This is a genomic window from Micromonospora sp. NPDC048830 (genome assembly GCF_043198215.1).
In the GTDB taxonomy this organism is placed as follows: Bacteria; Actinomycetota; Actinomycetes; order Mycobacteriales; family Micromonosporaceae; genus Micromonospora.
In genome coordinates this window covers 1-48,573 of sequence record NZ_JBICUP010000047.1, presented here as the reverse complement: position 1 = coordinate 48,573, position 48,573 = coordinate 1, and the positions used below count along the sequence as shown (strand labels likewise).

The 48,573-nt window shown below is 69.3% G+C and carries 25 protein-coding genes; 17 read left to right on the top strand and 8 right to left on the bottom strand.

What is annotated here, in order from left to right; all coding sequences use genetic code 11:
• Positions 1 to 111: 111 nt before the first annotated feature.
• The 4 genes from ACGFIZ_RS28660 to ACGFIZ_RS28645 all read right to left on the bottom strand — a co-directional run bounded on the left by ACGFIZ_RS28660 (position 112) and on the right by ACGFIZ_RS28645 (position 8,415).
• Complete coding sequence (locus ACGFIZ_RS28660) at positions 112 to 4,473, bottom strand: ExeM/NucH family extracellular endonuclease (RefSeq protein WP_393424549.1); 4,362 nt, start codon at positions 4,471 to 4,473, stop codon at positions 112 to 114.
• A 547-nt stretch (positions 4,474 to 5,020) separates the two neighbouring features.
• Positions 5,021 to 6,196 (bottom strand): zinc-dependent alcohol dehydrogenase, encoded by a 1,176-nt coding sequence (locus ACGFIZ_RS28655; RefSeq protein WP_393424546.1) that lies wholly within the window; start codon positions 6,194 to 6,196, stop codon positions 5,021 to 5,023.
• 12 nt (positions 6,197 to 6,208) lie between these two features.
• Positions 6,209 to 7,186 (bottom strand): SRPBCC family protein, encoded by a 978-nt coding sequence (locus ACGFIZ_RS28650; protein WP_393424543.1) that lies wholly within the window; start codon positions 7,184 to 7,186, stop codon positions 6,209 to 6,211.
• A gap of 245 nt (positions 7,187 to 7,431) precedes the next feature.
• Positions 7,432 to 8,415, bottom strand: coding sequence for a small ribosomal subunit Rsm22 family protein (locus ACGFIZ_RS28645; RefSeq protein ID WP_393424540.1), 984 nt, complete (start codon positions 8,413 to 8,415; stop codon positions 7,432 to 7,434).
• A gap of 366 nt (positions 8,416 to 8,781) precedes the next feature.
• On the opposite strand from ACGFIZ_RS28645, the gene ACGFIZ_RS28640 reads away from it, so the two are divergent.
• The 15 genes from ACGFIZ_RS28640 to ACGFIZ_RS28570 all read left to right on the top strand — a co-directional run bounded on the left by ACGFIZ_RS28640 (position 8,782) and on the right by ACGFIZ_RS28570 (position 42,587).
• Positions 8,782 to 9,822 (top strand): hypothetical protein, encoded by a 1,041-nt coding sequence (locus tag ACGFIZ_RS28640; RefSeq protein ID WP_393424537.1) that lies wholly within the window; start codon positions 8,782 to 8,784, stop codon positions 9,820 to 9,822.
• Entirely contained in the window at positions 9,823 to 11,487 is a 1,665-nt protein-coding gene (locus tag ACGFIZ_RS28635) for a hypothetical protein (protein ID WP_393424534.1), read from the top strand.
• Between the two features lie 122 nt (positions 11,488 to 11,609).
• Entirely contained in the window at positions 11,610 to 12,017 is a 408-nt protein-coding gene (locus ACGFIZ_RS28630) for a hypothetical protein (protein WP_393424531.1), read from the top strand.
• A gap of 325 nt (positions 12,018 to 12,342) precedes the next feature.
• On the top strand, positions 12,343 to 12,720 hold the full coding sequence (locus tag ACGFIZ_RS28625) for a MoaD family protein (RefSeq protein WP_393424528.1): 378 nt from the start codon (positions 12,343 to 12,345) through the stop codon (positions 12,718 to 12,720).
• A 1,018-nt stretch (positions 12,721 to 13,738) separates the two neighbouring features.
• On the top strand, positions 13,739 to 24,442 hold the full coding sequence (locus ACGFIZ_RS28620; protein WP_393424525.1) for an amino acid adenylation domain-containing protein: 10,704 nt from the start codon (positions 13,739 to 13,741) through the stop codon (positions 24,440 to 24,442).
• Between the two features lie 16 nt (positions 24,443 to 24,458).
• Positions 24,459 to 34,115, top strand: coding sequence for an amino acid adenylation domain-containing protein (locus ACGFIZ_RS28615; protein WP_393424522.1), 9,657 nt, complete (start codon positions 24,459 to 24,461; stop codon positions 34,113 to 34,115).
• A 60-nt stretch (positions 34,116 to 34,175) separates the two neighbouring features.
• A complete protein-coding gene (fes, locus tag ACGFIZ_RS28610; protein ID WP_393424519.1) occupies positions 34,176 to 35,432 on the top strand; it encodes an enterochelin esterase in 1,257 nt (418 codons plus the stop codon).
• Positions 35,433 to 35,491: 59 nt separating this feature from the next.
• Complete coding sequence (leuB, locus tag ACGFIZ_RS28605; RefSeq protein WP_393424516.1) at positions 35,492 to 36,613, top strand: 3-isopropylmalate dehydrogenase; 1,122 nt, start codon at positions 35,492 to 35,494, stop codon at positions 36,611 to 36,613.
• Positions 36,614 to 36,666: 53 nt separating this feature from the next.
• The gene (locus ACGFIZ_RS28600) at positions 36,667 to 38,112 is read left to right on the top strand and encodes a pyridoxal phosphate-dependent aminotransferase (protein WP_393424513.1); all 1,446 of its coding nucleotides are present in this window, start codon (positions 36,667 to 36,669) and stop codon (positions 38,110 to 38,112) included.
• A 52-nt stretch (positions 38,113 to 38,164) separates the two neighbouring features.
• Positions 38,165 to 39,544 carry a hypothetical protein gene (locus ACGFIZ_RS28595; RefSeq protein ID WP_393424511.1) on the top strand — a complete coding sequence of 460 codons (1,380 nt, stop codon included), beginning with the start codon at positions 38,165 to 38,167 and terminating at the stop codon, positions 39,542 to 39,544.
• A gap of 63 nt (positions 39,545 to 39,607) precedes the next feature.
• The gene (gene leuC / locus ACGFIZ_RS28590) at positions 39,608 to 41,014 is read left to right on the top strand and encodes a 3-isopropylmalate dehydratase large subunit (protein WP_393424508.1); all 1,407 of its coding nucleotides are present in this window, start codon (positions 39,608 to 39,610) and stop codon (positions 41,012 to 41,014) included.
• A gap of 15 nt (positions 41,015 to 41,029) precedes the next feature.
• The gene (leuD, locus tag ACGFIZ_RS28585) at positions 41,030 to 41,686 is read left to right on the top strand and encodes a 3-isopropylmalate dehydratase small subunit (protein WP_393424505.1); all 657 of its coding nucleotides are present in this window, start codon (positions 41,030 to 41,032) and stop codon (positions 41,684 to 41,686) included.
• A 46-nt stretch (positions 41,687 to 41,732) separates the two neighbouring features.
• On the top strand, positions 41,733 to 41,939 hold the full coding sequence (locus ACGFIZ_RS28580; RefSeq protein WP_347667256.1) for an MbtH family NRPS accessory protein: 207 nt from the start codon (positions 41,733 to 41,735) through the stop codon (positions 41,937 to 41,939).
• 160 nt (positions 41,940 to 42,099) lie between these two features.
• Positions 42,100 to 42,231, top strand: coding sequence for a hypothetical protein (locus ACGFIZ_RS28575; RefSeq protein WP_393424502.1), 132 nt, complete (start codon positions 42,100 to 42,102; stop codon positions 42,229 to 42,231).
• A 20-nt stretch (positions 42,232 to 42,251) separates the two neighbouring features.
• The gene (locus ACGFIZ_RS28570; RefSeq protein WP_393424499.1) at positions 42,252 to 42,587 is read left to right on the top strand and encodes a hypothetical protein; all 336 of its coding nucleotides are present in this window, start codon (positions 42,252 to 42,254) and stop codon (positions 42,585 to 42,587) included.
• A 152-nt stretch (positions 42,588 to 42,739) separates the two neighbouring features.
• On the opposite strand, the gene ACGFIZ_RS28565 is transcribed toward ACGFIZ_RS28570, so the two are convergent.
• Complete coding sequence (locus ACGFIZ_RS28565; RefSeq protein WP_393424496.1) at positions 42,740 to 43,474, bottom strand: M23 family metallopeptidase; 735 nt, start codon at positions 43,472 to 43,474, stop codon at positions 42,740 to 42,742.
• A gap of 406 nt (positions 43,475 to 43,880) precedes the next feature.
• Here ACGFIZ_RS28565 and ACGFIZ_RS28560 point away from each other — a divergent pair, with 406 nt between their 5' ends.
• Positions 43,881 to 44,555 carry a response regulator transcription factor gene (locus ACGFIZ_RS28560; protein WP_393424494.1) on the top strand — a complete coding sequence of 225 codons (675 nt, stop codon included), beginning with the start codon at positions 43,881 to 43,883 and terminating at the stop codon, positions 44,553 to 44,555.
• 158 nt (positions 44,556 to 44,713) lie between these two features.
• On the opposite strand, the gene ACGFIZ_RS28555 is transcribed toward ACGFIZ_RS28560, so the two are convergent.
• Both ACGFIZ_RS28555 and ACGFIZ_RS28550 read right to left on the bottom strand, forming a co-directional pair.
• The gene (locus tag ACGFIZ_RS28555) at positions 44,714 to 45,448 is read right to left on the bottom strand and encodes an ABC transporter permease (protein ID WP_393424491.1); all 735 of its coding nucleotides are present in this window, start codon (positions 45,446 to 45,448) and stop codon (positions 44,714 to 44,716) included.
• On the bottom strand, positions 45,432 to 46,370 hold the full coding sequence (locus tag ACGFIZ_RS28550; RefSeq protein ID WP_393424552.1) for an ATP-binding cassette domain-containing protein: 939 nt from the start codon (positions 46,368 to 46,370) through the stop codon (positions 45,432 to 45,434). Before ACGFIZ_RS28550 ends, ACGFIZ_RS28555 begins: the two co-directional genes overlap by 17 nt.
• Before the next feature lie 99 nt (positions 46,371 to 46,469).
• Here ACGFIZ_RS28550 and ACGFIZ_RS28545 point away from each other — a divergent pair, with 99 nt between their 5' ends.
• On the top strand, positions 46,470 to 47,066 hold the full coding sequence (locus ACGFIZ_RS28545) for a TetR/AcrR family transcriptional regulator (RefSeq protein ID WP_393424488.1): 597 nt from the start codon (positions 46,470 to 46,472) through the stop codon (positions 47,064 to 47,066).
• 192 nt (positions 47,067 to 47,258) lie between these two features.
• On the opposite strand, the gene ACGFIZ_RS28540 is transcribed toward ACGFIZ_RS28545, so the two are convergent.
• Complete coding sequence (locus tag ACGFIZ_RS28540; RefSeq protein WP_393424485.1) at positions 47,259 to 48,422, bottom strand: TDT family transporter; 1,164 nt, start codon at positions 48,420 to 48,422, stop codon at positions 47,259 to 47,261.
• Between the last annotated feature and the right edge of the window lie 151 nt (positions 48,423 to 48,573).

The following is a 48,573-nucleotide window of genomic DNA, read 5'->3' as shown; positions in this document are numbered from 1 at the left end:
TAAGACCGGGACTCGTCCCGGCACCGCGCGGTGAAGCGGTAACCCACCCGCACGCCGCGTGTTCCACGCGCAGCGTGGAGGGAATCTCCGTCCTTCAGGGCGGAGAGGATGTCAAAGCTTCGCGCACTGCCCGGTGGCCGGGCCGCGCACCGTGTTCGGCCGGTTGTCGTTGCCCGGCGCCGGGCTGTTGCCCGAGCATCCGAGCGGGCCGCCGATGGTGTTCGCCGCGACCACCACCGGCTGGCTGCCGGTGTTGCCGGTCAGGGTGACCGGGCCGCCGACCGTGACGGTGTCGAGGCGTACCCCGCCGCTGTTGGCCGTGAGCGACACCGGGCCGATCACCCTGCCCCGGCTGATCTCCACCGCACCGGTCGCGCCGCTGACGGTGACCGGGCCGGAGACGATCGCGCCGTCGAGCTCGAACAGCACCGGGCGGGTGGCGTACACCGGGCCGCCGATGGTGCCGCCGTCGACGATCAGCGAGGCGCCCGGGTCGACCGTGACGGGGCCGCCGATGGTGGCGTTCTCCAGGCAGGTCAGGCCCGCGGTGACGACCAGCGGCTTGTTGTACGCGCCGGTGATCGTCGTGGTGCACTGCGGCCCGGCCTGCCCGACGGCCGACCGCGGCTGGGTGTCCGCGGTGACCGGCGAGTTCGCGGCGAAGTAGTTCACCAGCATGGTGAGGTCGTTGTCGCCGGTGGTCGTCTTGTTCGTGCCCTGCCCCAGGGCGGCGAAGTTGTCACCGCCGGCGGCGAGGAACGAGTTCATCGTGACCCGGTAGGTGGCGGCCGGGTCGAGCGGCGTGCCGTTCAGCTTGAGCGAGGTGATCCGCGAGCCCTTGGGCGCCTCGGGGTTGTAGGTGTAGTAGAGGCCCTTCGACACGCCCAGCCACAGCACCGGCCGGGACGCGCCGTCCGGCTGCCACTGCTCCTCCAGCGCCTGCTTGACCTGGGCGCCGGTGAGGCTCTTGGTGACCATGTCGTTGGCGAACGGCTGGACCGCGAAGGCGGCGGCGTAGGTCACCGTGCCGTCGGTCCCGTACAGCAGGTCGGCCCGCAGGCCGCCCGGGTTCATGAACGCGATCTGCGCCCCGCCCCGGCCGGCGTCCCTGGTCTGGGAGAGCTGCACGTCGGCGATGAAGTTGCCGAGCGCCGACTCCTTGCCCCGGTCCTCGTTGCCGTTGGTGTAGGCCCGCCTGATGTCCGCCGTGATCTTGCCGAGCGGCTGCTTGCCCAGCTCGGCGGCCTTGGCCTTGGCGGCGGTCACGATGTCCGCCACCGCCGGGTCCTGCGGCGCGCCCACGACGTCGACCAGCGCGGCGTCGGCCGAGGTGACCGAGCCCGTGTTCGGGTCGAAGGTCAGCGTGACCTTGCCCAGCCGCTTGCCGTAGTCCTCGGCCTGCACCACCGGGCGCAGCCGGTCCGACCCCGGCACCGGGAGCTCGAAGGCGTACGGCTGGTGGGTGTGGCCGCTGAAGATGGCGTCGATGGTCGCGTCGACCCGGGTGAACCTGCCGAAGACCGGGTCGTTGGCCAGCGCCTCGGCGGAGGTGATGTGCTCCGTCGCCGCGCCCTCGTGGGCGAGCAGCACGACCACGTCGGCCTCGCCGTTGTCCGGGTTGCCGTCCTTGAGCTGGCCGGCGACCAGGTTGGCCTCGGCCACCGGGTCGCGGAAGGTCAGGCCGGCGATGCCGTCCGGACTCACCAGCGACGCGGTCTGCTCGGTCACCACGCCGACGAAGCCGACGCGGACGCCGCCGACGGTGCTGACGGAGTACGCGGGCAGCGCCCGGGTGTCACCCCGGTACACGTTGGCGCCCAGGTACGGGAAGTCGGCCCGGTCGGACACCCGGCCCGTCAGGTCGGCGATGCCCTTGTCGAACTCGTGGTTGCCGACCGCCGAGGCGGCCAGGCCGGCGCTGTTCAGCGCGTCGATCGTCGGGTTGTCCCCGTCGATCGCCGAGATGAAGGTGGACGCGCCGATGTTGTCGCCCGCGGAGACGAAGGTGGTGTTGGGGTTCTGCGCCCGCAGCTGCCCGACCAGGCCCGCGACCTGCGCGGCGCCGCCGACCGGCTGACCGCCACTGGTGGCCGGGGACTCCAGCCGGCCGTGGAAGTCGTTGATGCTCAGCAGCTGGAGGTCGACCGGCTTGGCCCTGGTGCTGAGGCCCACCACGAGCGGGTTGTGGTCACTGGCCCGGTACGGGTTCGCCTCGTAGAACGCGGCCAGCCCGTCGTACTGGAACGCGAACGACTCGACCGCGTTGATCTGCCACACGTCGACCCCGGTGACCCGCGTCGCCAGCGACGGCGAGGCGAGGGCGTGGTCGAGGGAGCCGGACTCGCCGCCGAAGACGTAGGTGGCCTTGCCCGTGTCGTTCAGGTCGCGGTACTCGGCGTCGTAGAGGACCTGCATGGGGTCCTCCTGGGTGTACGCGTTGAAGTCACCCAGCAGCAGCACGTTGTCGGTGTCGCTGTCGTCCTTGACCTGCTCGACGAACGCGGCCAGCGCCCGTGCCTGCCGGACCCGGTCGCCGTTCCACGCGCCCTGACCGTCGCCGGCGTCGGCGTTGTCGCCGGTGCCGGTGCCGCTCTTGGACTTGAGGTGGTTGGCCACCACGATGAAGGTGAGCTTGCCCGCGGTGAACGCCTGCGCGATCGGCTCGCGGGCGTTGAACCAGACGCTCTCGTCGTTGACCGAGCGGGACGGGCCGGTGGGCTGCACCTTCGCCGGCTTGAAGATGATCGCCGTGGTGATGAAGTCCTGCTCGGCCGCGCTCGGCAGCTCGGCCGGGGTGCGGACGTAGTCCCAGGTGCCCGCGCCCGCCGCCGTGTTCAGCGCCGCCACGAGGCGCTTCAGCGCCTGCTGCGGGTCGCTCGCGTCGAACCGGACGGAGTTCTCGATCTCCTCCAGCGCGACGACGTCGGCGCCGAGGGCGTTGATCGCCGAGACGATCTTCGCCTCCTGCTTGGCGAGGGCCGCCTCGTCGTCCGCGCCGCGGGCGTCGCCGCCGAAGTGGACGAAGTAGTTCAGCACGTTGAAGCTGGCCACCCGCACGTCGCCGCCGACGTCGACCGGCCCGGCGGTACGCGGGTTGGTGGCCTTGAAGCTGGTCCGCTCGGCGGCGGGGGTGTCCGCGCTGACCGGCGTGGCCGGCTGGAGCCGCCACTCGCTGAAGCTGTACGACAGCACCGACGGCCCGAACGCCTCGACGGAGTCGCCGACGCGCAGCGGGTTCGCCTTGGACAGGTACGGCGGGAGCAGCCCGGCGGTGGACAGGTTCGTGGTCTTGCCGTCGTCCACCAGGATGCGGCGGAGCTTGTTCGCGGCGGCCACCTGCTTCGCGGCGTCCGTGCCCGGGCGGGCGACGTCGGTGGGGTTGGCGGCCGGGCGGTCACCGGCGGCGAGCACGACCTCGCCGTACCGGTTGGTGTTGTAGACCTCGGAGACGGTGAACTGGCCGACGGGCGCGACCCGCATCGACTCGACCGACTCGCGGGCGGCGTCGTCCAGCGGCAGGCTCACCGGGACGGGCGCGGGCAGGGCCACGTTCTGCTCGCAGACCTGCACGTCCGTCTTGCTGGCGACGCTCAGCTGGGTCAGGCCGTTGAACTCGCTCGCGGTGCCGCTGACCCGGACCCGGTCGCCGATCGCGACCGACGGGTGGTTCGCGGTGTTCGAGGTGAGGTAGACGAAGATGCCGTCGGAGGCCGTCCCGGCGGCGACGGTGCGCTCGCCGCCGCTGCCCGCGGTCTGCACGTAGACGCCGTTGTAGCCGCCGGTGCGGTGGTCGGCCGTGACCACGCCCTCGACGGTGACCCGGGTGCCCGCCGACGGCGTCGCCGTGCCGGTGCCCTGCACCTCGGCGATGGTGTGGTCGACGGTGACCGTGCAGCCGGTGCCCGGCTCCGGGTCCGGGTCGGGGGTGCCGCCGTTGCGGGCGCCGAACGTGTTGGGGGCGGGGGCCTGCCAGGTGCCGCCGACCTTCTGCAGCGAGTCGCCGACCAGGGTGGTGCTGGTCTCGGCGACCCCGATGTCGGTGCCGGCCAGCCCGTTGGCCGGGCCGCCGACCGCGGTGAACGTGCCCTCGTAGGTGAGGAACTCGGCGACCGCGCCGGTGGGGGAGACCAGGGCGACGCCGTCGGGGGAGCCATTCTGGACGCCGTCCGTCGGGTAGCTCGCCACGACCACGCCCGCCTCGGGCACCGCACCGCTCAGCGTCCTGGTGTTGTACACCGCGCCGCCGTTGCCGTTGTAGAGGACGACCTGCCAGCCCGTCAGGTCGAAGCCGACGGGGGCCTCGATCTCGACGGCCTCGCCGGTGTCCGTGCCGGCGTTGTCGTAATGGATCTCACTGATCGTCGGCGTCCCCGTCTCGGCGAGGGCGGTGGCCCCCGTGGAGAGGACGAGGGCGGCGCCTGTGGCGAGGACGATCGAGGCGTTCTGGATACGTCTGCGCCTCTTGGGGTTCATCAAACTGAGCCTCCGATGCGGAATGGGCCGGGTGGAGAATAAATGCTTTCGGTGTCCCGGTGAGAGCCGCCAGATGTACAGATCGGCCCGACGGTGAGCGCGGAAGCCGGGCGTACGGCCGGTGGCGGCTCGTCCGACCGGCGCTGCGGCCGGAGCCCGGTGGCCCGGGCCGGGGCGTGACCGGCCACGGACACGGCCGCCGGGCCCGATCCAGTGTGGACCGGTCCCGGCGGCAGCGGGTCAACGGGGTGGACCGACCGGCGGAACCGTGATCCTTGACAGCTCAGGCACTCGACACGCCGAGAGAACCGGACCTGGGCCGCCAACGATCACCGCTCCGTCCGCCTCGACGACGGAGCCGGGCGCAGCCGGCCGCAGCGTCCGCCCGCATCCGGCGGCGCCGGCGGCCGTGCCGCCGTCCCGCCCCCCACCGCCTACCTCCGGTGGCGCCGGCGGCCGTGCCGCCGTCCCGCCCCCACGAGGACGGCCCGCCGCCCCGGGCGGCGTTGCCCGGGGCGGCGGACCTGCTGTCGCTCTGTCGCGGTCGTCAGGGCTTGAGCACCACCTTCAGGCACTCGTCCTGCTTGTTCTTGAAGATGTCGTAGCCGTGCGGGGTGTCCTCCAGTCGCATGGTGTGCGTGATGATGTAGCTCGGGTCGATCTCGCCCCTGCGGACCCGCTCCAGCAGTGACCGCCAGTAGCGCTGCACGTGGGCCTGGCCCGAACGCATCGTCAGCGAGCGGTTCATGAACGAGCCCATGGGGAACTTGTCGATGAACCCACCGTACGAGCCGATGACGGAGACCGTGCCGCCGTTGCGGCAGCTCAGCACGGCCTCGCGCAGCGCGTGTGGCCGGTCGATCTCCGACTTCACCGCCTGCTTGGCCCGGTCGTACGCGTACAGCGCCGCCGACGCGTGGTGCCCCTCCGTGCCGACGGCGTCGATGCACGCGTCCGGGCCGCGGCCGGCCGTCATGTCCCGCAACGCGTCCATGACGTCCGTCTCCTCGTAGTTGATGATCTCCGCGCCGCACTTCTCCCGCACCATTCGCAGCCGGTACTGGAACCGGTCGATGACGATGACCCGCTCCGCGCCGAGCAGGAACGCGCTCAGGGTGGCGAACTGGCCCACCGGCCCCGCGCCCCAGACGGCGACGATGTCGCCGCGCTTGATGTCGCACATCTCGGCGGCCATGTAGCCGGTCGGCAGCACGTCGGACAGGAACAGCACCTTCTCGTCGGGCAGGTCGTCCTCGATCTTGAGGGCGCCGACGTCGGCGTACGGCACCCGCGCGTACTGCGCCTGGCCGCCCGCGTACCCGCCCAGCATGTGCGAGTACCCGTAGATGCCGCCGGGGGCGTGGCCCATCGCCAGCTCGGCGATCGCCGCGTTCGGGTTGGAGTTCTCGCAGATGGAGTACAGGCCCCGCTGGCACGAGCTGCAGTTGCCGCAGGCGATCGGGAACGCCGCGACGACGCGGTCCCCGACCTTCAGGCCGTCCCGCACGCCGTGGCCCAGCTCCACGATCTCGCCCATGAACTCGTGGCCGAGCACGTCGCCCTTCTTCATCGTGGGGACGAAGCCGTCGATCAGGTGCAGGTCGGAGCCGCAGATCGCCGCCGAGGTGATCTTCACGATGGCGTCCCGCGGGTTGAGGATCTTCGGCTCGGGTACCTCTTCGACCGCCACGTTGTTCGGGGCGATCCAGCAGGTGGCTTTCATCGCGTCCTCCTCTCACGCGCGCGGCATCGCCAGCGGCTGCGCCGGACGCTGCTTGATCTGCTGTTGCATGTTCGTGCCGTCGGGGCTGCCGTCCGAGCGGGCGATCTCGCCCGTCTCGATCACCTGCTTGAACCGGCGCAGGTCGTCGCAGACCTGCTGCTGCGGGTTCTCGCCGAAGATCCTGGCCAGCGCCGCGCCGAACATCCGGCCCGGCGGCGCGTACTCCAGGTCGATCCGGACCTCCGTGCCGCGCCCGCCGGCCGCCGGCACGAACCGCACCGACCCGGAGTTGGGTACGGTCGCGCCGTCGACCGAGCGCCACGTGATCATCTCGTTGGGGCGGTCGGCGGTGATCTCCGCGTCCCACTCCACCCGCCTGCCGCCCGGGGCCTTGGCCGTCCAGTGCGACCGCCGGTCGCCGATCGTCCGGACGGACTCCAGGTGGGACATGAAGCGCGGCAGGTTCTCGAAGTCGTGCCAGAACCGGTACGCGTCCGCCGCGCTGCGGTTGATGGTCACCGACGCCTGTACCCGGCTGGGCGGGCTGATCCTCCTGCCCCGGGTGACCTGGATGGCCGCGTAGAGGTCGACGGCGGTGATCCCGGCGAGCGCCCAGGTCGTGTACATCAGGCGGTTCCGCCGGTCGCCCCGCCGGTTCCGCATGGCCGTGGTGCTCGCGGCGAGGTCCACGACGTCGCCGGCGACCCGCGTCCACGCCCCCCAGCCCGTCCGGCGCGGGATCAGCAGCGCCGCGGCGTGGCCCAGTTCCCGCAGCCCGGTGGCCTGCAGCACCGCCTGCGCGGTGCGCGAGTCGTCGACACCGCAGAGCCGGCTCACCCGCGGCCGCGCCGCGAGGGTGGTGACGCCCAGGCCGAGGCTGAACCAGCCCAGAAACCGCGCCAACCCCTGCGATCTGCGGCTCTGGGCCTCCCGCTCGATACCCAGGGCGTCGGTCACCGACCGGACGCCGATCGTGCTCCTACGGCTCATGTTCCTCTCCTCGCTCCGACAGTGACGGTCGCTGGTCGTCGCGCCAGCACACGTCGGCGCCAGGCGCCTCCTGGCAGTCACATCCTCGCAACCCGTGGTGCCCGGTAAGGCCGGATTTGTGCATCCGGACGGCCGACGCCGCCGCCCGGCACCCGGACGGGCTCAGGCGCGCGCGCCACCCGCCGGCCGTCCGACCAGGGCGCCGCCGTGGTCGGCCGTGGCTCCTGCCGCCTTCCCGGGGGTGCTCAGTCCGTCGGTGGCCAGACGTCGCCCCACTCGGCGTCCCGTGCCTGCCGGTAGCGGTCGCCCTGCCGTTTGGAGATCAGTTCCTGTCGGGCGCCGTCGTCGCGCGCGCAGACCTGGAGGGTCACCAGACCCTTGCGGAACGCCGGATGCCGCAGGATCCGGCCGCCCACCGGAAGCGGCTGCCGCCTGGCGGCGGCGACGTAGGAGAACTTCTCGTCCTCGTAGCCGAGCTGCGCGTCCTTCAGCCGCCGGTGGAGAGCGGACCGGTTGACCCGGGCGGCGAAGTGGCACCAGTCGGCGGTCCCGGACAGCGGGCAGGCCCCCTGGTGCGGGCAGGGTGCCAGGACGGTGTGCCCCGAGCCGACGAGCGTCGACCGGGCGTCGAGCACCCGTTCGTGGCCGGCCGGTGTGCCGGCCTCGATCACCACCACCAGCGCGCCGGCCGCCGTCGCCCGCGCGACCAGCGCCGACCGGTCCTCCGTCGGCAGCTCCCCGAGGACGTACGAGACGGTCACCAGGTCGGCGGCGGGCAGCTCGCCGGAAGGATCGAAGCGCCACTGGCGCCAGGTCGCCGAGCGCAGCGCGGGATGGTCGGCCCGGGCGCACAGCTGGCGGCCCAGTGCCAGCGCCTCGCTCACCTGGTCGAGCACCGTCACCGTCTCCAGGCCGGGAAAGATCTGGGTGGCGGCCCAGGTCGCGGCGCCCGTGCCGCCGCCCAGATCCAGGTGGCGGCGGGGCCGGAAGTCCGGCACGACCCGGGCGACCTGGTCGAGCGCCGCGCGCACGGCGGCGAAGGTGGCCGGCATCCGGTACGCCGCGTACGCCGTGACGTCCCTCGCGGACGTGAGGATCGGGGCGTGACCCACCCGGTCGGACCGGTACTCGTCCATCAGCCGGCGCACCGAGGCGGACAGCGCCTCCGCGCGTGCCGACGTCAACGCCGACGCCAGGCTGTTTCGCAGGTCGTCGGGCAGGTCTGCCATCGGGATCGGGGCTCCGTTCGGGTGCTGTCCGCTGGATTCTCGCATTCCTTGCCGGCGCGCCGGCCCGGCTCCCCTTGGCCCCACCCTCCGACAACAGCGACACCCGGACGAAAGGAGGCCCGTCCCGTTCCCCTGGCCGGCGGCGTTCGGCCCGGTCCTCCTTGCGGTAATGCGTTTCGCGGCCTCGGCCGCGACTGCGGCGCGCGATACGATCCAATGGCGGGCCTCACTGCGACAATGGCGGCACGAAGGCGTGGGCCAGAAAGGATTCTTGGCGCTTGTGCCCCGGTACGGCGCCCTTTTCCCTCGGCGGTGCGACCGACGTGTCCGCGTTCTGCCGGCAGCCTCGGAACGGAACGGGAGCAGATGACGGACGACAGGTTCCCCGAGTGGGGCAGGCGGGTCTACGCGGAGTTCCACCGGCTGGTGGAGCTGGTCGAGTCGATGGTCCTGCGGCCGATGCGCAGCGGCTGGCAGTTGCCGCTGCTGTGTCTGGTCTCCCGGCCGGGGGCCGGCTCGCCGCTGGCGATGATGGCGCACGTGCTCGCCGGTGAGGAGCGCCGGGTCCCGCACGTCCGGATGAGCGCGGCGGGCCAGGACGTGCGCACGCTGCTGCACGAGGCGTACACGGGGCTGGCGGCCGGGAACTTCGGCGGCGCGGATCGGCTGCGGTTCCGCCACTACGCGCTCGCCGACGGGCTGATGCAGGTCGACCTCTCGGGAGTGCCGACGAACCGGCGGCGCCGGGAGCTGGCCCGGCAGTTGCGGCGGAGCATCTGGCAACGGGCGCCCTGGGACGGCCAGCAGGCGCCGCCCGACGTCGGGGGTTGGCCGGGCCTGCTGCTGTGGTTGGCCCTGGGTGTCCTTCCCGGGCTGATGTTCTGGCTGCTGACCACCGGATGGTTGTTCGGCGCGGGCCGCCGGTTCCGCTGGTTCATGCGCCAGCAGTACCTCGCGCCCAAGCTCGCGGCGGGCGACTTCTTCACCTTCGCCAGCCGGTTGACGGTCCCGTCCCGGGAGACCGAGGATCAGGAACAGATCGACCTGCTGCTGGTCCACGCGTTCCTGCAGGACCTACGCGTCGACTACCGTCGCTGGCCCTGGCGGCTGAAGTCGTGGCGGCGCACCGCGTGCCCGGTCCTCCTGCTGGACGACATCGCGCCCGACAACGGCGGGTACGACCTGGTCAGGCTGATCAACGCGGTGCGCGACGAGACCGGCCAGTCCGACCCGCTGCTGGTCGTCACCGACAGCCACGACGTCCCGCCGGACGGGCTGGTGCCGACCGACCCCGCGGTGGCCGGCCAGTTGGTGCCGCTGGACGGGGTGGAGGGGGCGTACCGGGCCTGGCGCAGCGGGCTGCCCCGGGCCCGCCGGGCCCGGGAGGACAACGCCTGGTACCTCTAGGTGGAGATCCCGCCGGCCGACCTTACGCCGTACCGGCACCGGCTGTCCCGCATCGTGCCGCCGAAGCCGCCGTGGCTGGCTCGGCCGGTGGCGTTGGTCGCGGTGGCGGCCGTCGTCCTGGCCGCCGTCGGCGTCTGGCAGATACCCGACCAGGTGGCCAGGCTGCGGGCCGGCTGCGAGTGGCCGCCGACGGCCTCGGGCGGCCTCGTCCGCACGGCGGTGCGCGACGGCCAGTGCGTCGGCTACAGCGATCACGAGCGGCAGACGTTCAGTACGGACCAGTCGCTGCTCGACGTCCAGCGGAGGATCTTCGACCAGAACCGGAAGGTGGAGGCCGCCTGGCGGGTCAAGAAGACGCACCCCCGGGTCACGCTGGTCTACTTCGGTTCGCTGACCAAGCCCGACGCCCTGCCGGGCGAGGAGACCTTCGCCGGCGAGCGGGAGGAACTCCAGGGCATGGCGGCGGCGCAGAGCCGGGCCTACCTCGAGGCCAACAACGACCCGGCCCACCCGTACCTGCGGATCGTGGTCGCCAACGCGGGCCAGGAGATGAGGTACTCCGCCGACGTGGTGCGGATGCTGTCGGCGCTGGCCGCGGAGGAGCCGACGGTGCTCGGGGTGGTCGGGCTGGTGGAGAGCCGCAGGGCGGTCCAGGACGCGATCCGGGCGCTGGGCAATCTCGACCTGCCCGTGCTCGCGCCCACCTTGTCGGCCGACCGGATCGCGGACGCGTCGAGCAGGTACCTGCAGATCTCCGCGCCCAACATCGACGAGGCGACGCTCGTCCACGAGCATGCCACCCGAGTGCTCGGAAAGAAGAAGATCTTCAACTACTACACGTTCGGCCGGGTCGACCCGGGCGAGGGCGCGCAGGACGACCTCTACGTCAACACGCTCCGCGACGGACTCCGGGCCCAGTTCGGCGAGGGGAACTACCAGGAGACGTACTGGCGGAACGGCGTCGACCTCACCCCGGTCTGCGCGGACAGGTACCCGGACGGCGTGGTCTTCTTCGGCGGGCGTTACACGGAGTTCGGCGCGTTCGCGAGCAAGCTGGCGCAGGCGTGCAGCGGCCGGGTGCCGCAGCTGATCGGGGACGACTCGGTCAACCGGTACCTCGCCAACGCGGCCGCGCGGGCCGTCGCCCCCGACAACCTGCCCCTGGCGTACGTGGCCAAGGGCGAGCTGGCGTACTGCCACCGGCTCTTCGGCGCGAACGACGTCGAGCGGCGGTCCTTCCTCAGCGACGTGCGGGAGATCCTGTCGATGTGCAGCCCCAACAGCCCGATCGGCGAGCGGGTGGGCCTGGCGTACGACGCCACCCGGCTGCACCTGGCGGCCGTCCAGAGCATCGCCGGCAACCTCGCCGGCTCCGCCGGCCGGGAGTGGGACCCGACGGCGATCAGCCCGACCAGCGTGTACGTCGCGATCCGTGACGTGGCGAACCCCGCGTACCAAGGGGTGACGGGGCTGCTCCGGTTCGACGCCAACGGGATCGCCGACCGGAAGCGCCTGACCCTGCTCTGCGTGCCGAACATCAAGGAGGCGTTCAGCTCGCCGTCCGACATGCCGAGGGAGATCGACCGGCACCCGAGCGACCCCGAGGAGGACAGGCGGTACGGCACCCCGTCGCCCGTTCGTCGGCCGTGCACGAAGGACGGGTGAGGCGGCCGCCGACGGCCCGGGTCGACGTGGAACGTGTCGGAAGTCCGTTCGCCCAGACTCAGGTTGGCTGTAGCGTCCGCGTTCTCGCCGACAACGAGGTGACGCGTCGGGGTCTCCACGACATGCTCGGCTCGCTTGATCTGGTGGCTGAGGTGCATGCGGTGGTGGCGGATCTGGAGCGGTTTCCCGCTGGTCGTTCTTTTGACGTGCTGGTTGTGGCGTGTGAGGACGTGGGTGTGGGGAGTCTGGATGGGGTTGTTGAGGCGGCGCATCGTCGGGGGGTGAAGATTCTGCATCTGATCGGTCGTGGTGCGGCGTGTCTGGATGCGGTGACGCGGTTGCCGAGTAATGGGTTTCTGATTCAGGACGAGGTGACGCGGGAGGCGTTGGGGCAGGCGTTGGGTCGGATGTTGATCAGTCAGCATGGGGTGAAGCGGCTGGTGGCGAGTGTGTCGTTGAAGTTGAACTGTTCGAACCGGACGTTGGCCGCGGCGGTGGCGATCAAGCAGGGCCTGCTCGAGAAGGCGTGAGATGCGCCCCGGCACCCCCGGCTCCCCGCACCGTGGCACCGGCGGACCTCCCGGCCTGATCGTGGCGTGACCTCCGGTGTCCCGGTGACGCCGATCGGGCTGCCCGAATGGTCAGCGTTCGCCTGAAGCTCCGTCGTGGGACCGTTGAGGGACGAAAGGGGTGGCGCGACGAGCGAACGGGGCCGCCGGCGGCCCCGTTCGGCGCGGCGCGGTCCCGAGGATTCGCGCGGCGTCCGACGAGGTCGACCACGAGTGGCTGCGCCGCGCTTCGGGCCCGCGTCGTCGGCCGCCCCTCCTCGTCGCTTCCATTGAGGAGTACGCCGTCATGCCGATCGAAGTTCGCGTGCCCACGATCCTGCGCAGCTACACCGGCGGTGCGTCGACCGTCGAGGCCGCCGGGGAGACCCTGGCGGACCTGCTGACCGACCTGGACGCCCGGTACTCCGGCGTCCGGGGGCGCCTGGTCACCGATGCCGGCGCGCTTCACGGAATGCTCAACGTCTATGTCAATGACGAGGACGCGCGCCAGCTCGGCGGCCTGGGGGCCAAGGTGTCCGACGGCGACGTAGTGGCGATCCTGCCGGCCGTGGCCGGGGGTGCGCTTGGTTTCGCCGCCGCGGCGGCCCTGACCGGTCACCGCGTGCCCGTCCGGTCGGCGGAAGCCGCGCGGGTCATTCACGAGCGCCCACGAGCGCGGCATTGACAGGTGGCTCCTGGCGGGCGGCCGTGAGCGGCGGCGAGGGTTCGCCCTCGGCCGCGGCGACATTCCGTGCGAGTGGGTTCGGCCTCCGTACATTTTCCGGTGGCCCGTTTGTCGCGGGCATTTAAGCTCGGGTAGGGTGGCCGGCGTTGAGGCCGCCGCACCCATGGCGGTCATCGTTCCGTCGATTCCGGAAGTGAAGCTCGGACGGGTGTGGCGGAAAGCGGAATGACCGCGATTGTTTCGGTGCTCCGTGGTCCCCTGTTCGACGGTCGCGGCATGGTCGCCTGTGATGTCTGCTTTGACGGTCGTGCCGGTTCCTGCACCCAATGACCGGGCGCGTCCGCGCAAATCCGGCAAGACCGGCGCGGGTACGGCTCGATCGGGCGCCGAACGGTGGCCGTCGACATAGCCAGATGGCTACAAGTTACTCGCCGATCTGGGCGCTCTCGCGCCGATCGGGTATAGCCACATGAGCCGTGCCGCTCTTCCTGCGGCTCGCCATAGAGTTGCCACATGACGCAGGGCGCGCCACGTCTCGCAGGCAGGACGGCTTTCCATGCCGGCAGATGGGGTGGCATACCCGCCAATGTGGTCTCGGCGCACGCCACCGACGCGGACCTATTGACGTCGCCCGCGCGACTGCGTCCCTTGCGGTGTAGCGATACCGACATCATGAGGGAGACGACGTCTGGGGGGACATCTGCATCGACCCGTACCCGTCGACCGTAAAGGCGAATATCGCCAATCACCCGACGCTGACGAGTCCCACCTGCTGCGGCCTCGAAAAAGGCATCGATTTGCTCGCCGTCTGAGCGCCGTAGAGGCGGGTGTGCCCTCCGGCTTCAGCGTCCACGGTGGTGGCTGGGTTCAAATAACCCCGGCCGGCTGCCGATAGGCAGAGGTCAGCCCGATATACGACGATGACCGCCGCCGACAGACGGTCCGCGACTCATTGGCATATCCAAAGGTCCGCCTGGAGTGCAGGTGGAACTCGGCAGCAAAGGGTGTCCGATCCGCAATGAGCGAGGAAATCGTTGAAGCACGCTACCCGATGACTCCCACCCAACAGGGGGTCATGTTCCAGAGCGACTTCGGGGGCAGGCCAGGGCTCTTCCACGTGCAGGTGGAGCTCCAGGTCGATCAGGAGCTCGACGTCGAGGCGTTTCGCCAGAGCTGGGTGCACGTCATGGATCGCCACGCCGCGCTGCGCACGGGCTTCCGCGATCTGCAGAGCGAAACCCCGGTGCAGGCAGTGCTCCAACGGGTGGACGTTCCCTTCACCATGGAGGACTGGCGCGGGCTGAGCGCCGAAGAGCAGCGGGGCCGACTGCGGTCCTACAAGCAGCAGGACCTCGCGAAGGGCTTCTCCCTGGAGGAGCCGCCGCTCTGGCGACTTCACGTCGCCCGGCTGGACGAGGCCAGCTACCGGATCGTCTGGAGCCTCCACTACATCATCCTCGACGGGTGGAGCCAGGCGATCATTCTTCGTGAGGTCGAGTCGTACTACGGCCACCTGACGGCCGAGCAGCCGCTGGACCTGCGGCCGGCGACGCCGTACCAGGAATACGTCCAGTGGCTGGGCCGCCAGGACGTCGACCAGGCCGAGAGCTACTGGAGCGCCGAACTGGAATCGGTCGCACCGGCCGCGCCGCTGCCGATGGAGCGGAAAGCCCCCGCCGGCGGGGAGCCGGGCGTCGAGGCGTCCCTGTCCGACTGCGACCAGGTCAGTCTTCTGCTCGACGAGGAGGAGACGGCCCGCCTGTCGGCGGTGGGGGAGCAGCACGGCCTCTCGCTCGAGACGATGATCCAGGGTTGTTGGGCCCTGCTGCTGAGCCGCTACACGGGGGCGACGGAGGTCGTCCTCGGCGCCACCGTGTCCGGTCGCTCCGGTGACCTGCCGGGAGTCGAGCAGGTCGTGGGTCTGCTCATCAACACGCTGCCCATGCGTGTCCGGGTGTCGCAGTCCATGCCGTGGGCCGAGTGGATGCGTTCCCTGCAGACCCAGTACGCCCAGGTCCAGCAGTACGAACACAGCCCGTTGCTGCTGATCCAGCAGTGGAGCGAGATCGGCTCGGGCAACGCCCTGTTCGAGAGCGTCGTCTCCGTCGAGCCCGGCGTCCAGGAGGAGTCCGGCCGATCGCTGGCGATGGCCAGGCGCCGCGAGGAGCTCCGCGTCCCCTACCCGCTGAACGTCGTCGTCACTGCCGGCAGGCGGTTGGCGATCACGATCCACTTCGACACCCAGCGCTTCGACGGCGGGACGGTCGAGGGGATGCTGGGGCACCTGCGCCAGGTCGGCTCGGAGCTGGTCCGGCTTCCGCATGCCGTGCTGGGACAGATCTCCGTGCTCACGGCCGAGGAACACGCGCGACTCGTCTACGAGTGGAACGACACGCAGAAGCCGTACGGCCGGGAACTCTGCATGCATCAGCTGTTCGAGCAGCAGGTGCGGCGGTCGCCCGACGCTCCGGCCCTGTTCTTCGACGACAGGAGCTGGACCTACGCCGAGATCAACCGGCAGGCGAACCAGATCGCGCACCACCTGAAGGGCCTGGGTGTCGGCCCCGGGGTCCACGTCGCGATCCTGATGGAACGCGCCATGGAGATGATCCCGGCCCTGCTGGGCATCCTGAAGGCGGGCGGCATCTACGTTCCGCTCCAGACGAGTGCTCCCGTCAAGCGTTGGCACGGGATCCTCGACTCGCTGGACATCACCTGCATCCTCACGCAGCGGGCCCTGGTGCCCGCGCTCCTCGGGGCCGATCCGCTGCCCGCGCTCGCCCACATCGTGTACCTCGACGACGCCGACGAGGATTCCGAGCCCCTGCAGCCGCACCCCTACCGGCTGCACGCGCCGGCCGACATCGTCGGCATGCCGCAGGACGACCTGCCGCTCCAGGGCTCCTCGCAGGATCTCGCCTACATCATCTTCACGTCCGGCTCGACCGGCACCCCGAAGGGGGTCATGGTCGAGCACCACGCCGCGATCAACCTGATCGAGTGGGTCAACAACACGTTCGCCGTCGGCCCCGACGACCGGCTGTTGTTCATCACGTCCCTGAGCTTCGACCTCTCCGTCTACGACATCTTCGGCATCCTCGCGGCCGGCGGCTCGATCCGTCTGGCGTCGAGCGAGGACATCAAGGAGCCGACGCGTCTGCTGGACATCCTGGCGACGGAGCCGATCACCTTCTGGGACTCGGCGCCCGCCGCGCTCATGCAGATCGTGCCCTTCCTGCCCGCCAGCGGCGACGCGGCGGGACAGGTCGTGTCGAACTCGCTGCGCCTGATCTTCATGAGCGGCGACTGGATCCCGGTGAACTCGCCGGACATCATGAGGGCCGCGTTCCCCAACGTCCAGGTCATCGGCCTGGGCGGCGCGACGGAGGCGACGGTCTGGTCCAACTTCTTCCCGGTCCACCAGGTAGACCCCGCCTGGACCAGCATCCCGTACGGCAAGCCGATCCAGAACGCCAGCTACTACATCCTCAACGAGAACCTCCAGCCCTGTCCGATCGACGTGCCGGGCGACCTGTACATCGGGGGCGACTGCCTGAGCCTCGGCTACGCCCAGGATCCGCAGCTCACCGCCGGCAAGTACATCGCCTCGCCCTTCAGCGCCCAACCCGGCGCCCGCATCTACAAGACGGGCGACATGGCCCGGTGGCGCGCCGACGGGAACATGGAGTTCCTCGGGCGTACCGACTCGCAGGTCAAGATCCGGGGCTACCGCATCGAGCTCGGCGAGATCGACACCGTGCTGAGCCGGCACCCCGTGGTCAAGACGGCGGCGACGCTGGTGCGTACCGACCAGCCCGGCGGCGCCTCCCTCATCTCCTTCGTGGTGCTGGACCCGCTGCGCACCCAGTCCGCCGTCGAAGGGGAGGAGGCGGGACTGCTCGACGACCGGCTGCAGCACTGGCAGCAGGTCTACGACGCCTTCGACGAGCTGGAGGTCGCGCCCACCGAGGACGGCGCCGACTACTCGGGCTGGAACAGCAGCTACACCGGCCAGGCGATCCCGCTGGAGGAGATGGAGGCCTGGCGGCAGGACACCCTGGCCCTGGTACGCGCCTACCGGCCGCGGACGCTGCTGGAGATCGGCTGCGGCACCGGCCTGCTGCTGTTCCCGCTCGCCCCCGACTGCGTCCGCTACTACGGCACCGACTTCTCCCGTTCGGTCCTGGAGTCCGTCCGCCGGCGCCTGGACGGGATGCCGCAGCTCCGCGACTCCGTCACGCTGCTCCAGCGGCAGGCCGACGACCTGGCCGACCTGCACACCGAAGCCGTCGACACGGTCCTGGTCAACTCGGTCATCCAGTACTTCCCCGACATCCACTACCTCGTGCGCGTCCTGAACGGCGCCCTGGAACGGGTCGACCCCGGCGGGCGCATCATCGTCGGCGACGTGCGCAGCCTCCCGCTGCTGGAGGCCTTCGCCGCCGCCGTGGAAGTCGGCCGCGCGTCGGACGGGACGTCCCGCCAGCAGCTCTGGCAGCGGGTGCAGCAGCGCGTACAGCAGGAGAAGGAGCTGACCCTCGACCCGTCCTTCTTCCGGGACTGGGCGGCGAGCACCGGCCGCATCTCCCGGGTCGAGATCCGCCTCAAGCGCGGCCGCCACCTCAACGAGCTGACGCAGTTCCGGTACCAGGTGGTGCTGCACGTCGGGAAGCCGGTCCCCGCCGACCAGGCCCCCGAGCCGCCGGCCGCCCCGGAGCAGGACTGGTCCGCGGCGGGCCTGACCCTCGCGGGCCTGCGCGAGATGTTGGAGCGGGACCGGCCTGACCGGCTCCGACTGCGCGACGTGCCCAACGCGCGCGTCGTCGCGGCGACGCACACCCTGCGCTGGCTCAAGGGCGATTCGAGCCTGGAGACGGTCGAGGCGTGGCGGGCGCAGGCCGCACCCGCCGCCGGCGTGGACCCGGAGGACGTCTGGGAACTGGCCGAGCGGCTCGGCTACGACGCGACGATCAACTGGGGCCGCCACGGTGTGGACGGCAGCTACACGGTCCTGCTGCGGCGCGCGGATGCCGAGTGCGTCGAGGTGGACGAGGAAGAGCGGATCGAACCGGCCGCGAGCGAGGACGAGCCCGACTGGCAGCGGTACGCCAACCACCCGCTCCGCGCCGAGATCGAGGATCTCCTGATCCCGCAGATCAAGGCGTACCTGCAGGATCGCCTGCCCGACTACATGGTGCCGGCCGATCTCGTCGTCCTGGAGAACCTGCCGGTCACGTCGAGCGGCAAGCTGGACCGCCGGGCCCTGCCGCTGACGCAGGCCCCCCAGACGGGCGGCTCGGGCGCCTACGCGCCGGCCCGCACCACGACCGAGGGACTGCTGGTCTCGATCTACGAACAGGTCCTGTCGCGAAGCCCCATCGGCATTCACGACGACTTCTTCGAGCTCGGCGGCCACTCCCTCCTCGCGGTGCAGCTCGCCGCGCGTATCCGTCGGGTCTTCTCCGTCGACCTTCCCGTGCGGACCTTCTTCGACCTCCCGACCATCGCCCGGATCGCGCCCGAGCTCCAGCGACTCCAGCAGGAGGCGCAACCGCTGCAGTTGCCGCCGCTGGCCGCTGTGCCCCGGGACGGGGCGATGCCGGCGAGCTTCGACCAACAGCGGCTCTTCTTCCTCGACCGGCTCAACCCGGGCAGCACCCTCTACACCATCAACTGGCTCATCCCGGTCTCGGCCGCCGTACCGAGGGGTGTGCTCGAGGCCGGCCTGCACGAGATGATCCGCCGGCACGAGACCCTGCGTACCACCTTCCGCGAGGAGAACGGCCAGGTCTGGCAGATCGTCGCGGACGACTGGCAGGTCGAGCTGCCCGTACTCGATCTCTCCACCGTCGCCGCCGACGAGCGCGTCTCCAGGGCCCAGGAGGAGATCCGTAGGCAGTGGGCGGAGCCCTTCGACCTGGCGCGGGGGCCCCTGCTGCGCAGCATGCTGATCGGCCTCTCGGACACCGAGCAGCTGCTGGTGTTCAACGCGCACCACACGGTGTTCGACGGCTACTCGATCGGCCTGTTCGGTCAGGAGTTCCTCGAGCTGTGTCACGCGCTGGCCAACGACGCGCCCAACCCGCTGCCCGAGTTGGCGGTCCAGTACGCCGACTACGCCGTGTGGCAGCAGAACTGGCTACGCGAGGAGTGGATCCAGTTCCACCTGGCGTACTGGAAGGAGCAGTTGGCCGAGGCGCCCGACCTGCTCACCCTGCCCACGGACTTCCCGCGCCCCGAGGTGCAGCGGTACCAGGGGTCGTTCCTGCGGCGTGAGCTCTCTCCCGACCTGACCGAGAAGATCAAGCAGTTCAGCGGCGAGGCGCAGGTAACGAACTACCTCACGATGCTCGCCAGCGCCGCGGTGCTGCTGGCCCGCTACAGCAGGCAGGACGTGGTGGTCATCGGCGTGCCGATCGCCAACCGGCACCGCGTCGAGCTGGAGCCGGTCATCGGCTTCCTGGTCAACACCGTCGCCCTGTGCGTGGACCTGCGGGACAACCCCAGCTTCTCAGACGTGCTGCTGCAGGTGCGCAAGCAGTTGTTCGACGCGCAGGCCCACCAGGAGATCCCGTTCGACCGGGTCGTCGAGGCGCTGCGGCCGGAGCGCAACCTGAGTTACAACCCGATCTTCCAGGTGATGGTCGCGGACGAGAGCATTCCGCTGCTGGAGCACGCGCCGGATTCGGTGCAGGCGGCGCCCTGGATGCGCGACCTCGTCGAAGAGGGCATGAGCCTGGGCATCTCGCGCTTCGACCTCGTGCTCATGGTCCGCGAGGAGGCCGAGGGGCTCCGGCTGGGCTTCGAATACAACACGGACCTGTTCAAGGAGCGCACGGTCGCCCGGATGGCCGACCACTACCAGGTGCTCGTGGAGTCGGCCCTGGCGCAGCCCGAGCAGCGCGTCCAGCAGTTGCTGATGCTGCCCGAGGCCGAACGCGCCCAGCTCGTCGACCAGTGGGGCGGCGCCCGTACGAACGACACCCCGCAGTTGGAGTACCTCCACGAGTCGTTCGAGGCGCAGGCCAGGCGGACGCCGGACTCGATCGCGCTGGTGTACGAGGAGGAGCAGCTCACATACGCCGAGCTGAACGGCCGTGCCAACCAGTTGGCGCACTGGCTCCAGAAGCAGGGGGTCGGCCCCGAGGTGCTGGTCGGCCTGTGCATGGAGCGCTCGGCCGAGGTGCTCGTCGGCCTGCTCGGCGTCCTGAAGGCCGGCGGCGGGTACGTGCCGATGGACCCCGGTTACCCGCCGGAGCGGCTGTCCTTCCTCATCGAGGACGCCGGGCTGAAGCTCATCCTGACGCAGTCGCACCTTGAGGAGCGGCTGCCGGCGGAGGGCGTTCCCACGCTCAGCCTGGACACCGAGTGGTCGTCGGTGGCCCAGGAGCCCCGGGAGGCTCCGCGGACCGGGCTGACTCCGGAGAACCTGGCGTACATCATCTACACCTCGGGCTCCACCGGTCAGCCGAAGGGCGTGATGGTGGCGCACCGCGGCATCAACCACATCGTGCCCTGGCAGCGCGAGCAGGACTGCTTCGCCCGGCGGCAGCACGTGCTGCAGGTCGCGTCCTACAGCTTCGACTTCTCGGTCTGGGAAATCATCATGCCGCTGCTGAAGGGCGGCACCCTCCACATTCCCAGGCGGGGCCTGCACATGATCGGCTCCGACCTGTACGACGTGGTGGTCGAGCGGGCCATCGAGAACCTGAACTTCACGCCGGCTGCGCTGGCCACCCTGCCGAAGGCCGACCTTCCGCACCTGCGCACCCTGGTCGTCGGCGGTGAGGCGTACTCGGCGGAACTCGTCCGCACCTGGGCGCCGGGGCGTACGTTCTTCAACGTCTACGGCCCCACGGAGACGACCGTCATCGTCACCGGGGCGCGCATCGACGAGAACCTCGACGTGCTGCACATGGGCCGGCCGATTCCCAACGTCGAGGCATACGTCCTCGATCGCTACCTGCAGCCGGTGCCGATCGGGGTGCCCGGAGAGCTGTACCTCGGCGGTGTCGGTGTCACGCGTGGGTACCTGAACCGCCCGGAGCTGACGTCGGAGATGTTCGTCGCGAATCCCTTCGGGGAGCCCGGCAGCCGCCTGTACAAGAGCGGTGACCTGGTGCGGTACCTGCCCGACGGGAACATCGAATACCTCGGGCGCATCGACCAGCAGGTGAAGATCCGCGGCTTCCGGATCGAGCTGGGTGAGATCGAGAGCGCGCTGATCGAGCACCCCCAGGTGGAGAGCGCCACGGTGCTGGTGCACGAGGAGGCGAACACCAAACGGTTGATCGCCTACGTCGGCTCGCCCGAGAAGCTGTCGCCGGAAGACCTGCAGACCTTCCTGAACGAGCGACTGCCCAGCTTCATGGTGCCCACGGTCTTCGTCCGTCTGGACCAGCTACCCCTCAACTCGAGCGGCAAGATCGACCGGCGGGCCCTCGCCGCCATTCCCTGGGAGCAGCACGCCGTTGCTCGCATCGGGGAGTACGCCGCCCCGCGCAATCTCGTCGAACAGCAGTTGGCGGAGATCTGGGGGGCCGTGCTGGGCGCGGCCGACCGGGTGAGCGTCCACGACAACTTCTTCGCGCTGGGTGGCGACTCGATCCTGAGTCTGCAGGTGATCTTCCGGGCCAAGCAGGCCGGTCTGCACTTCAACGTCAAGCAGTTGTTCCAGTACCAGACGATCGCCGAGCTGAGCCACGTGGTGGTGCGGCAGGACGCGGCGAGTGTGCAGGCCGAGCAGGGCCTGGTGACGGGACGGGTGGAGTTGACGCCCATCCAGCGGTGGTTCTTCGCGCAGGAGTTCAACCGGCAGGAGCACTTCAACCAGTCGGTGCTGCTGGACGTGCCCGCGGATTTGACGCCGTCGCAGTGGCAGCGGATCCTGCTGCGGCTGGTGGAGCACCACGACGGGCTGCGGGCGCGCTACGTCCGGGGCGAGGACGGCAGTTGGCAGGCCGAGCTGGCCGAACCGCCGAAGGCGGTGACGTGCCAGGTCTACGATCTCTCGTTCGCGCCGGCCCAACGAGAACAGCTGTTGGACATCGCGCAGCAGGTTCAGGCGAGCCTGGACCTCTCCGAGGCTCCGCTCTTCCGGCCGGTGCTGTTCACGGGTCTCAAGGATGGTCGGAACCGGCTGCTGCTGGCCGTGCACCACCTGGTGGTGGACGTGGTGTCGTGGCGGGTGATCCTCGAGGATCTGGCGGCGCTGTCGGAGCAGGTGCGGCAGGGCGGGGAGCTGGTGCTGCCGGCGAAGTCGAGTTCGTGGCAGCAGTGGGCGGGCCGGCTGCGGCAGGAGGCGTCGAGCGAGACGACGCTGGAGGAGCTGCCGTTCTGGCTCGAGCAGGTCGAGCCCACGCAGCCGCTTCCGCTGGACGGGCCGGACGGTGACGACACACTCGGTCGCGGCCGGGTGTGCGAGGTGGGCCTGGGCCGGGAGGAGACGCAGGCTCTGCTGCAGGACGTCCCGGCGGCGTTCAACACGCGGATCAACGACGTGTTGCTGACGGCGGTCGCCGCGGCGCTGGGCTCGTGGACGCAGGGCTCGTACGTGCGGGTGGATCTCGAAGGCCATGGTCGGGAGGACCTGTTCGACGACGTCGACCTGTCGCGGACGGTGGGCTGGTTCACGACGGTCTCGCCGGTGCGGTTGCCGGTGCCGTCCGCCGCCGACCCGGCGGAGGGGCTGAAGGAGGTCAAGGAGCTGCTGCGCCGGCGGCCGCGGCAGGGCATCGGCTACGGGCTGCTGCTCAACAGCCAGTCCGACGGCGCCGCCCCGCTCCAGCAGGCCCCCGCCGCCCAGGTGAGCTTCAACCACCTCGGAGCCTTCGACGGAGCCGACAGCTTCGCCGCCGCCTACGGGGCCGTCGATTCGGACATCGCCGGGGAGAACCACCGCCCCTATCCGATCGAGATCGTGAGCCTTGTCCAGGACGGCGAGCTGCGGATGCGGTGGACCTACGGCGAGGCGGCGCACCAGCAGGAGACGATCGAGCGGGTGGCCCGGCAGGCGCTGGAGGTGCTCAACCGGCTCGCCGGTGCGGCCCGTCGGCCGGACGTCAGCGGCTACAGCCCCTCGGACCTGCCGGTGGGCGGCCTGACCCAGGCGGAGATCAACGAGTTGGTCGACCAGCTGCGGGCGCTGCCCGTCTGGCAGAACAGTGAGCTGGCCCGTCCGCTGGAGGACGTCTACCCGCAGACCCCGCTGCAGCAGGGCCTGTGGTTCCAGAGCCAGTTCGCCCAGGGTCAGGGCCTCTACCACGTCCAGATGATCCACGACATCGACCTGGATCTGCAGGTCGACGTCTTCCGGCAGAGCTGGGCGGAGGTCATGCGGCGCCACCCGATCCTGCGGACCAGCTTCTGGTCGATGCCCTCACACGAGGCGATGCAGTTGGTCTGGCGCCAGATCCCGGTGCCGCTGGAGGTGCAGGACTGGCGGTCCGACTCGCCCGAGCGACAGCGCGAGCGCCTGGACGACTACCTCGAGCAGGACCGCATCCGGGGCTTCGACCCGTACGAGATTCCGCAGTGGCGGATGCTGCTGGCCCGCACCGGCGACGAGGACTACCAGTTCGTCCTGAGCATGCACCACGCCATCCTCGACGGTTGGAGCTACACCCTGCTGCTGTCCGAGGTCGTGCAGTGCTACGAGGCGCTCAGCCACGGCCGCCAGGACATCGCCCAACCGGTGCGCCCCTACCGGGACTACGTGGCCTGGCTGGGCGAGCAGGACATGCAGGAGGCCGAGCAGTACTGGCGCGGGATGCTGCAAGGGGTCGAGGAAGCCGCCCCCCTGAGCATCGAGCGGCACGACGGGGCGGCGGCCGCGGAGACGAGGGAGCACGTCGAGACGAGCCTGCTCTTCGGTGAAGAGGAGAGCCTCCGTCTGCAGGAGCTCGCCCAGCGTCACCGGCTCACCCTCAACACCGTCATGCAGGGCTGCTGGGCGCTGATGCTCAGCCGCTACGAGGACACGGACGACGTCGTCTTCGGCATGGTGGTCTCGGGACGGCCCGCGGAGGTCCCCGAGGTCGAGCGGACCAGCGGCCTGTTCATCAACACCCTGCCGCTGCGCGTCCGCGTGCCCGCGGAGACAACCTGGCTCGACTGGATGCGGGGCCTGCAGGAGCAGAACTTCCGGCTGCGGCAGTACGAATACAGCCCGCTCGACCAGGTGCAGCGCTGGAGCGGGCTGCCCTCCGGTGCCGAGCTGTTCAACACCCTGTTCGTGTTCGAGAACTATCCGGTGGAGCAGCCGCGCGACACCGCACTGCGGCTGACCAAGCCGGAACGCTCGGAGGAGCGGATCCACTATCCGTTGGGCGCCGTCGTGGTGCTGCGGGGCCAGCAACTGCACATGACCGTGCAGTACGACCCGCGGCGCTTCGAGGGGGAGACGATCGACCGGGTAATGGCGCATTTCCGGTACCTCTGCGCCCAGATGGTCGAGTCGCCCGAGGCACCACTGGCCCAGTTCTCCATCCTCACCGAGCAGGAACGTCGCCAACTACTTCAGCAATGGAACACCCCGTCGGACGACTCGGACATCGGCGCGGACCTTGATCTGGCGGCCATCGCCGAAGGCATGGAGCAGTCAGCCGACCCGGAGCTTCTCGCGCAACTTCTTGCCGAGATCCAGGGGCTCTCGTCGGACGACCTACTCGCACAGATCCAGGATTCGTCGCCTGCTGCAGAGAAGAGTGAAGCCAATGAGTGAGCGTCTCCCTCAGCAAATGTCGCAGCTCTCTCCGGAGCAGCAGAAACTGCTGCGTCTGCGCCTCGCGCAGATGAAGCAGCAGCAGGCGGAGCGCCCGTCGTGTTTCCACGAACTGTTCGAGGCGCAGGCCCGGCGCTTCCCGGATCGCGTGGCCGTGGTCTCCGGGGACGCGCAGCTGAGCTACGCCGCCCTCGATCGGATGTCGAACCAGCTCGCCCACCTGCTTCGGAGCCAGGGCGTCGGGCCCGAGACGCTGGTCGGGCTGTGCGTCCCGCGGTCCCTGGAGATGGTGGTCGGCATCCTGGCCATCCTCAAGGCCGGTGGCGCCTACGTTCCGCTCGACCCCACGTACCCGCGTGAGCGTCTCGCGTACATGGTCGCGGACTCGCAGGCGCGGGTGCTGCTGACCCGGCAGTCCCTGGCCGAGCTGCTGCCCGACTCCGGCGCGACCGTGCTGGACGTCGAGACGGTGTGGCCGCGGTTGGCCGACCACCCCGCGGACGCTCCCGCGATCGGGGTCACCCCGGACAACCTGGCCTACGTGATCTACACGTCCGGTTCCACCGGTCAGCCCAAGGGTGTCCAGGTGCCGCACCGGGGCATCCGGTTCATCTCGCAGTGGCATCGGGACAACTACGGCCTCGACACGCCGCGACGGGTCATGCAGGGCACCCCGCTCAGCTTCGACATCTCGGTCTGGGAGATCACCATTGCCCTGCTCTCGGGCAGCGTTCTGGTCCTGCCCCCGGCCGACCTGCGGATGATCGGCAGTGACCTCGCCGACTTCGTGATCGAGCAGGCGATCGAGAACATCTCCATCACTCCGTCCGCCCTCGCCACCCTGCCGCCGGCATCGCTGCCGTCGCTGCAGTTCATCAGCGTCGGTGGCGAGTCCTGCCCGCTCGACCTCGCCCGGGCCTGGGCCACCGACCGTGCCTTCTTCAACGGCTACGGGCCGACGGAGACCACGGTCGGTGCGAGCATCGCGCGCTACGGGAAGGACCTGGAGCGGATCCACATCGGTCGGCCCATTCCCAACACCCAGGTCTACATCCTCGACTCGCGCCTGCAACCGCTGCCCGTCGGCGTCGCCGGGGAGCTCTACATCGGCGGCAGCGGCGTGACGCGCGGCTACCTGGGACGGCCCGACCTGACCGCCGAGGTCTTCATCGCCGACCCGTTCGGCAAGCGCCCGGGTGGCCGCCTCTACAAGACCGGCGACCGTGCCCGGTTCCTCCCGGACGGGAACATCGAGTTCCTCGGCCGGATCGACCACCAGGTGAAGATCCGTGGCTTCCGGATCGAACTGGGTGAGATCGAGAGCGCGCTGGCGGAGCACCCCCAGGTGCAGAGCGCCGCGGTGCTGGTCCACGAGGAGGCGAACACCAAGCGGCTGATCGCCTACGTCGTCGCGCGGGAACCCCTGTCGCTGGACGCCATGCAGGCCTTCCTGGGGGACCGGCTGCCCAGCTACATGGTTCCGAGCATCCTGGTTCCGCTGGACCAGCTACCGCTCGACCCCAACGGCAAGCTCGACCGGCGGGCCCTGGCCGCGCTGCCCTGGGAGCAGTACGCCTCCGGTGCCAAGGCGGAGTACGTCGCTCCTCGTACCTACGTCGAGGAGCAGTTGGCGCAGATCTGGCAGGCGGTGCTGGGCGCGGCCGACCCGGTGAGCATCCACGACAACTTCTTCGCGCTGGGCGGCGACTCGATCCTGAGCCTGCAGGTCATCTTCCGGGCCAAGCAGGCCGGTCTGCACTTCAACGTCAAGCAGTTGTTCCAGTACCAGACGATCGCCGAGCTGAGCCACGTGGTGGTGCAGCAGGACGCGGCGAGCGTGCAGGCCGAGCAGGGCCTGGTGACCGGACCGGTCGAGCTGACCCCGATCCAGCGGTGGTTCTTCGCGAAGGAGTTCGTCCGGCAGGAGCACTTCAACCAGGCGTTCCTGCTGGAGGTGCCGGCGGAGCTGACGCCGGAGCAGTGGCAGCGGACGCTGCTGCGGCTGCTGGAGCACCACGACGGGCTGCGGGCACGTTACGTGCGGGGCGAGGACGGCGGATGGCAGGCCGAACTGGCCGGGTCGCCGGAGGCGGTGCCGTGGCAGGTCCACGACCTCTCCGCCACGCCGGCCGCGGACCGGGCCGACCAACTGCTGGAGATCACCAAGCAGGTCCAGGCCAGCTTCGACCTCGCCGATGGCCCGCTGGTCCGCGCCGTGCTGTTCACGGGGCTGGCGGACGGTAGGCATCGGCTGCTGCTGGCGGTGCACCACCTGGTGGTGGACGTCGTTTCCTGGCGGATCCTGCTGGAGGACCTGGCGGCGCTGTCGGAGCAGGTCCGGCAGGGCCAGGAGCCGGCGCTCCCGGCGAAGTCGAGTTCGTGGCAGCAGTGGGCGGCCCGGCTGCGGCAGGAGGCGTCGAGCGAGGCGACCCTGGCGGAGCTTCCGTACTGGCTCGAGCAGGTCGAGCCGGTCCAGCCGCTGCCGTTGGACGGCCCGGACAGCGACAACACGGTCAGCCGCAGCCGGGCGTGTGAGGTGAGCCTGGGCCGGGAGGAGACGCAGGCTCTGCTGCAGGACGTTCCGGCGGCGTTCAACACGCGGATCAACGACGTGTTGCTGACGGCGGTCGCCGCGGCGCTGGGGTCGTGGACGCAGGGCTCGCACGTGCGGGTGGATCTCGAAGGCCACGGCCGGGAGGACCTGTTCGACGACGTCGACCTGTCGCGGACGGTGGGCTGGTTCACGACGGTCTCGCCGGTGCGGCTGCCGGTGCCGTCCGCCGCCGACCCGGCGGAGGGGCTGAAGGAGGTCAAGGAGCTGCTGCGCCGGCGGCCGCGGCAGGGCATCGGCTACGGGCTGCTGCTCTCCAACGAGACCGAGGCCGGCGCGCAGCTGCGGCAGGCCCCCGCCGCGCAGGTCAGCTTCAACTACATCGGGGAGCTCGACGGGGCCTTCACCGGCAACTTCGCCCTCGCGCAGGAGGCCATCGGTCCGGACGTCGGGCCGGAGAACCAGCGTCTCTACCTGATCGACATCGTGAGCCGCATCCAGGACGGCGAGCTGCGGATGCAGTGGAACTACCACGAGACGGCCCACCAGCAGGAGACGATCGAGCGGGTCGCCCGGCAGGCGCTGGAGGTGCTCAACCAGCTCGCCGCCGAGGCGCGCCGCCCCGGCGTCAACGGCTACAGCCCGTCGGACCTGCCGATCAGTGGCCTGAACCAGGCGGAGATCGACGAGCTGGTCGACCAGCTGCGGGCGTTGTCCGCCTGGACGGGCAGCGAGCTGGCCCGCCCGCTGGAGGACGTCTACCCGCAGACCCCGCTGCAGCAGGGCCTGTGGTTCCAGAGCCAGTACGCCCAGGGCCAGGGCCTCTACCACGTCCAGGTGGTACTGCAGATCGAGCAGGACCTGCAGGTCGACGCCTTCCGGCAGAGCTGGGCGGAGGCCATGCGGCGCAACCCCATCCTGCGGACCAGCTTCTGGTCCGTGCCGGAGCACGGGGCCATCCAGCTGGTCTGGCGAAACATCCCGGTGCCGCTGGAGGTGCAGGACTGGCGCTCCGACTCGCCGCAGCAGCAGGAGCGCCTGGACGCGTACCTGAAGCAGGAGCGCAACCGGGGCTTCGACCCGCACGAGATTCCGCAGTGGCGCATGCTCCTGGCCCGCACCGGCGACGAGAACTACCAGTTCGTCCTGAGCGCCCACCACGCCATCCTCGACGGCTGGAGCAACAGCCTGCTCCTGGCCGAGGTCGTCCAGTCCTACGGCGCGTTCGTCAACGGCCGCCAGCCGGCCCTGCAACCGGCGCGTCCCTACCGGGACTACGTCGCCTGGCTCGGCGAGCAGGACATGCAGGAGGCAGAGCGCTACTGGCGTGAGCTCCTGCAGGGGGCCGAACAGGCCGCCCCGCTGAGCGTCGAGAAGAAGAGCGAGCCGGTGAGCCAGGCCCCCGACGAGCCGGCCGTACGCCTCGTGAGCACGTTCCTGAGCGACGAGGACACCGCGGCGCTGCAGAAGCTGGCCCAGGATCACCACCTGACCCTCAACACGGTGCTGCAAGGCTGCTGGGCCCTGCTGTTGGGCCGCTACAGCCGCAGCGAGGACGTCATCTTCGGCACCGTGGTCTCCGGCCGTCCGCCGGAGTTCGAGGGCGCCGAGCGCATGGTCGGCCTCTTCATCAACTCGCTGCCGGTCCGGGTGCAGATGCCGGGCCAGGCGCGCAGGCTCGACTGGCTCCAGCGGCTGCAGGACCAGAACACGCAGATGCGCCAGTACGAGTACAGCCCGCTGCTGCAGGTCCAGCAGTGGAGTGAGATCCCGGCCGACGGGCAGCTCTTCGACAGCCTCTTCGTCTTCGAGAACTACCCGGTGCAGGAGAACGAGGCCGCAGCCCTGCGCTTCACGCTGGTCGACGCGGAGGAGCGGACCCACTTCCCGCTCAACGTCGTGATCAACCAGGGTGAGCAGCTCGGGGTCAGCATCCTCTACGACACCAGGCGCTTCGACGGCCGGACGGTCGACGGCATGCTCGCGCACATGCGGCAGGTCTGCCGGGAACTGGCGAGCGCGCCGCAGAAGAACCTGGCCGAGCTGACCATGCTCACCGAGACCGAGCGGGCACACATTCTCGACGAGTGGCCCACGTCCACGGCGACCGGCACCGAGCCGCAGTTCCTGCACGAGTTGTTCGAGGCGCAGGCGATGCGGACGCCGGACTCGATCGCGCTGGTGTACGAGGAGGAGCAGCTCAGCTATGCCGAGCTGAACCGGCGGGCCAACCAGTTGGCGCACTGGCTCCAGGCCCGGGGGGTCGGTCCCGAGGTGCTGGTCGCTCTGTGCATGGAGCGCTCGGTCGAGGTGCTCGTCGGTCTGCTCGGCGTCCTCAAGGCCGGCGGCGGGTACGTGCCGATGGACCCCGGTTACCCGCCGGAGCGGTTGTCCTTCCTCATCGAGGACGCCGGGGTGAAGCTCGTCCTCACGCAGTCGCACGTGCGGGAGCGCGTGCCGGCGGGGGACCTTCCGACGCTCAGCCTGGACACGGAGTGGTCGGCGGTCGCCGGGGAGCCCACGGAGGCTCCGCGGACCGGGCTGACTCCGGAGAACCTGGCGTACATCATCTACACCTCGGGTTCGACGGGTCGGCCGAAGGGTGTGATGGTGCCGCACCGCGGCGTCAACCACATCGTGCCGTGGCGGCACGAGCACGAGTGCTTCACGCGGCGGCAGCGTGTGTTGCAGGTGGCGTCGTACAGTTTCGACTTCTCGGTGTGGGAGATCATCCTGCCGCTGTTGGCGGGCGGCACCCTGTACATCCCGAAGCACGGCCTGCACATGATCGGCAACGATCTGCACGACGTGGTGGTCGAGCGGGCGATCGAGAACCTGAGCTTCACGCCGGGTGCGTTGGCCACGTTGCCGAAGGCGGAACTTCCGCACCTGCGCACGTTGGTCGTCGGTGGGGAGGCGTACTCGCCGGAACTCATCCGTACCTGGGCGCCGGGGCGTACGTTCTTCAACGTCTACGGCCCGACGGAAACCACCGTCTTCGCCACCGGTACGCCCATCGACGAGCACCTTGACGTGCTGCACATGGGCCGGCCGATCACGAACGTCGAGACGTATGTTCTCGACCCGTACATGCAGCCGGTGCCGGTCGGGGTGCCCGGGGAGTTGTACATCGGCGGCGTGGGTGTCACCCGCGGGTATCTGAACCGCCCCGAGCTGACGGCTGAGATGTTCGTGGCGAATCCGTTCGGGGAGCCGGGCAGCCGCCTGTACAAGAGCGGCGACCTGGTGCGGTACCTGCCCGACGGCAACATCGAGTACGTCAGCCGGACCGACCACCAGGTGAAGATCCGCGGGTTCCGGATCGAACTGGGTGAGATCGAGGCCGTCCTCGGCCTGCACCCGCAGGTGAACAACTGTGCCGTGCTGGTCCTTCCGGACGGCCCGAGCCAGCGGCTGGTCGCCTACGTGGAGCCGGAGTCGGGAGCCGGCGACATCAGCGAGGCGCTGCGCGCGTACCTGGGCGAGAAGCTGCCCCGGCACATGGTGCCCTCGGCGTTCGTCTGCATGGAGCAGCTGCCGCTCAACCAGAACGGGAAGCTGAACCGGCGCGCGCTTCCGCTGCCCGAGGAGACGCCGGCGGCGGCCCTGGCCGCGAACGCCCTTCCGCGCACCAAGAGCGAGGCCCTGCTGGCGACGGTCTTCGAGCAGGTGCTGGGCCGCGCTCCCATCGGCATCTTCGACGACTTCTTCGCCCTGGGTGGCCACTCGCTGCTCGCGGTGCAGGTCGTCGCGCGCATCCGGCAGGCCTTCGGCGTCGAGATGCCGATCCGGTTGCTCTTCGAACACCCGATCATCGCCCGGCTGGCCGGCGAGCTGGAGCGCCTGCAGCAGGACCAGGCGCCGCAGCAGGCGGCGCCGCCCCTGGTGCCCGTCTCGCGGGACCAGCCGTTGCCCGCCACGTTCGACCAGCAGCGGCTCTGGTTCATGGACCGGCTCAACCCGAACAGCGCCTTCTACACGATCGGCTGGCTGCTGCACTGGCCCGAGGCGCTGGAGGGCGAAACGCTCCGGACGGCGCTTGCGGAGCTGACCAGGCGCCACGAGCCGTTCCGGACGACCTTCCACGAGCACGACAGCCGGGTCTGGCAGGTGGTCGCCGAAGAGGGCGAGGTCGCGCTGACCGAGGTCGACCTCTCGTCGACCGCGCCCGAGCAGCAGCAGTCGTCGGCGAAGGAGCTCATCCAGGAGTGGTGGAACCGGCCCTTCGACCTGGCGCAGGGGCCGCTGCTCCGGGCGATGCTCATCCGCCTCTCCGCCGCCGAGGCGGTCCTGGTGTTCAGCGCGCACCACATCGTCTTCGACGGCTACTCCATCCGGCTCTTCAACGAGGAGGTGCGCGAGCTCTACCACGCGACCGCCGCCGCGAGGCCCGCGCAGCTGCCGGCGCTGCCCATCCAGCACGCCGACTACGCCGTCTGGCAGCAGCAGTGGCTCGAGGAGGAGCGGCTGCGCCCGCACCTGGACTACTGGAAGGAGCAGCTGGCCGACGCCCCCGAGCTGATCTCGCTGCCGCTCGACAAGCCCAGGCCGGCGGTGCAGAGCTTCCGGGGCGCGAACCTCACCGGTTCGCTCTCGTCGGAGGTGACGCAGCAGCTGAAGCAGGTGAGCGGCGAGAACCAGACCACCCACTTCATCACCGCGCTGAGCGCGTTCGCGGTGCTCCTGTCGCGCTACAGCGGGCAGGAAAAGGTGGTCATCGGCGTCCCGATCGCCAACCGGAACCGGATCGAGACAGAGCCCCTGATCGGCTTCCTGGTCAACACGGTTGCGCTCTGCGTCGATCTGCAGGGCAATCCCGGATTCGCGGACGTGCTCAAGCAGGTCCGGTGGAAGCTGCTGGACGCCCAGAGCCACCAGGAGATTCCGTTCGAGAAGATCGTCGAGGAACTGAATCCGGAGCGCAGCTCGAGCTACAGCCCCATCTTCCAGGTGATGTTCACCGGCCTGGACAAGCTCTTCGAGGAGACCCCCGAGGAGCAGGAGGAGCCGGCCTGGATGCGGGAGGTGCTGGACGAAGGCATCGGGATCGCGAAGTTCGACCTCCTGTTCAGCATCCAGGAGAAGGCCGGCGCGCTCCAGTACGGCTTCGAGTACAACACCGACCTCTTCGAGGAGCGCACCGTCGTCGGCATGGCGGAGCACTTCGAGGTCCTGATCCAGGAGGCGCTGAGCGCACCCGACAAGCCGGTGTCCGAACTGCCGCTGCTCAGCGCCGCCCAGGTGGTGCAGCGGCTGGAGGAGTGGAACGCGACCCGGGACGACAGGTGGCTGCGGCCCGCGACCCTCCACGGGTTGTTCGAGGACCAGGCGCGCAGGTCTCCCGACCACATCGCCCTGTCGTTCGAGGACCAGACCCTCACCTACGCGGAGCTGGACCGACACACCAACCAGCTGGCGCGGACCCTGCGCGCGAAGGGCGTGGGACCCGAGTCGCGCGTCGGCATCTGCGCCGAGCGCTCGCTCGAGCTGGTGATCGGTCTCCTCGCCATCCTGAAGGCCGGCGGGGCCTACGTTCCCCTCGATCCCGCCTACCCGGCGGACCGGCTCGCCTTCATGGTCTCCGACGCCCGGATCCAGGCCGTCCTGGTGCAGCCGCAGACCCAGGAGCGCATCGGGTCGCTGGTGGGCCAGGACGTTCCGCTGGTCCAGCTCAGCGGAGGCGACGCGCAGTGGCCGCAGGAGAGCGCCGAGCCGCTGGCGAACCTGTCGGGGCCGGACAACCTCGCCTACGTCATCTACACGTCCGGCTCGACGGGCAAGCCCAAGGGCGCCATGCTCGGCCACCAGGGCATCTGCAACCGCCTGCTCTGGATGCAGGACACCTACTCGCTGCAGAGCGAGGACCGGGTACTGCAGAAGACCCCCTTCAGCTTCGACGTCTCGGTCTGGGAGTTCTTCTGGCCGCTCATCACCGGCGCCCGGCTGCACGTCGCCCGCCCCGACGGGCACCGTGACCCGGCCTACCTGGCCGAGGTGATCGACCAGCAGCGCATCACTGTCCTGCACTTCGTCCCCTCGATGCTCCAGTCGTTCCTGGAGCAGCCGTCCGTGGCCGAGCACTGCCAGAACATCAGGCACGTCATGTGCAGTGGCGAGGCCCTTCCGCTCGACCAGCAGGAGCGGTTCCTGCGCCTGCTGCCCGGCGTGCGCCTGCACAACCTCTACGGCCCGACCGAGGCCTCGGTGGACGTGAGCTTCTGGGAGTGCCACCCGGCCGAGGGGGCGACGACGGTGCCCATCGGCCGCCCGGTCGCGAACACCCAGCTCTATGTCCTGAACCAGGCCATGATGCCGGTGCCGGACGGCGTCATCGGCGAGCTGTTCATCGGCGGCGTGCAGCTGGCGCGTGGCTACCTCGGTCGGCCCGACCTGACCGCGGAGCGCTTCGTCGCCAATCCCTTCGGCGAGGGGCGGCTGTACGCGACCGGCGACCTGGCCCGCCACCGGCGTGACGGCGTCATCGAGTACGTCGGGCGCAAGGACCACCAGATCAAGATCCGTGGCCACCGGATCGAGGTCGGCGAGATCGAGGCCGTCCTGGCGCAGCACCCCGCGCTCCAGTCCTGCCTGATCACGGTGCACGAGGTCTCCGCCGCCGACAAGCGACTGGCGGCCTTCTACACCGTGAACGAGGGGCAGGCGGTCACCGTCGACGAGCTGAAGGACCACCTGCTGCAGCAGCTCCCCGAATACATGGTTCCCACCTACTTCGTCGACCTGCCGGAGTTCCCGTTGAGCCCGAACGGAAAGGTGGACCGCAAGGCTCTGCCGTCGCTGTCCTCGATCGTGCGGCAGACGCAGGAACGGGAGAGCTTCGTCGCGCCGAGAACGGAGACCGAGCGGACTCTGGGCGAGATCTGGACGAGGCTGCTGAACGTGGAGCGGGTGGGCGTCCACGACGACTTCTTCGATCTCGGCGGCCATTCGTTGCTGGTGGCCTCCCTGGCGACCGAGGTGCAGTCGGAATGGGACGTGTCGGTGATGCTCCCGATGGTCTTCCAGAACCGGACCCTGGAGGCCCTCGCCCGGGTGATCGACGAGAGCCTCGCCGGAGACGACGGGGAGGAGATGGATGCGGACGATCTGTTCGACCTGGACTGACGTCACGCCAACGACCCGCCCGTCCACGACGACGCGCCGGCCCGGCGCTAGGAGAACGCGATGATTGCTCCCACCAATTCATACACGGATCACCGCATCGTTCGGCTCAAGGAGGCTCTCGCCGCGGGTGACCCGGGGGCCCTCGACGATTTCTGGAAGACCGTCGAGGTCGACGGGTCTCCGCTGATGCAGCCGATGGAAGGCGAGGAGGGCCGGACTCTCGCCACCTTCCTGTGGCGCGATCCCGGCGACACGGACAACGTGCTGGTGCTCTTCTACAGCGCGCCGACCCAGGACGGTTTCGACGAGTACCTCTTCGAGCGGATTCCGGGGACGGACGTCTTCTACAAGGCGTACGTCCTGCCGTCCGACCTGCGTACGACCTACCTGCTGTCGGTCAACGACCCGCTGGAGCCGACCGAGAAGTACTCGGACGTCATGGCGCGCATTCCCTTCTATCGCCGGGATCCGCTGAACCCCCGCGAGGTCACGATCCTCGACGACCTCGTGGTGTCGGTGCTGGAACTTCCCGACGCGCCGAAGCAGCCGTGGAACATCGCGCGGCGTGGCGTGCCGAAGGGGAAGAACCACATGCACATCCTCGACAGCGAGATTCTGAAGACCCAGCACCACGTCTCGGTGTACGTGCCGCCCGGCTACTCCACCGACGGCGAGAAGTACAACGTGTTCGTGCTCTTCGACGGCTGGTCCTACTTCAGCTTCGCGGCTACGCCCACCGTGCTGGACAACCTCCTGTACGCGGGCCGGATCGACCCGTTCATCCTGGTGATGCACAGCAACATGGACCAGGCGGTCCGTGCCACGGAACTGCCCTGTCACGAGCCGTTCGCCGAATTCCTCGAGCAGGAGATGATGCCTTTCCTGCGCGAGAACTACCACATCAGCGACGATCCGGCGAAGGCGTATGTCGGCGGGTCCTGTTACGGCGGACTGGCTGCGGCCTACGTGGGGTTCAAGCTGCCGCACGTCTTCGGCAACGTCATCTCCCAGTCCGGCTCCTTCTGGTGGCCGGAGCCGATGACGCCGGATGTCGAGATGGAGTGGTTGACCCGGCAGTTCGCGGAGAGCCCCAAGCTTCCTGTCCGATTCTCCATGGAGGTCGGTTCGCTCGAGGCCGCCATTGCCGAATTCGACCAGCTGGCGACGAACCGCAAGCTGCGCGATGTCCTGCTCGAAAAGGGCTACGAGGTGCACTACAACGAGTACACCGGCGGGCACGACATGATCACCTGGCGCGGCACGCTGGTTCAGCGCCTGCTCGCCCTGGCCGGTAAGAAGCCGAAGCCGAAGTCCTGAACTCCGCCTCTGGCCCCGCACGAATACAGCGCCGAACCACTTCGAAAAGGGTAGAGAACATGGGTGATTATGCGGTAACCGTCCTGCCCGGCGACGGTGTGGGGCCAGAGGTCACGGAGCAGGCTCTCGAGGTTCTGCTCACCGTTGCGGACCTCTACGAGCACAAGCTCACGATCCACCGTCGTCTCGCCGGCCTGGCCAGCATCGCGGCCGAGGGGGTGGCCATCTCCGAGGCCACCATGCAGACCTGCGCCGAGAGCGATGCCATCCTCTTCGGTGCCATCGGCAGCCTGCCGGCGCACGAGCGGCAGAACGCCAAGGTCAAGCCGGAGCAGGCCCTGTTCCGGCTGCGCAAGGACTTCCAGTTCTTCGCGAACCTGCGTCCCATCCGGCCGTCGAGAAGCCTCTACAGTGCTTCGCCACTCAAGCCGAACTATCTCGAGGGCACCGACCTGATCTTCGTCCGCGAACTGTCCGCCGGTCTCTACTACGGGCACCTGGAATCGATTCCGGGCAAGCCCAGCGAGATCCGCCGCACCGAGCAGGGCGAGGAAGCTGTCGACACTCTCCTGTACACCGAGCAGGAGATCGAGCGCGTCGTACGGGCCGCCTTCGACATCGCGGTCGCCCGTCGCCGTAAGGTCACCTCGGTCGACAAGGCCAACGTGCTCAGCTCCTCGATCCTCTGGCGCCGCATCGTCGACTGGGTCGCCGCGGACTATCCCACCGTGAGCTATGAGCACATCCTCGTCGATGCCTGCGCCATGTACCTCATCCGCGAGCCGTCCCGCTTCGACGTCATCGTGACCGAGAACCTGTTCGGCGACATCCTGACCGACGAGGCCTCGATGTTGACCGGCGGCATCGGCATGATCCCGTCGGCGAGCCTGGGAGTGCGCCGGACCGGCTCGGGCACCTTCGGCCTGTACGAGCCGATCCACGGCTCCGCGCCCGACATCGAGGGGCAGGACAAGGCCAATCCGGTCGCCGCCGTCCTCTCGGCCGCGATGCTTCTGCGTCACTCGCTCGGCCTCCACGAGGAGGCCCTTGCCGTCGAGGCAGCCGTCGAGGAGGTGATTCAGGACGGCTATCGCACGGTCGACATCCAGGAGGAGGGGACGAAGGTGATCGGGACTCGCGAAATGGGGAAGCGAATCGCCACAGCTGTGCGCCGGCCGTGATATCGGCCGGTTCCGGTTGTGTCGCTTGACTATTCAGGGGAGGTTCGTCGCTCATGGTACTGCAGAACAGTGTGGTTAGGCCGGAGATCGACCTGGAAGAACAGCGCCTGATCGTTCGACAGCTCCGCATGGAGCTGGTGCAACAGTATCGCGCCCAGCTGCAGGCCAGTGGCGAGCCCCCCATCCGCATGATGGCATCCATCGTGCAAGCGCTCGAGCGGGAGTGTGCGGAACGCCATCTGGACGAGACCGCAATGCGTCTGGAAATCGTGAACCGCACGATCGGTGACGTCAATGTGCGCCTCATCTCCGAATGCGACGGAGAGGAGGGTGGCCCGGGGGACTACCGGCGGCTCGGTGACGAGTTGGGAGTCGCGCTGCCCGGCGAGGACCTGCAGGGATACATCGCGACCGGCAAGATGTACCGATGGTTGCGCGACCAGATGCAGGAAGCGGAGCGCCTGCTCCTGAAGAACGGTTTCGACCCGCGCAGCTACGACCTCGCCACCGTGGGCAACCCCATCCTGCGCGGCTGGCTGGCCGAGGACATGCAGCAGTGGGGCCTGTCGGTCACCGCTGAACACATCGCGATCGGGCTGGGCGCGACCGACTGCATGAACAAGGTTCTCGGTGGCTTGGGCCCGCTCGTCCGCCAGGGCCCGGGATACGTCGGCGCGGTGCTCTGCCCCACGCCGGGCTTCAACATCCTCGAGGCCCAGGCCCTCGCCAACGGCTACCGGGTCCGCCGCATCGAGACCCGGCCCGAGGACTGCTTCAAGATGACCGCCGGGCAGCTCGCACGGGCGCTCGACGAGCACGCGGACATCAAGGTCATCTATCTCACCGTCACCAGCAACCCGGCGACCTTCGCGTACCAGCCCGATGAGCTGCGCGAGCTGCTCGACGTCCTGCGTCTGCAGCGGCAGCGGGGACGCGTCGTCCACCTGCTGGCTGACCTGGCCTACGTCGGCACGGGCATCCCGGCGGAGGACGAGGCCCGCATGCGCGCCCTGACCTCTGCCTCCGACATCGGTGACCAACTCATCTACGTGAGCAGCTTCTCCAAGACGCACACCCTCACGGGCGAGCGTTTCGGGTGGGTCACATTCGGCGACACCGGCCTCGCGGCCCGCATGGTCGGCAGTTGGATCAACAGTGTCGCCTCGATGCCCGGCGAGTGGCAGTTGCGCCTCATGGCCTACTACCAGTTGTTCCGCGAAAACCCGCATCTCATCGAAAAGATTCGTCGCCTCTACGGCCTGCGGCGGGCTCAGTTGAGGGAGCAGCTCCGGCGCCTCGATGAGCAGCATCAACTCTTCGAACACATCTACCTCGACGACGACGCGACCATCTACAACTGGAGCAAGCTCCGCGAGGGAGAGGACTGCTTCTCGGTACTCGAGAAGACCGGCATCGCGGGAATTCCGGGCTCCACCTTCGGCTACTCCGACCAGTACATCCGCTTCTCGGTAGGGATCCTGCCGGTGGTGATGGACTGATTCGCCATCTCCGAAAAGCAATATAAGCGATCGCTTAATTCAGGAGGTTCCAATGACAAACTCGGCGAGTGGAACACCGACAAACGGTTTCGGGGAGGCCCAGCTGCGCTCCACCGGCGTGGTTGTCGACTTCAACTGGAACAGCGATCCCAATCCGCTCGCGCCGCTGCCCGAGTCCCTTCCGGGCGAGCCGACCCCGCTGCAGGCCTCCCAGCCCGACATCGTCCTGTCCGAGTGCCTGCGGGACGGGCTCCAGGGCGTCGGCAGGTACCCGTCCGTCGACGAGATGCTGCAGTACCTCGAACTGTTGAACAACTTCGGCATCCGGTCCGCCACGGTCGGCATCTACTCCGGGGCCGGCGCGCTCGACGCGACGATCAAGGAAGTGCTCGCCGGGATGCGCGACCAGTTCCCCGGGATCGTCCCCTCGGTGCTGTCGGTCTGCACGCCGGCCTCTCTCAAGTGGACCGCCGAGTGCAAGGAGATCCACCCCGCGCTCGAGTCCATCGTCTTCATGGGCAGCTCTCCGTCGCGCCGGATGGTCCAGGGCTGGGACCTGGACTTCGTCCTCGGCAAGCTCGAGTCGTTCGTCAAGCAGACCGTCGACGAGGGCATTCCCGTCATCGGCGGCACCGAGCACACCACCCAGACGTCACCGCAGGACGTCCGCGAGATCACCCGCGTCCAGGTCGAGAACGGCGCCTACCGCGTCGCGGTCGCAGACACCATCGGCATCGCGCGCCCGGTCGGCGCCTACCGCCTCTGCGCCTTCATCCGTCAGCTCCTCGACGAGCTGGGGACCCCGGACATGAAGCTGGACTGGCACGGCCACCGTGACACCGGAAACGCCCTGGGCAACGCCATGATGGCCCTCGCGGCCGGCGCCAACCGCATCCACGTCGTGTCGCGTGGCGTCGGCGAGCGTTCGGGCAATGCCTCGCTCGAGGAAGTGGTGCTCAACCTGGCCGCCATCCGGCAGGAGAACGGCCTGCCGGTCGGCTGGAACATGGCCGAACTCCTCGGCCTGATCTCGTTCTACCAGGAGATGGTCGGCGTCACCACCGCCGAGCACGGTGTGCTGGGCAAGCGCTACAGCTACACCAGCTCCGGCATCCACACCGACGCCATTCTCAAGGCGAACGCCCTCGCCGAGAACGCCCGGAAGGCGCAGGACTTCGAGCTGGACAGCAAGCTGCGCACGATGGCCCGCACCGTGTACTCGGCGATCGACCCCGCCACGATCGGCGGCGCCTACTCGGTGGGCGTCAGCCAGTGGAGCGGGCTGAGCTCGGTGAAGCTCGCCTGGCTGGAGAGCGGCCGTGACCCCGAGAAGCTCTCCACCGAGCGCGCCGAGGAAATCCTCAACTACGCCAAGGGCCTGGGTCGCGAACTGGAAGGCGAGGAACTGGAGGCCTGGTTCGCGAAGTCCTGAGTCCGCTCGAATACGCAGAAGACGCGGGGAACCTCACACCATCCCCCAGGTTGGAGATACGACATGAGTCCACGAACAATGTTCGACAAGATCTGGGACGCCCACGTGGTGCGCGACGAGCCCGGTGAGGTGCCGGTCATCTACATCGACCGTCACCTCACCCACGAGGCGACGTCGCCCCAGGCCTTCGCGGGTCTGCGGGCCCGCAACCTCCCGGTCCACCGCACCGACGCCACCATCGCGGTGATCGACCACAACGTGCCCACCGTCCTCGGTCGTCGCATGATCGACGTCGTCGACGCCGCGAGCGTGACCTGCATCGAGACGATGGAGGAGAACGCCCGCGACTTCGGGGTCACCCTCTTCGACATGAAGGACGAGTACCAGGGCATCGTCCACGTGGTCGGCCCTGAGCTCGGCATCTCCCTTCCGGGCATGACCGTCGTCTGCGGAGACTCCCACACCTCCACCCACGGCGCCCTGGGAACCTTCGCCATCGGCATCGGCACCAGTGAGGTCGAGCACGTCATGGCGACCCAGTGCCTGCAGCAGCAGAAGCCGAAGACGATGAACATCCGGGTCGAGGGGACGCTCTCGCCCGGCGTCACCGCGAAGGACGTGGCGCTGGCGATCATCCGCAAGTTCGGCACGAACGTCGGCTCCAACCACGTCATCGAGTTCAGCGGGTCCGCCATCCGCTCCCTCTCCGTCGAGGGGCGCATGACCCTGTGCAACATGGCGATCGAGGCCGGCGCGCGCGCCGGCATGGTCGCCCCCGACGAGGTCACGATCGAGTACGTGAAGGGCCGCCCGTACGCTCCCGAGGGCGAGCTCTTCGAGCTGGCCGCGGCCAACTGGCGGGAGCTGGCCAGCGACCCCGGCGCCCACTTCGACGCCGTCCTCGACATCAACGTCGATGATCTCGTACCTCAGGTCACCTGGGGCACGGATCCGGGCATGGTCGCCGACATCACCGGCGTCGTACCCGACCCGGCGGACGAGAGTGACGTCGTCACCCGCCAGGCCTACGAACGGGCGCTGGAGTACATGGGGCTGACTCCGGGCCAGAAGATCGAGGACATCGAGATCCAGACGGTGTTCATCGGCTCGTGCACCAACTCGCGCATCGAAGACCTGCGCATGGCGGCCAGCTACGTCGTGGGCAAGCAGGTGGCGCCGAACGTGCGCGCCCTGGTCGTACCCGGCTCGATGCTGGTCAGCCGCCAGGCCGAGGAGGAGGGGCTGGCCGACATCTTCCGGGCGGCCGGCTTCCAGTGGCGCGAGGCGGGTTGCAGCATGTGCATCGCCATGAACGGCGACCGCCTCGCCCCCGGCGAGCGGTGCGCCTCGACGAGCAACCGGAACTTCGAGGGCCGTCAGGGACGCGGCGGCCGCACCCACCTCGTCAGCCCGCTCATGGCCGCCGCCGCGGCGGTTGCCGGACACTTCGTCGACGCTCGCAACCTGTAGAAAGGCCAGGCTCCCATGGAAAAGTTCGTCACACATCTCGGGGTGGCCGCGCCGCTGGCCCGGTCCAATGTCAACACAGACGACATCGTGCCGGCCCGTTTTTTGAAGACGATCCGCCGTACCGGATTCGCCGACGCCCTCTTCGCGAACTGGCGCTACATCAGCGACGACAAGGCGCCGAACCCCGACTTCGAGCTGAACCGGCCGGCCTACGCGGGCGCCACCATCCTGGTCGCCGGCCCGAACTTCGGCTGCGGCTCCTCGCGCGAGCACGCTCCCTGGGCGCTCCGCGAGTTCGGCTTCCGCTGCATCATCGCGCCCAGCTTCGCGGACATCTTCTACAACAACTGCTTCAACAGCAGCATCCTCCCGGTCGTCCTGAACAACTCGACGGTGGAGGACATCCAGGCGACCCTCGCCGGCCAGGAGCAGTACAAGCTGCAGATCGACCTGCCCGCCCAGACCGTCGCGATGCCCGACGGGCGGACCTTCGGCTTCGACCTGGACCCGTTCAAGAAGAGTGCCCTCCTGGAAGGCCTCGACAGCGTCGACTGGACGCTCTCCCGCAAGGGCGAAATCTTGGCCTACGAGGAGCGGCGCCGCAAGGAGGCGCCGTGGCTCTTCATCGGCAAGGATGCCGGCCGGCGAAGCGCCTCCGCTCCGGCAAGCTGATCGTGCACTGAGAAGAAGCACCCGACGCAGATAGGAAGCGAATCCGATGGAAGACACCGCCGTCAAGGTTCTCGTCAACCACGAGGAGCAGTACTCGCTCTGGCCCGATTTCCTCGACGTTCCCGCCGGCTGGAAGGACACGGGGGTCTCCGGCACCAAGGACGAGTGCCTGGCCTACGTCAAGGAGGTCTGGACCGACATGCGCCCGCTGAGCCTCCGCAAGAAGATGGAGGAGTCGGCTCAGGGGGCCTAGGACCGCGGCGTGGGCAAGAAACTGTGAAGGGGCTCGGCGGGCAAACGACCTGGGCGGGTGGGACAGAAAAGAGACGGCGTCGTTCCTGAAGGCTGGCAAAGCGATTGTCGCTGGTCGCTGGCAAGGGACTTGCCGGCACCGGCTTCTGCTGGACACATTCGTGATCCGGACGCTCCTCGTGCCGGCCATCGCCGTGAAGGTCGGCGAGCGCAGCTGGTGGCCGGGGAAGCGACGGGAAATCATCGACGACGTGCCGGTCGAACCCAAGGAAGCCGTACCGGCCGCCTATTAGCAGATGTGGAGGATGTTCCTGTGAATGACCTTATTCAGCGCCTCTCCGTGGAGAATCAGAGCGTCGTCGTCGGCGGCCCCGATCCCTCCCTGGACGAGCTCCAGAAGCGTGCCACCGAGATCGGGTACGTCTTCATCAAGTTCCCGGACACCAGCGGCGGAACCGACCTGGGCGTGCGCGTCGACGAGGCGGCGACCGATCTCAGCCGCGCCGACTTCGCCAACGGCAGCGGTAGCGCCCACATCGAGGGGACGCTCACCCTCGACTACGTGAAGGTCCGGTGCGTCGCCGACATCGACCTGGCGTCGCTCAGCGGCACCGGGCACCTCAAGCCCGAGGAGGCGCAGGCCGCCTAGTCGTCGGCGGCCGGATCGTGCTCACCCTTGACGCCCGCACGGGCATCATCGGCTACCCGAGCATCGATCCGGCCGGCCCGGCTGTCGCGTAGGCGTCGCGTCGCAGCCCCGCTCCGGGCCGCGACGCGACGCCGCGGCGTGTGGTGCCTCGGTCAGGTACCCAGGTCCTCCGCGGCCGGTACGGGCAGCGGCTCGACGACAGCCTCCTCGCCCGGAATGCCGGACTCCCTGACCTGGAACTGCCGCGCGCCGCGGGGGCGTTCGCGGAAGTGCCGGAAGGCCATCGGTACGCCGCGGGCAACGGACAGGTCCACGCTGTCCATCACCTGTACGTGCACGTGCGGCTGCGTCGAGTTGCCGGAGTTGCCGCAGTCCGCGACCGGCTGCCCCGTCCGCACCTCCTCGCCGACGGCCACCCGGATCGAGCCGGCCCGCAGGTGCGCGAGGGCGACGAACACGTCGCTGTCGCGCAGCGCGATGATCAGGTAGTTGCCGGCAACGGCGCCCACTCCCTGCCGGAGCCGCTCCAGCTGACCCAACATGTACGGCACGAGGGCCAGCTGTGACCGCCGTCCGGCATGATCGACCTCGCCGTCGTGCACGTCGACGACGACGCCGTCGGCCGGTGCCAGGATCGGCCGGCCGAAGGCGAAGAACCGCTCGGGTGGTTCGGTGGCGAGGAAGGTCCGCCAGTCGCGGGTGCCGGCGGTCCGACGATGATCGTCCACGCCGATGAAGTCGATGGCGTAGCGCTCGCCCAACAGGTCGGACCCGTGACTCGGGACCCGCCGGGCCGGGCTGTTGCGTGCCAGCCACAAGCCCGTGAACGGCAGCGAGAGCACGACCTCCCGGGTCACTGAACTCTCGGCGGGCAGTTTCTCGACCATCGATCTAGTATAGGCAGGATTCCAGGCATCGGCCCGAATCGAGCACGCTCGACCGGGATTGGCGGAACTGGTTCCAGGGGGCGGCATGTCCTGTACGACTGGTGGACAGAGCCGGTCGGACCTGCGGACTCTCGCTGCGGACGCCGCGGCGGGTCACCCGTCGGTTCGCCGCTCGGCACGGCGTCGGGCCGTCAGGTCCGCTGTGTCCGGTGGTGTCGGGGGTTGGGCTCCAAAACCGGTCCCGACCTGCCAAAACAAGTTGACCTATCGGTTGGCGTCACTGGCTAATCTGATCGGCGGGATTTGTCCGCATGGGATTTGATCTCTTGCGGATTTCTGTCGTAGGCTGTAACAGCCAAGTAACACTCTCCTTCACGGGGTCGCGACGGGGAAGGGGCTGGTCGATGTGAAGCAATCCGACAACCCGATTGAACAGGGGCAACCCGGCTGTAGCGTCCTCGTTCTCGCCGACAACGAGGTGACGCGTCGGGGTCTCCACGACATGCTCGGCTCGCTTGATCTGGTGGCTGAGGTGCATGCGGTGGTGGCGGATCTGGAGCGGTTTCCCGCTGGTCGTTCTTTTGACGTGCTGGTTGTGGCGTGTGAGGACGTGGGTGTGGGGAGTCTGGATGGGGTTGTTGAGGCGGCGCATCGTCGGGGGGCGAAGATTCTGCATTTGATCGGTCGTGGTGCGGCGTGTCTGGATGCGGTGACGCGGTTGCCGAGTAATGGGTTTTTGATTCAGGACGAGGTGACGCGGGAGGCGTTGGGGCAGGCGTTGGGTCGGATGTTGGTGGGTGAGGTGCCGATGCCGGCGGTGTTGGCGAATCGGTTGTTGGAGCGGGCGCGGGGGGCGGTGTCGCCGGAGCGGTCGGAGGGTGTGCGGTTGACGCCGCGGGAGCGTGAGACGTTGGTGTTGTTGGCTGAGGGGTTGAGTAACAAGCAGATCGCTCGTCGGATGTTGATCAGTCAGCATGGGGTGAAGCGGCTGGTGGCGAGTGTGTTGTTGAAGTTGAACTGTTCGAACCGGACGTTGGCCGCGGCGGTGGCGATCAAACAGGGCCTGCTCGAAGAGGTGTAGGGCGGGCGGTTGAAGGAACCAGCTCCGGGCGGCTGCCCTGGGCCGGTTCGGCGTTTCGGGTGCGGGCGCCCGGCGTACCGCGGTTGCCGGTGGCGGGGTGCGACGCCGTCGGAGGACGCCACACCCCGCATCCGCATTCCAGCTCTCCGAACGCCTGCTCAGCTCCTGCGGGTCATGACCCGCAGGGTGAGCGCGAGACCGGCCACGCACCAGACGGCGAGTACGGCGAACGGGAGGCCGCTGACACCGTTCGCGCCCGCGGCGAGGGTGTCACGAATGGCGTCGGCCATGTACTGGAACGGCAGCACGTCGTGCACCGCCTGCAGCCAGCCCGGCAGCCGGTCGGCCGGGAAGTTGATCGGGGAGAACATCAGGGCGATGAAGACGATCACCTGAGATATCAGGCTGGCGACGGCGGGTGGCACCGCGTAGGCGACGGCGTAGCCGAGGCCGGTGGCGGTCAGCGCGACGAGCAGGATCGCCGGGACGACGAGTGGACTGACGTCGAGGTCGAGGTCGAACCGCAGCGTGGCGGTGAGCAGGGCCAGGGCCAGGCCCGGCAGGGACGTCAGGAGCCAGGTGGTGACGTCCGCGGCCAGGATCGCCGTCCGAGGCACCGGAAGCGTCCGGTTGTACTCGAACGTTCCCTCTGTCTTGCTCTGCGCGATCATCTGAGGGGCGAGCACCATGCCGACGGTGATCAGGCCGAGGGTGGGGGCCCCCGTCGCCAGGTAGAGGGCGGTGGCCTTGTCGACCTCGGGCATGAGGAACGAGAAGCCGACCACGATGCCGACCGCCAGCAGCGTCTGGATGACGAGCATCAGCGGGAGTATGAACTTGAGCCGGATCGCGTGCCAGCGCAGGAGCAACAGGTAACTACGCAGCCACCGCATCGTGGTTCTCCTCGGAGGTGTTGGTCAGGCCGACGTAGATGTCTTCGAGGCTGATCGGGTTCAGGACGAACTGGGCGATGCCTTCGGCGGCGTGAAGCTGTTGCGCCCACGCGATCGCCTGCGGGGCGTCGGCCGAGGCGATGGAGATGACCATGCGCTGGTCGGTCACGTTCGTGGAACTCGCCCAGGCCGGTGCCTCGGGCACGGCCGCGCCGGGCTGCAGCGTCAGTTCGAGCCGGAGATCGCTGGAGGCCTGGCGGCGCAGCTCGGCCGGCGTGCCGGTAGCGGCGACGCGGCCGTGGTCGAGCACGACGAGCCGGTCGACGCTGCGCTCGGCCTCGGTCACGTTGTGCGTGACGATGATGACCGCGCAGCCGTCGGTGGCGAGCTTGCGGACCTGCTCCCACATCAACCGGCGGCGCACCGGGTCGACGTCGTTGGTGGGCTCGTCGAGCATGACCAGGCGACCGGGCTCGACCACCGCCATGCAGAAGGCGGTCAGCCGGCGGATACCGCCGGACAGCTTCTCACCCGGCGTGTCGGCCCACTCGGTGATGTCGAGGGCGGACATGAGCTGCTCGGAGCGTTCCTTCACCCGCTGGCGGCTGCCGCCACGGATCCGGCCGAGGATGTCGATCGCCTGCCTCGGGGTGACCCCGGTCAGCGGCGCCTGGGCCTGCAGCTGCAGCGAGCAGACCTGTCGCGCGAATGCCGGGTCGGCGACGGGGTCCCGGCCGTCGATCCTGATCGTGCCCTCTGTCGGCTTCGCCAGGCCGGCGACCTGGTTGAGCAGGGTCGTCTTCCCCGCACCGTTGTGCCCGAGCAGGCCGAGCACCTCTCCCTCGGCTACGTGTAGCGAGAGGTCGTCGTTGGCCCGTACGTCGCGCTGGTAGATCTTGGTCAAGTGATCGATCTGGAGCAACATCACATCCTCCAGATTCCGGCCGATATCCGCATACCGTCGAGTATCTGGATACCGTCGGGGATGTCAAGCACCCTGGTGGTGTGGAAGGATCGCGACATGGGTGAGCGACTGACCCGGGCGCAACAACAGCAGCGGACCCGCCAGCGTCTGCTCGACGCGGCGGAGACGCTGTTCGCCGAGCGGGGGATCCACCAGACCTCGCTCGAGGAGGTCGCCGCCGAGGCGGAGCTGACCAAGGGTGCGATCTACGCCAACTTCGACGGGAAGCACGGCCTGTTGGCGGCGATCCTCGAGCGCCGTTACACCGACCAGATCGCCGACGCCGGCCCCGCCGTCGACCCCGGTGCCGCGGCCGACTCGCTGGGTGACAGCTACGAGTCCGTGATCTCGCTGCCGGAGACCCGCAGGTTCGCCATGGCGCTCCTGGAGTTCTGGCTGTACAGCATGCGGACCCCGGCCGCCCGTGACGCCATGGCGCAGTGGCTCCAGGCCGTACGCGAGCACAACGCCAAGCGGATCACCGAGCGGACCGGCGGCCAGCCGCCGATCCCGGCCAGTCAGCTGGCGATCCTGATGACCGCGCTGGACGTGGGTGTCGCCCTCCAGCACCTCATCGATCCCGAGGGTGTCCCCGCCGACGTGTACGCCCTCGGCCTCAAGGCGATCATGGACTCCGGCGGCGCGGGCGGCTGACCCGTCCCGTCTCCGAAGTCGTGACACGCGCGTCCGGGGGCCGCGGAACGGTGTGCGGTCGGGCCCGTCGCACCGCTCCTTCGGAGGATTGCGGGCGGCGACGCGGAACAACCATTCCGTCGAAGCCTGGGCAACCGGTCTGAGCCCGTACGGGTCGGCGGCGCGGCACCCGGGCGCTGCTTCTGCCACTGGTCACCTGGGCGCGGCAGGGGGGAGGAAGAGGTGCCCGTGCCACGCACCTCGGGCAGTACGGGTCGCGACCGCCGCCCAGGAGGCGAGCAGCAGCCCGTACAGCAGCACGGCGAGCGTGGCCAGCATGGCCGAGCCGGACCGCGCGGCCAGGCCGGAAACGCCGGTGACCAGGGTGCCGACCGGGAAGGTGAAGCTCCACCAGGTGAGCGAGAACGGCAGCCCGGCGCGGGCGGTGCGGATGGTGATCGCGGCAGCCAGGGTCAGCCAGAGCAGGGCGAACCCCATTGCCGGCACGCCGTAGAGCACGGCGAGCATCTGCGCCCCTGCCGCGTACGGTTCAGGCAGGACGCCGCCGGCGGACCGGGCGAGCAGGTGGGCGGCGGTGATCGACTGCCCCAGCGGCCCCAGCACGATCCACAGGGTGGGGACCATCCGCGCGGCCCCGACCCCGTGCACGACCAGCCGTGACCACAGCTGCGGCAGGATGATCAGGGTGGCGAGCAGGCTGGCGCCGAACATCGCGTAGCAGGCGACGACCATGTCGAGCCGGGCCTGCCCGGCCGGCAGGTGCGGCACGAGCAGCGCACCGTTGGCGGCCGAGACCATCGGTGGGACCACCGGCATCAGCCAGCCGCCGAACGCCGCGTCCGGCCCGATCCGGTGCCGGGTCATCATCAGGTACGGGATCGCCACCGCAGTGAGCAGACCCAGCCCTGTCCCGGCGCTCCACAGGGCGAGACCGACCGCGACGGCAGCCGGCTGGCCGATCCACGCGCTGCCGAGGAGCAGCGCGCCGCCGCCGACGGTCATCAGGGCCATCGGGGGCGCGCCCCAGAACTGCGCCATCACCGGGTCGGCCGCGTGCCCGAGGGCGGTGTCCCGGTGCCGGCGCAGGTGCACCGCCCACGCGGCGACGAGCGCCACCAGCAGCAGCGCCGCCGCGGCCCAGACCACCGTGGCGGCGTACCGCAGACCGGGCAGGCGCACGGGCAGGCCGGCCCCCGCGGTGGCCACGATGCCGGTGCCCATCACCGCGGCGAACCAGTTCGGGCCGAGGTACGCGAACACGTCGCGCGGGCGCGCCAGCGCGGACAGCGGCGCAGGCCGCCGGGCGACGTCGGGTCGGCGGCGAGCACGGGTGGGCGGGTGGTGCAGGCTGGTCATGCGACCAACTGTCGGGCCCCGGGGGCCGGCCCGGTAGGCAGCGATCCTGTACGGAGTCATCGAATGTCTTCCGTGGAAACCCCCGGCTTTAGCCGTGGGGAGGAAACGGAACCCCTGCGGAGCAGGTCAGGGATAGCCCATTCGCCGCCAA

What these genes read in the sequence shown, in the direction of transcription:
- ACGFIZ_RS28655 (WP_393424546.1), bottom strand. Translation starts at nt 6,196, where the DNA reads ATGAAAGCCACCTGCTGGATCGCCCCGAACAACGTGGCGGTCGAAGAG.
- ACGFIZ_RS28545 (WP_393424488.1), top strand. Translation starts at nt 46,470, where the DNA reads ATGGGTGAGCGACTGACCCGGGCGCAACAACAGCAGCGGACCCGCCAG.
- ACGFIZ_RS28625 (WP_393424528.1), top strand. Translation starts at nt 12,343, where the DNA reads ATGCCGATCGAAGTTCGCGTGCCCACGATCCTGCGCAGCTACACCGGC.
- ACGFIZ_RS28615 (WP_393424522.1), top strand. Translation starts at nt 24,459, where the DNA reads ATGTCGCAGCTCTCTCCGGAGCAGCAGAAACTGCTGCGTCTGCGCCTC.
- ACGFIZ_RS28595 (WP_393424511.1), top strand. Translation starts at nt 38,165, where the DNA reads ATGACAAACTCGGCGAGTGGAACACCGACAAACGGTTTCGGGGAGGCC.
- ACGFIZ_RS28630 (WP_393424531.1), top strand. Translation starts at nt 11,610, where the DNA reads ATGCTCGGCTCGCTTGATCTGGTGGCTGAGGTGCATGCGGTGGTGGCG.
- ACGFIZ_RS28565 (WP_393424496.1), bottom strand. Translation starts at nt 43,474, where the DNA reads ATGGTCGAGAAACTGCCCGCCGAGAGTTCAGTGACCCGGGAGGTCGTG.
- leuD (WP_393424505.1), top strand. Translation starts at nt 41,030, where the DNA reads ATGGAAAAGTTCGTCACACATCTCGGGGTGGCCGCGCCGCTGGCCCGG.
- ACGFIZ_RS28645 (WP_393424540.1), bottom strand. Translation starts at nt 8,415, where the DNA reads ATGGCAGACCTGCCCGACGACCTGCGAAACAGCCTGGCGTCGGCGTTG.
- fes (WP_393424519.1), top strand. Translation starts at nt 34,176, where the DNA reads ATGATTGCTCCCACCAATTCATACACGGATCACCGCATCGTTCGGCTC.
- ACGFIZ_RS28555 (WP_393424491.1), bottom strand. Translation starts at nt 45,448, where the DNA reads ATGCGGTGGCTGCGTAGTTACCTGTTGCTCCTGCGCTGGCACGCGATC.
- ACGFIZ_RS28600 (WP_393424513.1), top strand. Translation starts at nt 36,667, where the DNA reads ATGGTACTGCAGAACAGTGTGGTTAGGCCGGAGATCGACCTGGAAGAA.
- leuC (WP_393424508.1), top strand. Translation starts at nt 39,608, where the DNA reads ATGAGTCCACGAACAATGTTCGACAAGATCTGGGACGCCCACGTGGTG.
- ACGFIZ_RS28540 (WP_393424485.1), bottom strand. Translation starts at nt 48,422, where the DNA reads ATGACCAGCCTGCACCACCCGCCCACCCGTGCTCGCCGCCGACCCGAC.
- ACGFIZ_RS28640 (WP_393424537.1), top strand. Translation starts at nt 8,782, where the DNA reads ATGACGGACGACAGGTTCCCCGAGTGGGGCAGGCGGGTCTACGCGGAG.
- ACGFIZ_RS28620 (WP_393424525.1), top strand. Translation starts at nt 13,739, where the DNA reads ATGAGCGAGGAAATCGTTGAAGCACGCTACCCGATGACTCCCACCCAA.
- leuB (WP_393424516.1), top strand. Translation starts at nt 35,492, where the DNA reads ATGGGTGATTATGCGGTAACCGTCCTGCCCGGCGACGGTGTGGGGCCA.
- ACGFIZ_RS28650 (WP_393424543.1), bottom strand. Translation starts at nt 7,186, where the DNA reads ATGAGCCGTAGGAGCACGATCGGCGTCCGGTCGGTGACCGACGCCCTG.
- ACGFIZ_RS28660 (WP_393424549.1), bottom strand. Translation starts at nt 4,473, where the DNA reads ATGAACCCCAAGAGGCGCAGACGTATCCAGAACGCCTCGATCGTCCTC.
- ACGFIZ_RS28580 (WP_347667256.1), top strand. Translation starts at nt 41,733, where the DNA reads ATGGAAGACACCGCCGTCAAGGTTCTCGTCAACCACGAGGAGCAGTAC.